The organism is Actinomyces qiguomingii, from assembly GCF_004102025.1.
Classification (GTDB): Bacteria; Actinomycetota; Actinomycetes; order Actinomycetales; family Actinomycetaceae; genus Actinomyces; species Actinomyces qiguomingii.
Genome location: NZ_CP025228.1, coordinates 1,268,066 through 1,324,804, shown reverse-complemented (window position 1 = coordinate 1,324,804; position 56,739 = coordinate 1,268,066). Strand labels below are relative to the sequence as shown.

At 67.5% G+C, this 56,739-nt stretch carries 51 protein-coding genes, 3 tRNA genes and 1 pseudogene (2 of these 55 only partly in view); 12 read left to right on the top strand and 43 right to left on the bottom strand.

Annotated elements, in window-relative coordinates; genetic code table 11:
* Positions 1–1,134 carry the 3' portion of an LCP family protein gene (locus CWT10_RS05445; RefSeq protein ID WP_103063928.1) on the top strand. 165 nt of this gene lie to the left of the window's left edge, so the window shows 1,134 of its 1,299 coding nt (coding positions 166–1,299); its start codon lies beyond the left edge, outside the window; the stop codon is at positions 1,132–1,134.
* Positions 1,135–1,668: 534 nt separating this feature from the next.
* Positions 1,669–2,568, top strand: coding sequence for an LCP family protein (locus CWT10_RS05440; RefSeq protein ID WP_233188278.1), 900 nt, complete (start codon positions 1,669–1,671; stop codon positions 2,566–2,568).
* A gap of 83 nt (positions 2,569–2,651) precedes the next feature.
* Here the strand turns inward: CWT10_RS05440 and galE are convergent, their stop codons facing one another.
* The 3 genes from galE to CWT10_RS05425 form a co-directional block, all read right to left on the bottom strand.
* Entirely contained in the window at positions 2,652–3,653 is a 1,002-nt protein-coding gene (gene galE, locus CWT10_RS05435) for a UDP-glucose 4-epimerase GalE (RefSeq protein WP_103063929.1), read from the bottom strand.
* Positions 3,654–3,679: 26 nt separating this feature from the next.
* Complete coding sequence (gene purE, locus CWT10_RS05430) at positions 3,680–4,171, bottom strand: 5-(carboxyamino)imidazole ribonucleotide mutase (protein WP_103063930.1); 492 nt, start codon at positions 4,169–4,171, stop codon at positions 3,680–3,682.
* 191 nt (positions 4,172–4,362) lie between these two features.
* Positions 4,363–5,613 (bottom strand): 5-(carboxyamino)imidazole ribonucleotide synthase, encoded by a 1,251-nt coding sequence (locus tag CWT10_RS05425; RefSeq protein ID WP_103063849.1) that lies wholly within the window; start codon positions 5,611–5,613, stop codon positions 4,363–4,365.
* A gap of 77 nt (positions 5,614–5,690) precedes the next feature.
* Between CWT10_RS05425 and CWT10_RS05420 the strand changes: the two genes are divergently transcribed.
* From CWT10_RS05420 to CWT10_RS05410, 3 genes are all read left to right on the top strand, one after another.
* Positions 5,691–6,953 carry a hypothetical protein gene (locus CWT10_RS05420; RefSeq protein ID WP_103063850.1) on the top strand — a complete coding sequence of 421 codons (1,263 nt, stop codon included), beginning with the start codon at positions 5,691–5,693 and terminating at the stop codon, positions 6,951–6,953.
* 183 nt (positions 6,954–7,136) lie between these two features.
* On the top strand, positions 7,137–7,559 hold the full coding sequence (locus tag CWT10_RS05415) for a GtrA family protein (RefSeq protein ID WP_233188287.1): 423 nt from the start codon (positions 7,137–7,139) through the stop codon (positions 7,557–7,559).
* 125 nt (positions 7,560–7,684) lie between these two features.
* Positions 7,685–8,449, top strand: coding sequence for a VTT domain-containing protein (locus CWT10_RS05410; protein ID WP_416171721.1), 765 nt, complete (start codon positions 7,685–7,687; stop codon positions 8,447–8,449).
* A 140-nt stretch (positions 8,450–8,589) separates the two neighbouring features.
* On the opposite strand, the gene CWT10_RS05405 is transcribed toward CWT10_RS05410, so the two are convergent.
* From CWT10_RS05405 to CWT10_RS05390, 4 genes are all read right to left on the bottom strand, one after another.
* Positions 8,590–9,669: a sensor histidine kinase gene (locus CWT10_RS05405; protein WP_103063852.1), complete on the bottom strand. Its 1,080-nt coding sequence runs from the start codon at positions 9,667–9,669 to the stop codon at positions 8,590–8,592.
* Positions 9,670–9,720: 51 nt separating this feature from the next.
* The gene (locus tag CWT10_RS05400; protein WP_103063853.1) at positions 9,721–10,389 is read right to left on the bottom strand and encodes a response regulator transcription factor; all 669 of its coding nucleotides are present in this window, start codon (positions 10,387–10,389) and stop codon (positions 9,721–9,723) included.
* An 88-nt stretch (positions 10,390–10,477) separates the two neighbouring features.
* Entirely contained in the window at positions 10,478–11,536 is a 1,059-nt protein-coding gene (locus CWT10_RS05395; RefSeq protein ID WP_103063932.1) for an adenylate/guanylate cyclase domain-containing protein, read from the bottom strand.
* Positions 11,537–11,724: 188 nt separating this feature from the next.
* The gene (locus CWT10_RS05390; protein ID WP_103063854.1) at positions 11,725–12,669 is read right to left on the bottom strand and encodes a biotin--[acetyl-CoA-carboxylase] ligase; all 945 of its coding nucleotides are present in this window, start codon (positions 12,667–12,669) and stop codon (positions 11,725–11,727) included.
* Positions 12,670–12,935: 266 nt separating this feature from the next.
* On the opposite strand from CWT10_RS05390, the gene CWT10_RS05385 reads away from it, so the two are divergent.
* Entirely contained in the window at positions 12,936–13,580 is a 645-nt protein-coding gene (locus CWT10_RS05385) for a Maf family protein (RefSeq protein WP_103063855.1), read from the top strand.
* Between the two features lie 17 nt (positions 13,581–13,597).
* Here CWT10_RS05385 and CWT10_RS05380 read toward each other — a convergent pair whose 3' ends face one another.
* From CWT10_RS05380 to CWT10_RS05360, 5 genes are all read right to left on the bottom strand, one after another.
* The gene (locus CWT10_RS05380; RefSeq protein ID WP_103063856.1) at positions 13,598–14,368 is read right to left on the bottom strand and encodes a hotdog family protein; all 771 of its coding nucleotides are present in this window, start codon (positions 14,366–14,368) and stop codon (positions 13,598–13,600) included.
* 117 nt (positions 14,369–14,485) lie between these two features.
* A complete protein-coding gene (rpmG, locus tag CWT10_RS05375; RefSeq protein ID WP_103063857.1) occupies positions 14,486–14,656 on the bottom strand; it encodes a 50S ribosomal protein L33 in 171 nt (56 codons plus the stop codon).
* 58 nt (positions 14,657–14,714) lie between these two features.
* A tRNA-Met gene (locus tag CWT10_RS05370) sits at positions 14,715–14,788 on the bottom strand.
* 39 nt (positions 14,789–14,827) lie between these two features.
* Positions 14,828–14,900 (bottom strand) — tRNA-Thr (locus tag CWT10_RS05365).
* Between the two features lie 118 nt (positions 14,901–15,018).
* A tRNA-Tyr gene (locus CWT10_RS05360) sits at positions 15,019–15,103 on the bottom strand.
* 337 nt (positions 15,104–15,440) lie between these two features.
* Here CWT10_RS05360 and CWT10_RS17650 point away from each other — a divergent pair.
* Positions 15,441–15,572, top strand: coding sequence for a hypothetical protein (locus CWT10_RS17650; protein WP_280525566.1), 132 nt, complete (start codon positions 15,441–15,443; stop codon positions 15,570–15,572).
* A 52-nt stretch (positions 15,573–15,624) separates the two neighbouring features.
* Here the strand turns inward: CWT10_RS17650 and htpX are convergent, their stop codons facing one another.
* The 3 genes from htpX to CWT10_RS05345 form a co-directional block, all read right to left on the bottom strand.
* Complete coding sequence (htpX, locus tag CWT10_RS05355) at positions 15,625–16,488, bottom strand: zinc metalloprotease HtpX (RefSeq protein ID WP_103063858.1); 864 nt, start codon at positions 16,486–16,488, stop codon at positions 15,625–15,627.
* A 62-nt stretch (positions 16,489–16,550) separates the two neighbouring features.
* Entirely contained in the window at positions 16,551–17,666 is a 1,116-nt protein-coding gene (gene ald, locus CWT10_RS05350) for an alanine dehydrogenase (RefSeq protein WP_103063859.1), read from the bottom strand.
* Positions 17,667–17,726: 60 nt separating this feature from the next.
* On the bottom strand, positions 17,727–19,214 hold the full coding sequence (locus CWT10_RS05345) for an FAD-dependent oxidoreductase (RefSeq protein ID WP_103063860.1): 1,488 nt from the start codon (positions 19,212–19,214) through the stop codon (positions 17,727–17,729).
* Between the two features lie 241 nt (positions 19,215–19,455).
* Here CWT10_RS05345 and CWT10_RS05340 point away from each other — a divergent pair, with 241 nt between their 5' ends.
* On the top strand, positions 19,456–20,799 hold the full coding sequence (locus tag CWT10_RS05340) for a hypothetical protein (protein WP_103063861.1): 1,344 nt from the start codon (positions 19,456–19,458) through the stop codon (positions 20,797–20,799).
* 103 nt (positions 20,800–20,902) lie between these two features.
* On the opposite strand, the pseudogene CWT10_RS17905 reads toward CWT10_RS05340, so the two are convergent.
* Positions 20,903–21,077: pseudogene (locus CWT10_RS17905) on the bottom strand (IS1634 family transposase); the annotation flags it as partial.
* A gap of 81 nt (positions 21,078–21,158) precedes the next feature.
* On the opposite strand from CWT10_RS17905, the gene CWT10_RS17645 reads away from it, so the two are divergent.
* Positions 21,159–21,281 carry a hypothetical protein gene (locus tag CWT10_RS17645; RefSeq protein ID WP_269843800.1) on the top strand — a complete coding sequence of 41 codons (123 nt, stop codon included), beginning with the start codon at positions 21,159–21,161 and terminating at the stop codon, positions 21,279–21,281.
* A gap of 177 nt (positions 21,282–21,458) precedes the next feature.
* On the opposite strand, the gene CWT10_RS05335 is transcribed toward CWT10_RS17645, so the two are convergent.
* From CWT10_RS05335 to CWT10_RS05260, 16 genes are read right to left on the bottom strand one after another with little or no spacing between them, the layout of a single operon-like run.
* Positions 21,459–22,565, bottom strand: a complete 1,107-nt coding sequence (locus tag CWT10_RS05335) for a polyprenyl synthetase family protein (protein ID WP_103063862.1) — start codon at positions 22,563–22,565, stop codon at positions 21,459–21,461.
* Positions 22,562–24,127, bottom strand: coding sequence for an NADH-quinone oxidoreductase subunit NuoN (gene nuoN / locus CWT10_RS05330; protein ID WP_103063863.1), 1,566 nt, complete (start codon positions 24,125–24,127; stop codon positions 22,562–22,564). The genes CWT10_RS05335 and nuoN overlap by 4 nt, the downstream gene beginning before the upstream one ends.
* Positions 24,124–25,698, bottom strand: a complete 1,575-nt coding sequence (locus CWT10_RS05325; protein ID WP_103063864.1) for an NADH-quinone oxidoreductase subunit M — start codon at positions 25,696–25,698, stop codon at positions 24,124–24,126. Before CWT10_RS05325 ends, nuoN begins: the two co-directional genes overlap by 4 nt.
* Before the next feature lie 11 nt (positions 25,699–25,709).
* Positions 25,710–27,731 (bottom strand): NADH-quinone oxidoreductase subunit L, encoded by a 2,022-nt coding sequence (gene nuoL, locus CWT10_RS05320; RefSeq protein ID WP_103063865.1) that lies wholly within the window; start codon positions 27,729–27,731, stop codon positions 25,710–25,712.
* 14 nt (positions 27,732–27,745) lie between these two features.
* Entirely contained in the window at positions 27,746–28,051 is a 306-nt protein-coding gene (gene nuoK / locus CWT10_RS05315) for an NADH-quinone oxidoreductase subunit NuoK (RefSeq protein WP_103063866.1), read from the bottom strand.
* Positions 28,048–29,034 (bottom strand): NADH-quinone oxidoreductase subunit J, encoded by a 987-nt coding sequence (locus CWT10_RS05310; protein WP_103063867.1) that lies wholly within the window; start codon positions 29,032–29,034, stop codon positions 28,048–28,050. Before CWT10_RS05310 ends, nuoK begins: the two co-directional genes overlap by 4 nt.
* Positions 29,031–29,741, bottom strand: a complete 711-nt coding sequence (gene nuoI, locus CWT10_RS05305; protein ID WP_103063868.1) for an NADH-quinone oxidoreductase subunit NuoI — start codon at positions 29,739–29,741, stop codon at positions 29,031–29,033. Before nuoI ends, CWT10_RS05310 begins: the two co-directional genes overlap by 4 nt.
* A complete protein-coding gene (gene nuoH / locus CWT10_RS05300) occupies positions 29,734–31,155 on the bottom strand; it encodes an NADH-quinone oxidoreductase subunit NuoH (RefSeq protein WP_103063869.1) in 1,422 nt (473 codons plus the stop codon). Before nuoH ends, nuoI begins: the two co-directional genes overlap by 8 nt.
* A gap of 20 nt (positions 31,156–31,175) precedes the next feature.
* Positions 31,176–33,896 carry an NADH-quinone oxidoreductase subunit G gene (locus CWT10_RS05295; RefSeq protein WP_103063870.1) on the bottom strand — a complete coding sequence of 907 codons (2,721 nt, stop codon included), beginning with the start codon at positions 33,894–33,896 and terminating at the stop codon, positions 31,176–31,178.
* A 4-nt stretch (positions 33,897–33,900) separates the two neighbouring features.
* Positions 33,901–35,262 carry an NADH-quinone oxidoreductase subunit NuoF gene (gene nuoF, locus CWT10_RS05290; RefSeq protein WP_103063871.1) on the bottom strand — a complete coding sequence of 454 codons (1,362 nt, stop codon included), beginning with the start codon at positions 35,260–35,262 and terminating at the stop codon, positions 33,901–33,903.
* Complete coding sequence (nuoE, locus tag CWT10_RS05285; RefSeq protein ID WP_103063872.1) at positions 35,259–36,014, bottom strand: NADH-quinone oxidoreductase subunit NuoE; 756 nt, start codon at positions 36,012–36,014, stop codon at positions 35,259–35,261. The genes nuoF and nuoE overlap by 4 nt, the downstream gene beginning before the upstream one ends.
* Positions 36,014–37,393, bottom strand: a complete 1,380-nt coding sequence (locus tag CWT10_RS05280) for an NADH-quinone oxidoreductase subunit D (protein WP_103063873.1) — start codon at positions 37,391–37,393, stop codon at positions 36,014–36,016. The genes nuoE and CWT10_RS05280 overlap by 1 nt, the downstream gene beginning before the upstream one ends.
* Positions 37,393–38,169: an NADH-quinone oxidoreductase subunit C gene (locus tag CWT10_RS05275; protein WP_103063874.1), complete on the bottom strand. Its 777-nt coding sequence runs from the start codon at positions 38,167–38,169 to the stop codon at positions 37,393–37,395. The genes CWT10_RS05280 and CWT10_RS05275 overlap by 1 nt, the downstream gene beginning before the upstream one ends.
* A complete protein-coding gene (locus CWT10_RS05270; protein ID WP_103063875.1) occupies positions 38,166–38,786 on the bottom strand; it encodes an NADH-quinone oxidoreductase subunit B in 621 nt (206 codons plus the stop codon). The genes CWT10_RS05275 and CWT10_RS05270 overlap by 4 nt, the downstream gene beginning before the upstream one ends.
* Positions 38,787–38,799: 13 nt before the next feature.
* Positions 38,800–39,159, bottom strand: a complete 360-nt coding sequence (gene ndhC, locus CWT10_RS05265) for an NADH-quinone oxidoreductase subunit A (RefSeq protein ID WP_103063876.1) — start codon at positions 39,157–39,159, stop codon at positions 38,800–38,802.
* On the bottom strand, positions 39,156–40,454 hold the full coding sequence (locus tag CWT10_RS05260; RefSeq protein ID WP_103063877.1) for a geranylgeranyl reductase family protein: 1,299 nt from the start codon (positions 40,452–40,454) through the stop codon (positions 39,156–39,158). Before CWT10_RS05260 ends, ndhC begins: the two co-directional genes overlap by 4 nt.
* A gap of 349 nt (positions 40,455–40,803) precedes the next feature.
* Here CWT10_RS05260 and CWT10_RS05255 point away from each other — a divergent pair, with 349 nt between their 5' ends.
* The gene (locus tag CWT10_RS05255; RefSeq protein WP_103063878.1) at positions 40,804–41,547 is read left to right on the top strand and encodes a demethylmenaquinone methyltransferase; all 744 of its coding nucleotides are present in this window, start codon (positions 40,804–40,806) and stop codon (positions 41,545–41,547) included.
* A 1-nt stretch (position 41,548) separates the two neighbouring features.
* Positions 41,549–42,961, top strand: coding sequence for an isochorismate synthase (locus CWT10_RS05250; RefSeq protein WP_416171722.1), 1,413 nt, complete (start codon positions 41,549–41,551; stop codon positions 42,959–42,961).
* 32 nt (positions 42,962–42,993) lie between these two features.
* Here the strand turns inward: CWT10_RS05250 and CWT10_RS05245 are convergent, their stop codons facing one another.
* From CWT10_RS05245 to CWT10_RS05235, 3 genes are read right to left on the bottom strand one after another with little or no spacing between them, the layout of a single operon-like run.
* Positions 42,994–44,145 (bottom strand): ABC transporter permease, encoded by a 1,152-nt coding sequence (locus CWT10_RS05245; protein ID WP_158247685.1) that lies wholly within the window; start codon positions 44,143–44,145, stop codon positions 42,994–42,996.
* Positions 44,146–44,153: 8 nt separating this feature from the next.
* Positions 44,154–45,284, bottom strand: a complete 1,131-nt coding sequence (locus CWT10_RS05240) for an ABC transporter permease (protein ID WP_103063881.1) — start codon at positions 45,282–45,284, stop codon at positions 44,154–44,156.
* Entirely contained in the window at positions 45,281–46,267 is a 987-nt protein-coding gene (locus tag CWT10_RS05235; RefSeq protein ID WP_103063882.1) for an ABC transporter ATP-binding protein, read from the bottom strand. Before CWT10_RS05235 ends, CWT10_RS05240 begins: the two co-directional genes overlap by 4 nt.
* 27 nt (positions 46,268–46,294) lie before the next feature.
* On the opposite strand from CWT10_RS05235, the gene CWT10_RS05230 reads away from it, so the two are divergent.
* On the top strand, positions 46,295–46,927 hold the full coding sequence (locus tag CWT10_RS05230; protein ID WP_103063883.1) for a TetR/AcrR family transcriptional regulator: 633 nt from the start codon (positions 46,295–46,297) through the stop codon (positions 46,925–46,927).
* 373 nt (positions 46,928–47,300) lie between these two features.
* Here the strand turns inward: CWT10_RS05230 and CWT10_RS05225 are convergent, their stop codons facing one another.
* The 8 genes from CWT10_RS05225 to CWT10_RS05190 form a co-directional block, all read right to left on the bottom strand.
* Positions 47,301–48,914, bottom strand: a complete 1,614-nt coding sequence (locus CWT10_RS05225; protein ID WP_103063884.1) for a S1C family serine protease — start codon at positions 48,912–48,914, stop codon at positions 47,301–47,303.
* 194 nt (positions 48,915–49,108) lie between these two features.
* Complete coding sequence (menD, locus tag CWT10_RS05220; RefSeq protein ID WP_233188280.1) at positions 49,109–51,004, bottom strand: 2-succinyl-5-enolpyruvyl-6-hydroxy-3-cyclohexene-1-carboxylic-acid synthase; 1,896 nt, start codon at positions 51,002–51,004, stop codon at positions 49,109–49,111.
* A complete protein-coding gene (locus tag CWT10_RS05215) occupies positions 51,001–52,182 on the bottom strand; it encodes an o-succinylbenzoate synthase (RefSeq protein WP_103063885.1) in 1,182 nt (393 codons plus the stop codon). The genes menD and CWT10_RS05215 overlap by 4 nt, the downstream gene beginning before the upstream one ends.
* 76 nt (positions 52,183–52,258) lie before the next feature.
* Positions 52,259–53,248 carry a hypothetical protein gene (locus tag CWT10_RS05210; protein WP_128683297.1) on the bottom strand — a complete coding sequence of 330 codons (990 nt, stop codon included), beginning with the start codon at positions 53,246–53,248 and terminating at the stop codon, positions 52,259–52,261.
* Positions 53,249–53,363: 115 nt separating this feature from the next.
* Positions 53,364–53,768 (bottom strand): hypothetical protein, encoded by a 405-nt coding sequence (locus CWT10_RS05205; RefSeq protein WP_103063887.1) that lies wholly within the window; start codon positions 53,766–53,768, stop codon positions 53,364–53,366.
* Positions 53,769–53,968: 200 nt separating this feature from the next.
* Positions 53,969–54,541: a hypothetical protein gene (locus CWT10_RS05200; protein WP_128683296.1), complete on the bottom strand. Its 573-nt coding sequence runs from the start codon at positions 54,539–54,541 to the stop codon at positions 53,969–53,971.
* A 319-nt stretch (positions 54,542–54,860) separates the two neighbouring features.
* Positions 54,861–56,339, bottom strand: a complete 1,479-nt coding sequence (locus tag CWT10_RS05195; RefSeq protein ID WP_103063888.1) for a glycoside hydrolase domain-containing protein — start codon at positions 56,337–56,339, stop codon at positions 54,861–54,863.
* A gap of 57 nt (positions 56,340–56,396) precedes the next feature.
* On the bottom strand, positions 56,397–56,739 hold the 3' portion of the coding sequence (locus tag CWT10_RS05190) for an ABC transporter ATP-binding protein/permease (protein ID WP_103063889.1). The gene runs 1,541 nt beyond the window's last position; 343 of the gene's 1,884 nt are visible here — the last part of the coding sequence; its start codon lies off the right edge, out of view; its stop codon occupies positions 56,397–56,399.

Here is a 56,739-nt window from a genome sequence, read left to right as displayed (position 1 = left end):
ACGATAGACATCAATAAATTCCTTGACGATGAGCACGCTCGCCAGGTGACGGACAGCTACGAGGGCAAGCCCGTCAACATCCTCATCCTGGGGACCGACTCCCGCGCGGGCGCCAATAACGTCGACGGCTCCGAGGGCAGCGAGGAGGTGGCGGTGGCACGCTCGGACACCGCCATGGTCCTCCACCTCCCAGCGGACCGCTCCCGCATCGAAATCATCTCAATCCCGCGCGACCTGCTGGTGGACATCCCCTCCTGCAAAACCGCCGACGGCGGCTCCACCGAGGCCATGTCCTACACGCCCTTCAATGCGGCCTTCGCCAACGGGGCCGGATCCCGGGCCGACAATACGGCGGTGGCGGCAGGCGTGGCCTGCACCATCGCCACGGTCCAGGACCTCACGGGCCTGTACATGGACGAGTACCTGGTGGTGGACTTCAACGGACTGACCACCACGGTGGACGCGCTCGGCGGCGTCAACCTCTATGTGGACGAGGACATCAACGACACCGAGTACACCGGGCTGGTCATGAGCAAGGGCTGCCAGCACCTGGACGGTCCCACCGCCCTGCAGTACGCGCGCGTGCGCCACGGCGTGGGCGACGGCTCGGACCTCCAACGCATGCCCCGGCAGCAGAACCTGGTGGCTGCCATGCTGCGGACTGCCAAGTCGAAGAACTATCTGACCAACGCCGACGCCCTGTACAGCTTCGCCCTCGCCGCCCTGAAGTCACTGACGACATCCGAAGGAATCGGTAACCTGACCACACTGGCCGGACTGGTCATGTCGATCGGCAACGTCGGCGCAGATAATATGACCCTAATCACCATGCCCAATGAGGAGGCCCCCTGGGACCGTAATCGGGCAATCCCCACGGACGAGTCAGATGACGTATGGGCGGCGATCAAGGCGGACACTCCCATTTCCGAGGCCCTGCAGGATGCGGCCGCCCAGGAGGACGCCGACTCGACGTCGAGCGCACCCGATTCTCAGGATGACACGGATGAGCCGCAGGAGCAGCCGACGCAGTCAGACAGTGATGACTCCGCCACCGACAATCAGTCCGGCACCTCGAATAACAAAACCCCGACCGCCACTGCGACCACACAGGACCCTGCCGCCCAGTGCCGTTGAGGCAAGTGACAGACGCGTCGACCGTACACAGGGATAGGAGGCCAGGCACCGGTGAGTTCCGCGAACGATCGTGATCTTCCCCCGTCATACAACCCCGGAAACAGCGCGCCCGATCGCGGCGTCGGCGCCCGGAGCGGCGCTGTGCCGCGTCATCCGGTGGCGCCCCGACGTGCCTCGACGTCGAATGCCGACTCCGGCCGTAATACTCCCGCGGCCTCCCCCGCCGGCGGCGCGTCCACCGGAGTTAAGGGCACCGGCTCCAGAAGCCGAGCCCGCACCGGCTCCTCTGCGGTGCCGCTGACCTCTGGGTCTCCACGCCCTAGGCACAGCCCCGACGCCACCCGGGTTATGCGTTCCGGTTCCGCCCCCTCGGTGCGAAGCCGCAACGTGTCACGTCCGCATACGGCCGCGCGCTCATCGCGCTACACCCCTTCTCCGTCGCTGAACCAGCACACCCAGCCCGCGCCGCCCTCTCCCCCCAAGCGGAACAAGCACCGTCACCCTCTGCGTTGGACAGCCATAGTACTGGTGGTCATGCTGGCGCTGGTCGGCGCCCGGGCGGCCTGGCTCATCAACGATGTGAACTCCAGGTTGCAGCGTGTCCAGGCCCTCTCGGGCGCAAAAAGCACTCCCGGCGAGACCTGGCTGGTTGTCGGCTCCGACTCGCGTGCAGACGGCGCCGTAGTAGATAACACCGAGGGCGCCCGCTCCGACTCGATCATGCTGCTGCATCGATCCCCCGGTGGGCAGGCCTCCCTGACCTCCCTGCCGCGCGACACCTACGCGGAGATCCCCGGTTACGGCGGCAACAAGATCAACGCCGCCTACTCCTATGGCGGTCCCGCCCTACTGGTGTCCACGGTGGAGCAACTGACCGGACTGACAGTCGACCATTACGTGGAGGTCGGCATGGGTGGGGTGTCATCCCTGGTAGACGCCGTTGGCGGCGTCAACCTCTGCCTGGATTACGACGTCGATGATGCTGACTCGGGGCTGGTGTGGGACACTTCCCAGGGCGAGTGCCAGGACGTCGACGGGGCCAAGGCCCTTGCCTATTCACGGATGCGCAAGTCCGACCCGACCGGCGACATCGGCCGCGCCCTGCGGCAGCGGGCGGTGATCTCCGCCGTCATATCCAAGGCCGTGTCCCCCTCCACACTGCTGAATCTCTCCCAACAGCACCTGCTGGTGAACGCCGGCACACAAGCCCTGACCGTCGATGAAAACGCCTCCACATTCGACCTGGGCAAGATGCTGCTGGCCTTCCGCTCCGCTTCGAAGGCCGGCCTGACCGGGGCGCCTCCCATTGCCAGCCTGGACTACGAACCGGGTGGCATCGGCGCCGCAGTCCTGCTTGAGGACACCACCGCCCCGAGCTTCTTCAGCAAGCTGCGTGAGGGCACGCTTACGGTGGAGGACTTCAACCAGCCCTGAACGAACGGCATCTCGCCCCGCGCGGCCCTCGAGGATGATCGAGGCTGCGCGGGGCGATCGCTTGTGTCGAAGGAGTTGCGGGTTCAGGCGAAGTGCGGTCGATCGGGGTCGGCCTGCCAGGCGGAGAAGGAGGAGGAGACGATGTCGTCCAGGTCGTGCTCGGCAACCCAGCCGAGCACCTGATGGATACGGGTGGCGTCGCCGATCAACTGCGGCGGGTCGCCGGGACGACGCTCGAGCTCCTCCGGTTGCACCTGGCGGCCGGTTGCAGCGGTAACGGCGGCGATGACCTTTGAGACCACCTCGCGCACCGACGAACCCCTGCCGGTGCCGACGTTGAAGACGTGCTGCTCCAGCTCCTCCTGTCCGGCCAGGTGATCCAGCGCCGCAATATGCGCGCCAGCGAGGTCACGCACATGGATGTAGTCGCGGATGCAAGTGCCGTCCGGGGTCGGATAGTCGGTGCCGAAGATCTTCGGCGACTCGCCTCGCGCCAGGCGGTCCAGAACCATCGGGATCAGGTTGAGCGTGGCCATATCACCCAGATCGTCCCAGCCGGCGCCGGCGACGTTGAAATAGCGCAGGCCCGCCCAACGCAGGCCCCAGGCGCGCTCACAATCCGCCATCATCCACTCGCCGATGAGCTTGGTCTCCCCGTAGGGGTTGATGGGGCGGCATTCGATGTCCTCGGGGACCACATCAACCGGTGGCATACCGTAGACCGCGGCGGAGGAGGAGAAGATCATCTGCTCCACGCGGGCCTGCTCCATCGCCGCCAACATGTTGGCCAGGCCGCCCACATTCTGCTGGTAGTACCAGGCGGGCCGAGCCACGGACTCCCCCACCTGCTTACGGGCAGCGAAGTGGATGACAGCCCTTATGTCCTTGCGTTCCATCAAATCGGTCAGGACCTCAGTGGCGTTCCCGGCGGCGACGTCCAATTCGACCAGGTCTGCGTCGCCCACGCGCCCCACAGTCCCGTAAGACAGGTCATCTACGACGACAACCTCGTCCCCACGGGCTTGCAGCAGACGGACAACATGGGCGCCGATGTATCCGGCACCGCCCGCGACGAGGATACTCATGGCCACGATTGTACCGGCTCGGGTTATCAGGCGCGACCGGCGACCTCCCGGCGCAGCGCCTCGCCCTTGGCGCGAGCGGTGTCGGCGAGCTCGGTCTGGAAGGAGCGCATGGCGGCCCGTAACCGCTCCGCCTCGGCCCCCTCCCCCGTCCCGAGGATGCGGACGGCCAGTAGGCCCGCGTTGCGGGCACCCCCGATCGATACGGTAGCAACCGGGACGCCAGCGGGCATCTGCACGATCGACAGCAGCGAGTCCATGCCTTCCAAGTACTTCAACGGCACGGGTACGCCGATCACGGGCAGCTCGGTAACTGCGGCTAGCATGCCCGGCAGGTGGGCGGCGCCGCCGGCGCCGGCAATGATGACCCGCAAGCCCCGCCCGGCGGCGGCCCGACCATAGGCGAGCATCTCGTCAGGCATGCGGTGGGCGGAGACGACATCGGCCTCATAGGGGACGCCGATAGAGTCCAGGACATCGGCGGCGGCCCGCATGGTCGGCCAGTCGGAGTCGGATCCCATGACGATGCCGACGACTGGCCGCTGGTCCTGTTGCTTGCTCACGGGATCTCCTACGTTGAATCCACCGAATCTGCCGTTTGCCTCGCATCACCCGCACCGGCTGCGACGCGGCACGGTACAGCGCCCCCACGGCGCGAGCAGGCCTACTAAGCCTATGCCTAATCGACGCGGGCCGGGCCCCGTCGGCCCACTCAGCTCTCGCCGCGCAGGATCGCGACGACGGCGCGCGCCCGCTCGCGCGCGGCGGCGATCCCCTCCGGGTCGGTGGCTGTGGTGGTCAGGTTGACGTGTCCGAGCTTGCGCCCGGGCCGCCAGCGCTTGCCGTACAGGTGGATGCGCGCCTGCGGATCCAGCGCCATGGCGCGGGCCAAGGCGTCGGCGGGCGCCGGAGTCTGCCCACCCAACAGGTTGACCATGACGGTGGTGGGGGCGATCGACGCCGTCGCCCCCAGCGGCAGGTCGAGCACGGCACGCAGGTGTTGGGCGAACTGGCTGGTCACGGCGCCGTCCTGGGTCCAGTGGCCCGAGTTGTGGGGGCGCATGGCCAGCTCGTTAATGTACAGGCGCGTGCCTTCGGAATCTTCAACGGCGAACAGTTCCACGGCCAACACCCCGGTGACGTCCGCCCGCTCGGCGATGGTCCGGGCAATGCGCACCGCATGTCGAGCGGCCTCCGGATCGAGCCCGGGAGCGGGGGCCACGGTCTCAACGCAGATGCCGCCCGACTGCACGGACTCGATCACCGGCCAGACGGCGATCTGGCCGCAGGGGCGGCGGGCGAGCAGCACGGCGAGCTCACGGGTGAAGGGCACCGCCTCCTCCACCAGGAGGCTGGTGACGGCGCCTCCTCCCAGACTGCCGCCGCCTCCCGCGCCTGCGCAGGCGTGCCCCGCGCGGGCAGCCGCCGTCGACTCCAACCAGGAGGCGGCCTCGGCATGGTCCAACCCGGCGGAGTCGACCATCAGCACGCCGTGGCCGTCGTAGCCGCCGCGCGGCGTCTTCACCACCACCGGCCAGCCGTGCTCGGCGGCAAAGCGGCGCACCTGAGCGCGCATCTCCTGCGCGTCTCCGGCGATTTCCGTCCAGGCCGGCTGCGGCAGCACGGCCGCTTCCACCTCACGGCGCATGGCGAGCTTGTCGCGGGCCAGCAACAGCGCCTCCGGAGCCGGACGCACCGGCAGTCCCTCCGCCTGCAGGCGCGACAGCAGTGCCGAATCCTGGTGCTCATGCTCGAAGGTGACCGCAGCGGCTCCAGCCACCAGGGCGCGCACAGCATCTGCGTCATCCGCGCGCCCCACTGGGGCATCAACCGTCACCTGGGCGGCGGCACCGTTGGGCGCCTCCACGAGCGTGCGCAGGTGAATGCCCAGGACCGAGGCCTCTTCCTGCATCATGCGGGCCAGCTGGCCGCCTCCGATAACGGCGAGAATGGGTGCGCTCACGGCCACAGCCTAACCACGCACCGGACGTCACCGGTTACGGAGTCGGTATCCGGGCGGGCGCCCCTTACGCTGGCGCCGTGTCTGAACCCTCCGCCTCCCACAAACCGGCATCCGTGGATCACTCGCCCCGGCCAGCCGCCTGCACGGTCCGCCTCCCCGGCGGACGAACCGCCTCACTACCGCGCTGGGCGGCAGTATCGGCGGTTTGGGCGGCGGCCACGCTGCTGTCACTAATGATCCTGCGTCTGGGCGCCCAAGACACCGGCGCAACCGTGTGGGCGCCGGCATCGCCGTCATGGATGCAGCAGGCCTCCTTCTGGGACTCCGGGTGGTACGAGAGAATCGTCCGCGAGGGATATCCGACGCAGTTGCCCACCGGCGCCGATGGCGCCGTACAGCAGAATGCCTGGGCCTTCATGCCCTTACTGCCGCTACTGGCCTCCGCTCTGGCCTGGACGGGCTGGTCCTTCTATGCCTGCGCCACATTGGTGTCCCTGACGGCCTCGGCCCTGGCCGCCGTGGTCCTGGACCGGTGGCTGGCTCCGCGCGTCGACCCGCAAACTTCTCTGTGGGCGGTGGCACTGGTCTGGTGTTCTCCGTGCGCCGTCGTGCTGCAACTCCCCTACGCAGAATCGCTCGGCATGCTGGCCGTACCGCTGGCACTCCTGCTGGCCCAGCGGGGCCGCTTCCTGGCGGCCACTCCGGCCGTGATCGCTGCCGCCTTTGCCCGGCCATTGGGTGTGCCGCTGACGGCGACACTGGGGCTGTGGTGGCTGTGGGAGTCGGTCTGTGCCCGCCGTACGGCCCAAGCACATCCGAGCGGGAGCACGCCCGGTGGATGTGGTCCAAGCCCACGTCTGCTGGCACTGACCGGCGTGTCGGCGGCTGCTGCGCTGGCCTGGCCGTTGCTGGCCTGGGCGGCCACCGGACGCGCCGATGCCTACACCGCCACCGAGACCTCATGGCGCGGCGGTGAACTTACGCCGGTGGAGCCATGGCTCACCCGCGGTCAGTGGTGGGTCGGTGACCATCTGGGCCCGCTGCTGACGGTCGCCGTGCTGCTGATGGGCGTACTGGTCCTGTCCTCTCCGGCGCTGCGGCGACTCGGTGCGGCTCCGTGGCTGTGGTGCCTGGGATACGCCCTGTATCTGCTTGTCTTCTTCGATCCGACCACCTCGGTGCTGCGCCTGGCGCTGCCTTTCGCCCCAGCAGCCTGGGCATTGGCCGCCAGGACGACGCCGCGCATGCGCGTGTTCCTGCTGGTCGCCGGAGTCGTGGGGCAGCTGTTCTGGGTCAGTTGGGTGTGGGACGGTAACGCCGCCGTCACCTGGGTACCGTAGTCCGGGCCACAGAGGAGCCCAGGCAGTGAGTCCGAACACGTTGCCAGTGTGCACTCAGTGGACGCCCCTATGATCGTCCCCGTGACAAAAGCGAGACCCGGAGTGCTGGACGCTGAGACGCATCCCCGCGCCAAGGCGCCTGCCAACACCGCGCGAGCCCTTGGCGGGCGACTATACGACTGGTTGCGGGAGTTCACGCAGTTCGGGCTGGTCGGCGCATTGTCCTACGTCATCGACTCCGGCCTGTTCAATCTGCTCCAGCACGGTCCAACGGGTGTGCTCGCCGGGCATCCGAACTCGGCCAACATCGTCTCCGCCTGCGTGGCGACCTGCTTCTCCTGGGTGGCCAACCGCTCCTGGACCTACCGCGGCCGCACCCGAGACAGCGCCGCTCGAGAGGCGTTCCTGTTCGCCTTCGCCAACGCCGGCGGCATCCTGATCACCCAGTTCTGCCTGCTGTTCACTCACCACGCGCTAGGGCTGAACGGCCCCCTGGCGGACAATGTCTCCGCCTATGTGGTCGGCTTCGCTCTGGGCACCGCCTTCCGCTTCCTGTTCTACCACTATGTCGTATTCACCGGCGATGCCGCCACCCGCTCCCGCTGAACGGCCGCCCGCGCCTCGGCGGCGCCGTAACAAGCATACCGGGCCACATTCACGTGCCCGATACCACAGCCCGGATGCGGCGCTCGTCTCGGCGCCCACCCGCGATTTGTTCATACCCTGATGCCGTGACTGCTCTGACCCCGGCTACCGCATTGTCCCCCGGCGCACTGTCGGCGGCGCTGCCGGCCATGCCCGCCCCCGGACTCGGCCCCGAATGGCTTGACGCTGCCAACTTGATCACCAAGATCGTCGAATGGTTCGGCCCCTGGGCGATCGTTGGCGTGATGCTCGTCATCTTCGCCGAGACGGGGCTCCTGGTCGGTTTCTTCCTGCCGGGGGACTCCCTGCTGTTCACGCTGGGTATGTTCGTGGCCACCGGTGCCGTCGGCGTGCACATCTGGGTGGCCGCCCCCCTGCTGTGGGTCGCCGCGATCGTCGGCAACCAGACCGGCTACGCCATCGGCCGCAAGGCCGGCCCAGCCATCTTCAAGCGGGAGGACTCGCGCCTGTTCAAGCAGGAGTACGTCGAACGCACTTCCGCGTTCTTCGCCAAGCACGGCGGCAAGGCCATTACGCTGGCCCAGTTCGTGCCGATCGTGCGCACCTTCACCCCGGTGATGGCCGGGGTGGGCCGAATGCACTACGCCCATTTCCTGGGCTTCAACATGCTTGGGGCCACCTTCTGGGCCTTCGGCATCACCTGGCTCGGTTACTTCCTGGGCTCCATCAAGTGGATCCAGGAGAACATTGACGTGATGATCCTGGGAATCGTCTTCGTCTCGGTGCTGCCCATGGTCATCACTGCGCTGCGCAACCGGCTGAGCGCGACGAACAGGCAGCCCCAGAAGAAGGGTTCCGCCGAGCCGGTCGCCCTGGACGCCGTCGAATAGGCGTGTACACCGCCCCGCTCCGCGACCGATCGGATACTTGGATACGCGGACGGGCGCGCTCGACCGGCAGGCCCCTGTCGGCCTTCTGCGTCGTCATCCTGCGCCGCGACATCGGCCGTGTCCGGGCGCGGAAGCCCGGCTTAAAGTCGACGTCGCCGCCCCACACTCACCAGTGCGCCGCGGGGCAGCACATTGTTCGGATCCAGCGACTTGGGCACCGCGTTGAGCAGGATCGAGAAAACCGCGGGTCGGCGCTGGGAAAGCTCAATGCGCCCGCCGTCTGCCTCCACCAGGTCCTTGGCCAGTGCCAGCCCCACCCCGGTGGAACCATGCCCGGAGACATTGCGCTCAAATACGTTGGGGGCGATATCCTCATCCACGCCCTTCCCCTCATCGCCGATGTCAATGAAGACGCCGTGCCCGCCGTCGGCGCTGCGCACATTGACACTGGTAGTCCCGCCCCCGTAACGCAACGAGTTCTCGATAACCGTGGCCAGCACCTGCCCGAGAGACCCGGGGGTGGCCAGCACCGGCACATCGATCTCATCGGTAAAGGTGATATCGCGACCGGCATCATGGAAGGCCGGTTCCCATTCCTCGCGCTGCTGCGCGAAAACATCGGCCAGGTGGAGGGCCTCGGTGGTCCCCCCGCCGGTGCGCCGCGAAATACGCAGCAGATCCCCCACCACGCCCGTTAGCCGATCGACCTGCTCAATGCAGGCGCGTGCCTCCTCACGCACCTCCTCCTGGGTGGACAGCAGCTCGATCTCCTCCAGGCGCAGACTCAGCGAGGTCAGCGGCGTGCGCAACTGGTGCGAGGCGTCGGAGGCGAACTGCCGCTCAGCGGCAATGCGTCCGGCCACACGCTCGGCGCTGCGCACCAGCTCGGCCTGCACCAGATCGATCTCCTCGATACCGCTGGAGCGCAGACGCGGACGCACCTGCCCGGAGCCAAGCTGCTCGGCCTCAGCCGCCAGATAAATCAGCGGGGCACTGATGCGCCGTGAGGCCTTCGCCGCGAATATGTATGCCGCCATCAGCGCCACCGCAGCCAGGCCGACGGTAGTGAGCACCACGATGAGAATCACCCGCAGGTGGTCCTCGTTGGCGGAGGAGGCCCTGGAGGCTACGACGATCCACGCCCCGCCCAACGGCACTCCCAGGAGGATTACGGCCACCGACACCGCCGCCATAGTCATCTGCATCGCTCGGCGCTGCATTCTCCCTGCCTTCTCAGACGGTGGATCTCAGTGGTGCGGGGCCGGACCGGATCACACCGCCAGCCGATATCCCCCGGCGTCGGATACGAGCAGTGATGGTTCCTCGGTCTGATCTCCCAGCTTGCGGCGCAACCAGGTGATGTGCATGGCCAAGGTGTGCTCGGTTCCCGTGGGGTCCTCGCCCCAGACCTCCTTGAGGATGTCCTCGGATGACAGCGGCTGGCCGCCACCGCGCACCAGCACGCGCAGAAGCTCGAATTCGCGAGTGGTCAGCTGCAGTTCTTGCGAGCCAGCGAAGGCGCGGTGGGCGGCCACGTCCACACGGATGTCGCCAGCAACCAGCTCGTCCTCGGTCACCTCACCGGAGGCACGCCGCACCTGGGCACGGACACGGGCCAGCAGCTCGGCCAGCCGGAAGGGCTTGGTGACATAGTCATCCGCGCCTGCGTCCAGGCCAACCACCAGGTCGGTGTCCTCACTGCGGGCGGTGAGCATCAGGATCGGGATAGTCAATCCCCGGGCGCGCACTTGACGGGCCACATCCAGGCCGTCGATGTCGGGCAGTCCCAGATCCAGGACGATGATGTCCGCCCCGTCCAGGTCTTCAAGGGCCCCCTTGCCCGTGCCGTGGGCGTGGACCTCGTAGCCCTCCCGGCCGAAGGCCCGGGCCAGCGGCTCGGAGATGGCGGGGTCGTCCTCAACGAGAAGCACATTCGTCATGCCCTGGATCGTATGCGACTAGAGCGGGAGCCGTCATCCTCCGAGAGCATGAGGCGTGGTCCCCCGCGTTAGCCGTCGGTGTCCGCGGTCAGCTCAGCGCCAGCGCCCAGGGGGTCACATTGCCCAGCCCTTTGGCGACCACCTCGTGGCACGGGTGGACCGTGTACCGGTGAGCATCGGGGCCGTTAAGGATGCCCATCGCGGTGGCCTCATCCATGCGGATGCCGCCGGGCTCGGCGGTGTCCACCAGCCGGGAGGCCAGATTCACGGGTGGTCCGAACACGTCACCGGAGCGCGAAACCACCCGGCCCTGCACCAGACTGGCACGCACCCGCATCATCTCCGGGCCGGATTGGAGTTCCTCCACCAGAGCGGTGACAACGTCCGCGGCGGTGCTCAGGTCATCGGCGATGTACATGACGGCGTCTCCGATGGTCTTAACCACCCGGGCACCGCGAGAGGTCACCACATCACGGGCGGTCGATTCAAAGTCGTCCAGCATCTCCGACAACTCCATGCGCCCCATGGTCTGAGCCCGCTGCGTGAATGAGACGATGTCCACAAAACCCAGGGAGCGGATCAGCGGGTAATAGTCGGGGCCCGCGTCTTCCACGCCACGCCGGGAGACCTCCGAGTCGGTGCGGTCCAGCAGAGAGGCTAGGTGTCGGCGCCACACGTAGATCAGCTGCCCGGACAGGGAATCGATCATCTCATCGATGTGATCCAGGGCCACCAGCCGGGCGGCGGTGTCATCCAGGTGGAGACGCTGGGAGATGTCCGAGACGAGTGTCTCCAGTTGCCAGAGCACCAGCCGGTCCATGGTGAAAGACTGGGCGCGCAGCAGTTCCAGAACACTGCTGGCAGCTAGTCCGCCCCCGGGCGCGGACTGGGACGGCAAGCCGTCGTCGACCTCGTCGATCAGATCAGCAACGGTGCGCAGGGCGGTGGCGTCCTGCGCGGTGAAATGGATCTCGTCAGGGTCGACGTCGGCGAATCCCATGGCGCGCCAGAAGCGTCCCGCCAGATCCATTCCGGTGCCGGCCTGTTCGGCGACCTCACGCAGGCTGAGATTGGGGTTCCCTTGCAGCAGTCGTCGCTCGTGGCCGCGGACTGTGGCCCACTCCTCAGTGGCCGGGGCGTCCGCCATCGAGGCAGTCGCACCGGCATCCGAGTCCCCGGCAGTCGTGCGCGGGTCGGGCGTGTGCAGTTCGGTCACCGCGCAAGAGTAGCGCACATCACACGCTCGTGATCAATCATGGCGAGATCCGGAACAATCCAGGAACAAAACAACGGTTCCCACTATCGCCGCCAGGTCCACCGCCCCGGCATCAACTCTCAGACGCCCGAACCCGCGGCACGTACACGGACCACATCACCGGCGGTCACAACTGCGCGATGCGGTGGGCCGTCGTCGTGCACCTCAAGCACGAGGGACGGGTTGAGGTCCACTGCCGTGCCCGTCAGCTCGCCGTCGGCACCGGTAACCCTCACAGTCTGCCCGAGGGTTGCGCAGGAAGAGCGCAACTCAGCCCCCAACAGGCCGTCTCCGGCGTCGGGGTCACCGCAGACTCTCTCCCAGACGGGCAGCAGGCGGGCCAGCTGCCACCCGCACTCATTCAGCACCGCCGCGGGGTCGTCGGCGTTGACGGGCGCGCCCAATGAGGTCAACGAGGCGGCCCAGGGTACGGGCATGTCGCCGGCGGGTTGAAAAAGGTTGACGCCGATGCCCACCACGACTGCGGCCGCCCGACGCCGGTCACAAGCGGCGCCGACCCCCGCGCCGGCCTCCGCCTGCGGGGCTTCGGAGCCGAAACCCGCGGGTGCTATCAACTCCGTGAGAATGCCAGCCAGTTTGCGGCCACTCCCCCAACCGGGAAGATCTTCAGGAGCGGGCGTGTCGGGAATTGGCACGGCGATGACATCATTGGGCCATTTGGTCGCCGTCGCCCAGCCCACGGACTCCAGCCGAGGGGCCAGGGCACGTGAAACAGCCAAGCCCACGAGCAGCGGCAGCCACGCCAGACGCTTGGCGGGTACGAGTGGTCGCAACACGATGGAGGCCGTCAGTGCGCCCGCGGGAGGCGTGGTCCAGGCGTGTTCGGCGCGACCACGACCGGCAGTCTGGGTGATGGCACGCAGGGCTGACATATGTGGCCAGCTGGCGGCCGCATCCGGGTCCAGCAGGCCATCGGGACCGGATAGCGCCCGCCGCAGATCGGTGTTGGTGGAACCGGTGCGCTCCACAACTTCGAGCCGGTTGAACGGCGAGGAGGGGCTCATGGAACCACCCTAGACAACCGGCTCTTTGGCTTGGGAATGTGGTGGTTGCTGTCCGGGCAGCGTCCTTACTGGCTTGCCCGTATCCTCGAATCGGCCTGCATCACCCCACGCACACCGGCCGCTCGGGTAACCGGAGTCATAGTGGGAGGTGACAGCAGCCTCCGCAGCCTGACGGCCAAGGCCAGCGGTGTCGGCCCGCCAAGTACGGTGGTGCCGGCATGCGGCCCGGCGCTCCGCCTGGGCCCGCGGGGCACTAGGGTGGGATCGTGCTTGTTCTGGCGTCACAATCCACCGGCCGACTGGCCACACTGCGCGCGGCCGGCGTCAAACCGCAGGTGCTGGTCTCCAATGTCGATGAGTCCGCCGTCCTGGCTGAACTCGCCGCCGCTCACGCCGCCGCCGACGCACCCGCCCCTACTCCCGCAGAACAGGTGCAGGCGTTGGCACGCGCCAAGGCGCACGATGTGGCCGTCGCCCCTGCTACCGCTGCGCTGCCGACAGATCCGGCACTGGTGGTGATCGGTTGCGACTCCATGTTGGAGATCGACGGTGCGGTAGTCGGCAAGCCGGAGACGCCGCAACGCGCCCGCGAGCGCTGGCAGGCCATGCGCGGTCGCAGCGGCATCCTGCACACCGGCCACTTCCTGGTGCGTCCCTCCGACGCAGCCACCGCCGAGGGCGTCTCCTCTACCGTGGTGCACTTCGGTTCCCCCACCGACGCCGAGATCGACGCCTATGTCGCCTCCGGGGAGCCGCTGTGGTGTGCGGGTGCCTTCACCATTGACGGGCTGGGCGGAGCCTTCATTGACGGCGTTGAGGGCGACCCGCATGGCGTGGTGGGGATCTCCCTGCCGCTTGTGCGCCGACTCCTGGCCGACCTGGGTGTCATCTGGACGGATCTGTGGGCATAGTCCCACACGAGGACGGCTCAGCGACGTGCCAGTACGCCGCTCCCGCCTGCGGTGAGGGAACCGTCGGTATGGGCGCACAGCGCCGCCGTCCCGTTCAGCGGCAGCCGGACGGCGCCGGTCAAGCGCAGGTCCACCGTACCCGCCGCAGGCACTAATGCGAGACTCACAGCCCCCAGCAGCAGCCCATGGGCAACGATTTCGTCCTCCTCCACGGCCATTCCGGCATTCAGCGCCGCCCCGGCATGGAGGTGAATGGGGTTGTTGTCGGCGGTCGCCCGCGCCCAGGCGCACAGGTCGCCAGCGTTCAGGGTGAGCATCCGGATGGGTGGGAGTGCACTGGCCGGTACGGCGACGCCCGGAGTCCGGGCCGACGCCGTGGTCCTGCGAGCGAGGTCATGAACGACCCGGACCCCGCTTTCCCAGGCGAGACCGGCCTGACGTACCACCGCGGTGCACCGAATCAGCTCCCAGCCCCGGCTGTTGGTGCGCGCCAGGGACACGGACTCCACCGGGGCGATGCTCGGGTGTGTGGTCGGCTCGGGCGCTGGCCAGTTGCGCGCATCGCCGTGGGCAGGTGCAAGTCGGCAGCGGCGGTGGATCAGGCCGGACAGGCCCCCACGCCAGGAGGTGTCCTGCGCATTAGCGTCACGGCCGAGTCGATCGGCGAGCCGGTTCAGTGTCAGCACGGCCGGCAGGAGCGTCTGTGCGGCCCTAGTGGCGCGCGCCGTGAAGTCGGATGGGTACTCGTAGGCGTTGCGTGCCAGCACTTGCGCGATGACGGCGGCCATCTCCTCCGCACCGCCCATCGGCGTCAACGGGTTGGGGCCGGTTGCAGAGCGAGGCCCCGACGACCTTGCGTCGTCGGGGCCTCCATGCGCGCAGCACGCCGCCATTTTCAGCGATTGTCAGCGGGTCTCGCGGTGCTCCGTGTGCCTTCTGCAGCGCGAGCAGTACTTGGACAGGGACAACCGGTCCGGGGTGTTTCGGCGGTTCTTCTTGGTGATGTAGTTACGTTCCTTGCACTCCGAGCATGCCAGAGTGATCTTGGGACGAACGTCGCTGGATTTGCTAGCCACGTCACTCTCCTCTCGCTGATCCTCGAGCAGCCTGTTGGGTGCCATGCTCGAACTTGCGTAGCGGGGGAGGGACTCGAACCCTCGACCTCACGATTATGAGTCGTGCGCTCTAACCAGCTGAGCTACCTCGCCAGATGACACGCAGGGGCCCGTAGGCCCCCGCAGCATCAGAGCCCCGAAAGGGAATCGAACCCTTGACCTTCTCCTTACCATGGAGACGCTCTGCCGACTGAGCTATCGGGGCAACGAGCGGAACTTTAGGCAGATCGGATTTGCTGGCGCAACTCCGCTTACCGTGGCTTCGCTCACCGCGGCCCCACCCCTAGGGGCAGGTTCTGGCCGCGGCATAAACGCCGCAACCATGGTGGCGGGTGAGGGATTCGAACCCCCGTAGCATACTGCGGCTGATTTACAGTCAGCTCCCATTGGCCGCTCGGGCAACCCGCCGGGCTCCGCGCTCACGGCGGACGGCTCGAGCCGCCCCACGCCTTCGCTCGGTGCCGTGGAAGGATAGCAAGCCGACGACGCCGCACGCCAATCGCCGCCATAGGACACTGCTCACAGCGACGACGGCGCCATGTACAGCGCCGCGGACACCGGATGCCTTCTACGGTCGTTGCCATGTCTCAACCTCAGCCCCCTTACCGTCCCGATCAGCGACCCGTGCCCCAGGCGCCGCCCATGGCTGCGTAGACGCCAGGCGTCCCGATGCCGATGCAACCCGGACAGCCTCAGCGCAAGCGTCGTAGTCCCCTAGTCCCCGTCATTGCTGTGGTGGCCGCCGTTGCGGAGTGCAACTGGCACCTACCCGGTACTGAAGGTACTTATCTCCTTCATGTTTGACACGGCAGGCAACACGAGCAAGCTGCTCAGCCCCAACCAGTTCGTCTTCTGCCTGGGTGATCCTCAGTCATAACCCAGCCGCCTCTACCCGGTTTGTAGCCGCCTGAAGCTGTCTCGCAGCCGTCTCAGTAGCCGGCCATCTGTTCCAGGCGGGCGATGCGCTGCGCCATCGGCGGGTGGGTGGCGAACAGGCTCTTCACCCGACCGAAGGGGTTGGCGATCATCATGGCGCTGACCGGCTCCAGGCGCGGATCCTGAGGCAGCGGGGCGGCGGCGACGCCGGTCTCCAGCTTGTGCAGGGCACTGGCCAAGGCGAGCGGGTCATTGGTCAGGAGCGCACCGTCGTGGTCGGCGTCGTACTCGCGGGTGCGGGAGACGGCGAACTGAGTCAGGCTGGCCGCCAGCGGCGCCAGCAGGGCAACCAGCAGTAGTACCAGGCCATTTCCCTCGCGCCGGTCGCGGCCGCCGCCGAACCACAGGATGCCGGTGGCGATCGAGGAGATAACTCCAGCGATGCCGGCTGCGATCGAGCCGGTGAGAATGTCCCGGTTGTACACGTGGGCCAGTTCGTGGCCGAGCACGCCGCGCAGTTCGCGCCGGTTGAGCAGTTGCAGTATCCCCTGGGTGCAGCATACGGCGGCATGCTGCGGATCACGGCCGGTGGCGAAGGCGTTAGGGCTCATGGTGGGCGCAACGTAAAGCCGCGGCATGGGCTGGCCGGCGGCAGTGGACAGCTCGCGCACGACGGCGTACATGACCGGCTGCTGCGCCTCGGTGACCTCGATCGCACCCATGGAGCGCACCGCCAGCCGATCGGAGTTCCAGTAGGCGTAGGCAGTTTGAGCCACACCGATCACCGGCATTATGACCAGCCATATGCTCGAACCCGTACCCTGAGCCAGCAGCCACCCGACAAGGAGCAGCAGCCCCCATAGGCCGCCTATAAGGACCGCCGTCTTGAGTCCGTTGTGGTGGTTCGTGCCTGTCATGGCGGCCAGTGTATGGACGCTGGCTGTACAGCTCCTGGGAGCGCGACGGAGATCCGGCGATTTCAGCCAAGCAGGGCGGCGACGTCGGCGAGTTCAAGGTCCAGGGCCTGCCCGACGCCGGCCGTGTACAGGGCGCCGTCATGGACAGCCAAGCCACGCGCAAGGGCTGCATCCCCCCGGCAGGCCTCACGCCAACCGGCGTCGGCCAGCGCCGCAGCATAGGGCAGGGTCGCGTTGGTCAGTGCGTAGGTGGAGGTGTATGACACCGCCCCGGGCATGTTACCCACGGCGTAGAAGATCTTGCCGTCCACCTGGTAGGTGGGCTCGGAGTGGGTGGTAACCCGGGAGTCCTCGAAGCACCCGCCCTGGTCGATAGCGATGTCCACCAACACTGATCCCGGGCGCATGGCCTTGACCATCTCATGGGTGACCAGCCTCGGGGTACGGGCTCCGGGCACGAGCACCGCACCGATCACCAGGTCGGCGTCGGCCACGGCCCCGGCCACATCCAGCGGGGTGGAGAAGCGCGTTCGCACCGTCCCGCCGGTGAGCTCATCAATCTGGCGCATTCTTGCGGGGTTGACGTCCATAACGGTCACATCCGCCCCCATGCCCGCGGCCACGCGCGCGGCCGCAAATCCGGCGGTGCCACCGCCCAGCACCACCACGTTGCCGCGGCGCACACCGGCGGCGCCGCCGAGCAACACTCCGGAGCCTCCATTCGGGGCGAGCAGCGCATCCGCCCCCACCTGAGCGCCCAGCCGCCCCGCAATCTCCGACATGGGGGCCAGCAGCGGCAGGCCGCCATCATCGTCGGCAACCGTCTCATAGGCAACGGCGGTGACCCGCTTGTCCAGCAGGGCCTCGGTCAACCCACGGTCGGCGGCCAGATGCAGGTAGGTGAACAGCAGCAGATCCTCACGCAGGTAACCGAACTCCGAGGGGAGCGGCTCCTTAACCTTGAGGATCATCTCGGCATCGCCCCAGACGCGGCCGGCACCAGCAGCCAAGGTCGCCCCGGCGGCTTGGTACTGCTCATCGGCTATACCGGCGCCCTGGCCGGCCCCGGCCTGAACGGTCACCTGGTGTCCGCTACGCACGAGCGTGTCCACACCCGCGGGCGTGAGTGCTACACGGAACTCGTGGTCCTTGACCTCGGTGGGAACGCCAATGCGCATAGGAAGCCGCCTTTCACTGGAAGAGCTGTAGACGCCACAGCCTACCGCCGCGGCCCCCGGTCAGTCCTGCAAGCGGTGGACAACCCGTGCAGGTACTCGCACCTCCTCCGGTTCACCGATGAGGTCGGCCGGTACCTCCGTGCCGCGGGAGATGGCGGTCATGGCGTCGCGGGCGACGACTTTGACACGCTCACGCGACTTGGCGTCCCCGCCGGTGACCGTAACCTCACCGTAGGCCTCGCCCAGTTCGCGCTCGTAGGCGTCCAGCAGCTCCCAGCCCTCCCAGGTGGTGTAGGGCACCTCGCGTGAGTCGAGCAGCGCCAGCAGCGCGTCGTGACCGATCTGGGAGGCGTCGTCGGTGGTGGCGTGCAGCAGGCCGGCGTTGGCGTCGGCGACCAGGTTCGTAATCGTCTCCTGGGCGTCGGACTTGGTGGAGCCGATCAATCCCACGGGACCGCGCCGGATCCATCCGGTGGCGTAGATGCCGGTCAGCGGCGCGCCGTCGTCCCCCAGCACACGACCGCCGGCATTGGGGATCACATGCCGGTCGGCGTCGAAGGGCAGGCCCTCAATGGGACTGCCCGCGTAGCCGACGGCCCGGTAGACGGCCTGAACCGGCCACTCCCGGAACTCGCCCGTGCCCGAGACGGTGCCGTCGCCGTTCAGGCGGGTGCGTTCGGTGCGCAGGGCGCGCACATGCCCGGCGTCGTCGGTGAGGATCGCCGACGGCGCCTGAAACAGATGGATATGGATGGTGCGGGAGGCGGTCAGGTCCTCGGGCTCCTGCATGGCGTAGCCCTCCAGGGCCTTAACTACCTGCCGCTGCTGGTTGGATGCGGCCAGCGCCTGGCGGGAGCCCTCGTCGTATTCGAAGTCCTCCTCATCGACCGTGACGTCGACGTCGGGTTGCTTACCGAGCTCGCGCAACTCCAGGGGCGTGAACTTCACCTGGGCGGGGCCACGGCGGCCGAAGACGTGCACATCGGTGACCGGGGACTGCGCCAGGGCCCCGGCCACATTCGCCGGGATCTCAGTGGTCAGCAGATCCCGGGCGTGCTTGGCCAGGATGCGGGAGATGTCCAGCGCGACATTGCCGACGCCGATGACGGCGACCTCCTTGGCCTCCAGTGGCCAGGTGCGCGGGTGGTCGGGGTGGCCGTCGTACCAGGAGACGAAGTCGGCGCCACCATAGGACTCCGGGGCGTCGACACCAGGGATGTCCAGGGGCGCGTCGGTGTCCGCGCCGGTGGAGAAGATAAGGGCATCGTAGTGCTCGTGCAGCTCCGCGACGCTGATATCGCGACCAACCTCAACGTTGCCGATCAGCCGGATGTCACCGCGCTGGAGGATCTTATACAGGGCCACGATGATCTGCTTGATGCGCGGGTGATCGGGGGCAACGCCGTAGCGCACCAGACCGTAGGGGGCGGGCAGGCGCTCGAACAGGTCGATGCTCACGTCCAGGCCCGACTTCGACAGGATGTCCGAGGCGTAGATGCCGGCCGGACCTGCACCGATGACGGCTACATTGAGGGGGCGTGCGTTCACTTGTCTTCGATTCTGACGACTACGGGTTAGAGGGCGCCGGCACGCCGGGTGGCGCTGCCGTGCTAAGGCCCGCCCAAGTCTATGCGGCGGTTCCCGGGCCGCGATGTGGTGTGCATCCCGTCCCTCCGGCTCACGGCCGATGCAGACCGGAGCCTGCCCACGCATCTTCCCGGACCGCCCCGCACCAACAGCTAGACGATATAGGATCGATATATTCGATTGCACAGTGCCAAGGAAATCCATGAGACGTCGCCGCTTCCTGGCCGGCTCGCTGGCCGCCACCGCCCTACCTTTCCTTATCGCATGCGGCCCAAGGACGCCGTCCAACCGCACCATCGCCTCCACCGCCGCCCCGCCGTCTCCGACGGCGCTGCCCCGTATACCCACAGCCTTCGCCGATACCGGCGCCTTGCCCGGCACCGATTTCATGCCCGAGTCATTCACCTGGCTGCGAGGCCGTTACCTGGTTGGCTGTGGCGGCAACAGTTGGTGGTACGGCAACCCGCAGTCCGGGGAATACCGGTACTTCACCGCCGTCGGCCCCGAGGCCGAATCCATGGAGCTCGTTGTCATGAACTCGGCGGAGGACTTTTACGCCCTACAGGAGCAGCTGGGCCCCGCCAATGTCCTCACCGACGAGATCATGGTCGTCGACGCCGAGTCCCGTTACGGCTACATAGTCACCACTACCGTGCGCGCCGGGACGGTGCCGGAGTCCACATGGCAGGCCCATGTGCTCAAAGTGGACCTGGAAGCCGCGACCGTCCGCCAGTGCCTCGCGCTTGATGTCGAAGCCGATGTCGACACCGCCATCGGCAACTGGGCCATGGCGCTCAATGCCGCAGGCACGCGTCTGAGCCTCGCCTCCGGGAATCTATCCGGCGCCTGCCACATCTGGGCCGTCGATACGGCGTCCATGCAGATCACGCTGAAGGATCCACACCACTTGGGAAACGACGAGTTTCACCAGATCAGTGGCGACGCAGTAGTCACCGGCACGAGCGACTCCGGCGGGGCGGCGGAGGGCTCCTATCCGCCCTACATCGTCTACTCCTTGGAGACCGGCAACATGGTCTCCCAGGAGAACAACCTGGACACCTACTTGCTGGGCTCCTGGCTGTACTGGTTGGAGACCGCCTACGACGCCTGGCGCATCATGGACGTGACCATCGGCGAGGAGGTGACCCTGACTGATCAGCCTCCCGTAGGCGCGCCGGACGCGCGCCCGAAGGTGTGGGAGACGGGCGGTTACTCGGTCGTGCACACCGATTCGGCGCTGGACGTGCGCCCCCTCGGTTCGCCAACGGCGGCACTGTCCCTGTCCGCAGACGCCGGGGATACCATACCCGCAGCGCTCGCCGTCCATCGCGATGTGGTTTATGCAGCCTATCCCTCCGCCGCACATGAGCTGCAGCTAATCGATCTCACCACCGGCGAGCAACTGGCCACTGCCAGGCTTGGAACCGAGGAGGACGGAATCGATCGTGAGCCGCAGACGCTAGCCGTCGCCGAGGTCGGTGCCGGTTACTTCTACACGCGAGGCGGGGCCTGCACCTTCCACGCAGCCACCGATTGGCTGACCTGATCGCCTCCTCCCGGTGCACAATGTCCTACCAGCCCGGGTGTGTCATTGGTGCCGGCCTCAGTACCAGGGCGCCGGGCAGCACTGCCCATGGGCATATCGGGAGCCCTGAACTGCACCGGGTCTTCTCCCGCCCCGCCTGAACCAGGGCCATCAGCTCCGCCTCACCCGTGGGCCGAAACCAGGTGCTCCACCATCCGGCGCACACCGTGCTCCTTAGCCACGATCTGCACCGCCGTAGCGCCCGATGCTGTACGCACCTTACGAACATACGGGCTCACACCCTACCGCCCACCGGATTAGTGCCCACAACCACCAACCCATCCGCGCCACAACAACGAAAAGCCCCGATCCCGACCGTCATGTCACCAAAATGGCACGAGCCCGACGCGAAGGCGGACGGAACCGGAAGCGTCGGCGTCGAGCTGACCTCGGTCACCACCGGCGAGCTGCTGGATGAGGGCGCCGTCGCCGGACTGGGATAGCCCATGGCGGTCACGGCCTCGGGCCCGGCATGCGGCGGCAGCTTCTACCCCGCCACAAATTGGATCTGGCCACGACCGAACTCGGCAGTAACTCCGACCGAACTCGGCAGTAACCTCGACCGAACTCGGCAGTAACTCCGACCGAACTCGGCAGAGCGGGGCGAAGCGGGTGACGGGTCAGGCGGCGCGGTCTACCAACAGCTGAGCAAACTGCACCATCCCGTCGCGCACCAGCGTCACCCGCTCCCTGGCGTCGGCAAGGGCGTTCTCGCGCGCAGCCCCGGTCACGCCCGCGGCGTCCAGGCGATTCCTGGTACCCTCCATAACCGCTTCCTCCAGGCCGACCAGCGCCGCAACGGCCTGGTCCGCCCAATCCATCGCCATCTTCCGGGTGCGGGCAAGCACCGGGTGGACACGCAGTTGGTCCACGACTTCCGCCAGCACCGCATCGTCGGACAAGTCGGCGCCCGAGAGGGTAGCCAGGATCGACTGTCCGGCGGCATCTAGCTCGCCGGCGGCAAGCGCCTGCCGCAGCAGCAGCACCGGCATGGTGTCCACGGCTTCCCGCAGGTCCGTACCGGGAGTCTTGCCGGTAGTGGCGGCGTCAGAGGTCAAGTCGATGCAGTCGTCGGCGAGCTGGAAGGCCACCCCGATCTTCTCCCCGAAGGTCTCCACGATCGCCTCGGTCGCCGCCCCGGCGTGGGTGAGCATGGCTCCATAGCGGGCAGATACGGCAATCAGGGAGCCGGTCTTGTCGGCAAGCACTTGCAGGTAGTGCTCAACCGGATCCGTGCCAGCAGGCCGCGGCAGCGTCTCGTGCAGCTGCCCCATGCACAGTCGCTCGAAGGTCTTGGCATGAGCCAGTACGGCACGCGGCCCGAGGGCGGCCACCAACTGGGAGGCACGGGCCACCAGCACATCCCCGGTGAGGATCGCCGCCGAATTGCCCCACACGGTCTGTGCGCTTGGGGCACCGCGCCGCAGGGGCGCCTCGTCCATGACGTCATCATGGTAGAGCGTGGCGATATGGGTCAGTTCGACGGCGACGCCGGCGTCTCGCACCAGCTCACCGGTAGCCAACCCGGGGTCGCCCAACTGGGCGGTCAACAACGTCAACATCGGCCGCAGCCGCTTGCCGCCCGCAGCAGCCAGGTGGGAGGTAGGTGGATTGATGGTCTCGTCGGCATTGGAGACGACCTCGAGCAGCCGACTCTCAACGGCGTCAAGGGCCGGGATCATCCGGTCTTCAAACTGCGGCAGGTTGAGGGACAGCGTTCCAATCACGGCATGAGCATAGCGGCGTTGGCCAACATAGCAGCCACTGTCTGCGGCAGGACGCCGACAAGCACCGTGACTGCGGCGGCCAGGCCGATCGTCAGGGCAGTCGGCCCCATTGAGGCGACGACGGTGACCCGCTCATCCTCCGCCTCGCGGAAGAACATGAGCACGACCAGTCGCATGTAGAAGAACGCGGTCGCCACCGAACTGATTATGGCAGCGACGACCAGCCAGGTCGCTCCGCCCGCAATGCCGACGATGAACACTTCGAACTTCGCCACGAACCCGGCGGTCAGCGGGATGCCGGCAAATGACAGCATAAATAGGGTCATGGCGCCGGCCAGCCAGGGGCTGCGCCGTCCCAGGCCCGCGAAGGCATCCAGGTCGGTGGCTTCGGCGCCGGGGATCCCGTCGTGGCTGGAACGCACCAGGGTGACCACGCCGAAGGCGCCCACAGTGGCGACACCGTAGGTCAGCGCATACAGCAGCAGAGCGCTCATGCCCACGCTATTGGGTACCATGACAGCAATGAGCATGTAGCCGGCGTGGGCAATAGCCGAGTAGGCCAGCATGCGCTTGACATCGGTCTGCACCACACCGGCGACTGTGCCCACCACCATGGTCAAAATTGCTACGGCCCCAAGTAATGGAGTCATATCCCGGTAGAGCGTCACACCGATCACGTAATAGAAGCGCCCCAGTGCGAGGAAGGCTGTGGCCTTCACACCGGCCGCCATGAAACCTGTCACCGGGGTGGGCGCACCCTGGTAGACATCCGGACTCCAAGCATGGAACGGCGCGGCGGCGGTCTTGAACAGCAGACCGATGGTGACCAGAGCAACTCCTGCCAGGGACAGCCAGTCCGTGCCCTCCAATCCCCCTCTGACAACGGCATTGGCGATTTCCCTGTAGGACACCGAGGCGGACACGCCGTACAGAAGGGCGGCGCCCATGAGCAGGAAGGCGGAGGAGAAGGCACCCAGCACGAAGTACTTCATTGCCGCCTCCTGGCTGAGCAGGCGGCGGTGGCGAGCCATGGCCGCCATGATGTACAGCGGGAGGGAAACCAGTTCGAGTGCAACGAACAGGGTGATCATGTCGTTTGCCATCGGAAACAGCATCATGCCGCCCAGCGAGAACAGGGTGAGCGGGAACATCTCGGTGGCGATCCAGCCGGCGTGGATCGACTCGGCCTCCTCGGCGCTCCCAGGACGGTCGGCGGCCTGAGCGGCGAAGGCGCCGTCGTCGGCGGTCGTGCGGTCGGCCATGACCAGGATCGCCAGCAGGCCGACGGCCAGCAGGATGGTCTGGGCGGCGACGCCGAAGGGGTCCTCGACCACACCGCCGGTGAGTTCCTGCCATGTACCCTCCAGGACGACAACCTTCCAACGTCGTGCTAGTGCGACGGCGGAGCCGAGAACGGCCAGGACACTCAGCAGCGTCTGGGTGAACGGCCGGGCTGCGCGGGGCACGAGGGCTTCCGCGAGGACGCTGATGACGCCCGCACCCAGGATGATCAGTACGGGTGTGAGGCCGGCCCATTCGATGACCGGGGCGGTGAAACTCACTTGGTGTTCCCTTCTGCGATCACGACGGCGGAGTCGGTCGGGGTGACGGCGGCGGTGGCCTGGGCCGGGGTCGCATCGGCCGCATCATCCAGCGTGGAGGCGACCTGGGCGGCGAGGTCCTCGAAGGCGTCGGTCAAGGTGGCCGGCGCCAACCCGAGTGCAAGCATCGCGGCGATGACCGGAACCAGCACGAGCTTCTCCCGCCCGTCCAAGTCGGCACTGCCCATACGCTGTTGTGCCGGCGCCCCGGTGAAGACGCGCTGATAGGGCAGCAACACATAGACGGCGGCGATGACGACGCCGCACACTGCCACCACGCCCAGTGGCACGGACTGCGAGAAGGTGCCGGTGAGCACCATCCACTCCGGAACGAATCCGCTCAGACCCGGCAGGGCGATGGAGGCCAGGCCGGATACGAGAAAAGTGCCAGCGATCAACGGCATGACCCGTTGAATACCGCCGAGCTCACTGATGGCGACCGTGCCGGTACGGCGCGCGAGGAAGCCGGATACCAGGTACAGGCCAGCGATCGAGAGCCCGTGGGCAACCATGTAGACCATGGCGCCGGTGGCGGCGATCTGGTTGCCGATGAACAGGCCCAGCACCATGAACCCGAAGTGGCTGATCGAGGTGTAGGAGATCAGCCGGTACAGGTTGTCCTGGGCGATTGCGGCCAGGCCGCCGTAGATGATGCCGATTACGGCCAGCACGACGATCACCGGGGCAGCCCAGGCGGACTCGCGCGGGAACAGTGGCAGCACCAGTGCGGCCATGCCGTAGGTACCTATCTTGTCCAGCACCCCGATCAGCAGCACGGAGGTGCCCGCAGTAGCCTGCTCGGCGGTATCCGGCAACCAGGTGTGCAACGGCACCATGGGGGCCTTTATAGCGAAGGCGATGAAGAAGGAGGCGAAGATCCACCTTCCGGTGGCGGTGGATGTGGTGATTCGGCCGGCCAGATTCTCGATCAGGTAGGCGCCCTCGCCGCCGGGACCGTAGACCAGCAGCGCAACCACACCCACGAGCATGACCAGCCCACCGGCAAGTGAGTACAGCAGGAATTTCAGGGCGGCACGGCGACGGCGCGGCCCCCCGAAGCGACCGATCAGGAAGTACACCGGCACCAGCATGGCCTCGAAGCAGACGTAGAACAGGAACACATCGCGGGCCGCGAAAATCACCACTGCGAAGGCTTCCAGCACCAGCACCAGGCCACTGAACAGGGCCTGGCGGTCCGCGGGCACCTCCCCCCAGCCGGCCAGCAGTACCAGCGGCACCAGGAAGACGGTAAGAGCCAACATCGCCAGGCCCAGTCCATTGACGCCCAGCGCCCAGGACACGCCCAGCAGCGGGATCCATGCATGGGTCTCAGCCAATTGGACGGTGCCCGCCCGAGTGAGATCAAAGGCCGACAGCGCCCAAAGGCCTACGCCGAGGGTGGCCAGGGAGAAGACCAGGCCAATTACCCGGCCCTGGCGGCGCAGCGGCGGCAGGAGCCACAACAGCAGTGCCCCGGCAAGCGGGACAATCGCCATGACCGACAGTATGGGGAAGGTTGCATTCATGGGCATGTCATGTCCTCTCAGAACCTACTGGCCAGGACGGCGATGAGTGCCAGCACCGTTCCGCCCAGCGTGTATCCCACATAGGTGCGGACGTGGCCGGACTCGGTGCGGGCGACCAGGCGGCCGACGGTCGCGGTTCCCTTGGCCAGTCCCTCGACGGCACCGTCCACCGCGTAACGGTCCGAGGCTCCGGCGGCCAGTACCAGTCCCTGGCCGGGCCGCATGGCGATCGCCTCGTTGATGGTGTCCTGGTACATATCGTGGCGGGCCGCCTCCACCACGACATTGGCGCGCTGCACCACTGTGGGCACCTCCCGGCGCACGTACATGACCCAGGCAGCCACGACGCCGATAATCACCAGGGCCAGCGTGGCGCCCATGATAACGGTTGCCGGCAGCACCGGCTCACCGTGGGCGGCGTGCCCGGTGACCGGCTCGAGCCAGGTCACGAAGGCGTCGCCCACACTCAGTGCTCCGCCCAGACCAAGGGAGAAGACCGACAGGATGATCAGCGGAAGGGTCATCAGCCAGCCGGACTCGTGGGGGTGAACTTCACCCTCAATGTCCTTGGCGGTGGTCCACCGGGGGCTGCCGTGGAAGATCATGAAGAACAGCCGCGACATGTAGAAGGCGGTGAGTCCGGCCCCCAGCAGGGCGATGGTGCCCAGGATCCAGGGGCGGGCGCCCTCGCCGACGAAGGCGGCCTCGATGATCTTGTCCTTGGACCAGAATCCAGACAAGGGCGGGATGCCGAGGATGGCGAGCCAGCCGATGCCCATGGTGATCCACGTGATGGTCATGGCGCGCCGCAGGCCGCCGAAGCGGCGCATGTTGACCTGGTCGCCCATGGCGTGCATGACGCTGCCGGCCCCCAGGAACAGCTGGGCCTTGAAGAAGCCGTGGGTGAGCAGGTGGAAGATAGCGAAGGCGTAGCCGATTGGGCCGAGGCCGGCACCGAGCATCATGTAGCCGATCTGGCTCATGGTGGAGGCGGCCAGGACCTTCTTCATATCGTCCTTGGCGCAGCCGATCACGGCGCCCAGCACCAGGGTGATGGCGCCGACGACGGCGACGGCCAGCTGGGCATCGGGGGCGCCTTCGAAGACGGCGCCTGAGCGGACGATCAGGTAAACCCCGGCGGTGACCATGGTGGCCGCGTGAATGAGCGCCGACACGGGCGTGGGGCCAGCCATGGCGTCGCCTAGCCAGGCCTGCAACGGGAACTGCGCGGACTTTCCACAGGCGGCCAGCAACAGGAACAAACCGATGGCGGTGAGCCAGCCGGTGGGTATGTCCCCCGCCTGGGCAGCAGGCAGCACCGCGTCGTAGGTTACGGAGCCGACCTGGGCGATGCAGGCCATCATGGCCAGCAACAGGCCGACGTCGCCGATGCGGTTCATGATGAAGGCCTTCTTGGCGGCGGCGGCGTTCTCCCGGCTGGTGAAGCGCTCCGCTTGGGGGGCGTCGGCATCCGCGGTGTTCCAGAAGCCGATGAGCAGGTAGGAGGCCAGGCCCACGCCCTCCCAACCGATGAACAGGGCGATATATGAGTCGCCCAGCACCAGGGTGAGCATGGCGGCGACAAACAGGTTCAGGTAGGCGAAGAAGCGGCGCCGGTCCCGGTCATGGGCCATGTAGGCAACCGAGTAGACGTGGATGAGGAAGCCGACACAGGTCACCAGCACCACGAATGTCAGTGACAGCGGGTCCAGGCGCAGACCCAGGTGCACGTCCAGGTCTCCGGACCCGAACCAGCGCCACAGGTGTACACCAACAACCCGGTCGGCCGCATCGGCGCCAAGCATCTGGACGAGGATGACCAGGCCCAGGCAGGCGCTGAACAGGGATGCGGCCACGCCCAGCCAGTGCCCCCAGGCGTCGACGGCGCGTCCGGCCAGCAGCAGGATGCCGGCCGAGGCCGCCGGAACGGCGATGAGCAGCCAGGCCAGTGCCGCGGCACCGTTTGCCGGAACGGCGGCCCCTGTAACCGATTGGGTCGCGAGCAGTCCGGAGGAGAGCGCGAGAGGGGATGCGATCATGGTCTCGGCTCCTTCTAGTTCTTGAGCAGGTTCAAGTCGTCGACGGACGTGGACCTACGCGTGCGGAAGATGGACACGATGATGCTCAGTCCGACGACGACCTCGGCGGCAGCCACCACCATGACGAAGAAGGCGAACACCTGCCCGGTCAGGTTCCCATGCATCCGGGAGAAGGTGACCAGGACCAGGTTGACGGCGTTAAGCATCAGCTCCACGCCCATAAGCTGAATGATGGCGTTGCGCCGCAGCAAAACGGTGAGAGCGCCGAGGGCGAAAAGCACAGCGGCAAGCAGGATGTAGGCGGTTATGGGGACGCTCACTTGCGCTCCTCCTTCTGGGCCGGCTCGGCCGTCTCTTCCCGAGTTCCGTCCGTATCCGCACGGTCGGCCGTCTCGGCGGCGGGCGCCAGGGGCTGGGTGACAACCGGGGCGGGCGCGCCGGGCATGGACGGCATGCCGGAACGGCCCACAGTGGCGTCCGCGCGACTGGTGATTCGTCCGGCACGCTGGGCGGCGTCCATCTCCGGGGAGACGTCGGACAGCTCCAGGTCTTGGCCGCGCACGCGCAGCACCCGTGGAACGGAGTCCTCCAGGGCCTGGCCGGAGGCGGCCAGAGCCGGTGCGGCGGCCGTATTGGTGGCGGCGTAGACGCCGGGCATGGGCTTCTGCCCGGGATGGACGCCCGCTTCGGCATAAGCACGCATCTTGGCCTCAACCCGATCGCGCTGGGTCAGGCGCGGGCGCACCCGCTGGCGGTGGGTCAGGGTCAGGGCTCCGACGGCGGCGATGATGAGCAGAACGCCGGCCAGTTCCATTGTGACCACATGGTTGCCGAACAGCACCCAGGCGAGCCACTGGGCGGTAGCGATGTTGCCATCCGCCAGGCCGTTGGCGGCGGGAAAGACGGTGTGCCGGACCACGGCGGCGAGCACCGCAACCAGTCCCACGCCGGCCAGGGCCGCCAGTGCCTTGGTGGCGGCGGAGTTAGCGGCTATCGGTTCGTCCCCGCCCACTCCGACCATCATGATGACGAACAGCACCAGGGTCATCACGGCACCGGTGTAGACGACGACCTGGGTAATGCCCAGGAATGGCGCCTCATTGGCGATGTACAGCACGGCCAAGCCGATCATGACCATGATCATGTTCACGGCCGCGACCACTGCCCGCTTGGCGGTCAGCAGCCCGATACCGCAGGCCACGGTGAGGACAGCGACCACGCCGAACAGGATGGCCTCGCCGCCCGAGATGGTCCCAGATGGGGTGAGTGTGGCCGGCAGGGTGAATACGGCAGTGGGCGTCATGAGTGCACCGCCTCCTTCCGGGCCGCGCCCTGCGGCGCCGGCACCGGCCGGGCGGTGGCGATGGTTGGGTCTTCGGGTCGCTGCCGACGCACCCAATCAACCTGCGCCTGAGTGGGGCCGGTGACGGCGCCCCGGTAGTAGTCGCCGTCCTCGGTGCCCTCCACCATGGGGTGGGGGGCGTCCAGGGCGCCGTCGGGGACCGGGGCCAGCAGGTCCTGCTTGTCATAGATCAGGCCGGACCGGGTAGGGCCAACCAATTCGTCGATCTCGTGAGTCATGGTCAGGGCCCGCGTCGGGCATGCCTCAATGCACATGCCGCAGAAGATGCAGCGCAAATAGTTGATCTGGTAGACGCGCCCATAGCGCTCACCGGGCGAATACTGCGCCTCGGGAGTATTGGACGCCGCCTCCACGTAGATGGCGTCGGCGGGGCAGGCCCAGGCGCACAGCTCACAACCGACGCACTTCTCCAGGCCGTCGTCGTAGCGGTTGAGCTGGTGACGGCCGTGGTATCGGGGCATCAGCTCCGGCTTCTCGAAGGGATACAGCTCGGTGACCGTGGGGCGGAAGATTGACGAGAGCGTCACCCCGTAACCGGCCACGGGAGCAAATACGCGCCCGAGTACACCGGGTTCGTCCCGTAACCACCGGTCGGGGTCGGATCCCTCCCGCCCCTGCGGACGGGGGGCCTGCGTGGAGTCAGTCATCGGTTTCCTCCTGAACGGTGACCTCGGAGTCGGTGGTGGCCGTTGCCGTCTGGGTAGCGCCCGCGGTCACGGAGACGTCGCTGGCCGCGTCGAGCACCGGGGCGGCGTTCCGGGTGGCGCGGCGGGCGCGCGGCGAGGGCGGAAGCTGCTGGCCGGGCAGTGGCGGCACCGGGAAGCCGCCGGCGAAGGCGTCCGCCTCCTCGCCCGGGGCGGTGATCTCCCCCTCGCCAGCGTGGGCGCGCACGCTCGTCTCTTCCTCGTCCTCCCCCTCCGGCAGGACCAGCAGGATGACCATGGCCACCAGGAAGATCGCGGCGAGCACAAGCATCAGCCCCTGGGTGGAGCCGCCGGAGAAGGCACGGTAGCCCTGCACAATAGCCACCAGCACGAACCAGGCCAGGGAGACGGGGATCAGGAACTTCCAGCCGAGCTTCATGAAGTGGTCGTAGCGGATGCGCACCAGCGTGCCGCGGGTCCAGATCATGAAGAGCATGACGCACCAGATCTTGATGATGAACCACAGCATTGGCCACCAGCCGGAGTTCGCGCCCGCCCATAAAGCGGTAGGAATGAAGGAGCGCCAGCCGCCGAGGAACAGGGTGGTGCACACGGCGGAAACGTTGAACATGTTCAGGTACTCCCCCAGGTAGTACCAGGCGAACTTCATAGACGAGTACTCCACCATGTGCCCGGCCACCAACTCGCCCTCGGACTCGGGAAGGTCGAAGGGCAGACGGTTCACTTCGCCGACCATGGAGACCACGTAGATTAGGAGGCTGGGGATCATGGCCACCCCCCACCACAGTCGCTCCTGGGCGGCGACGATCCCGGAGGTGGACATGGTCCCGGAGGCCAGGAAGACCGTCAGGATCGACAGGCTCATGCTCAGCTCGTAGGAGATGACCTGCGCAGCGGAACGGACCGCGCCCAGCAGCGGGTAGGTGGAGTGGGTGGACCAGCCGCCCAGGATGATGCCGTACACGCCGAAACCGGTGACGGCCAGCACGTACAGGACGGCCACCGGGAAGTCGGTCAGTTGCAGCGGTGTGGAGTGGCCGAACATGCTCACCTGCGGCCCGAAGGGAATGACCGCGTAGATCATGAAGGCTGTGAAGGCGGCGATGACCGGACCCAGGACGTAAATGATCCTCTCGGCGCCCTTGAGCCAGAAGTCCTCCTTCATGATCAGCTTGGCGGCATCCGCCACTAGCTGCGGCAGACCGAGCGGACCGTTGACATTGGGACCCGGGCGGGTCTGCATACGCCCCAGTACGCGCCGCTCCGCCCAGATGCCGACGATCACGCTGACAATGAGGAAGACGACGATGAAGACGGCCTTGATGAGAGTGAGCCACCAGGTCTCGTCGGAGAAGTCGGCCACCACTCCCCCTTGGGCCGCCAGGACGGTGGGCATGCCGGAAGAACTTAGCGGATTCACTGGGTCACCTCCGGGCTGTCCGCAGTGGTGAGTGATAGGGATATGCGAGCACCGTGGCCGAGGCCGAGACTCTGCCGGACGGTGGAGCCTGGCGAGCACTCCGGCAGCCAGACGGTTCCGTCGGCGACGGAGCCGACAACCGCCGGCAGGGTGATCGTACCGGCCGGGCCGGTCACATCGACGCTCTCACCGCCGATCAAATTCAGCCGGGCGGCCAGATCCGCGCCCACGCGGGCTACGGGCCGTAGGGCGGTGGCGGCCAGGAAGGGCTCGCCGTCCTGAAGCCTTCCGGCGTCCAGCATGGGCTTATGCGTGGCCAGGACGGCGTCCAGGCCGCTGACGGTCGAGCGGCCGGGGGTGGAGTCGCTCGAGGGCGCAGGCTCTGCAGTCGACTCCGGGGCGGCGGTGAAGGTTACGGGCGGCCGGGCGCCGGCCCACAGTCCCAGGGCGCTTATCTGCGCGTGGACGTCCTCCAGGGTGTCCACGCCCAGGTCGCCGCTCATTTCGGTGGCCAGGGCGGCCAGAACCTGCCGGTCGGTGCGGGCGCGGGAGACATGGGCCTGACCGAAGGGGCGCACCCGCCCCTCCCAGTTGACGTAGGTGCCGTTCTTCTCTACCGGCGGGGCCACCGGCAGGACGACGTCTGCGTGCTCACTGACCTCGCTGCGGCGCACCTCGAGCTGCACGGTGAAGCCGGAGGCCGCCAGGGCGGTGCGGGCCAGCCCCGGGTCGGGGAAGTCGCGCAGGTCGACGCCGCCGATAACCAGCCCGCCGAGCTCACCGTCGGCCAGGGCGTGCAGGATAGCGGTGGTATCCCGACCGGACTGCGCGGGCAGCGGGTCGGGGGCGCTGATACCGCCCGTCGGGGCCCACAGCTGCTGCACCTGCGCGCGGGCTGCGGCATCGACGACGGGACGGCCGCCGGGCAGCAGATGCGGCAGCAGGCCCGCCTCAACGCCGCCGCGCTCACCGGCGCGGCGCGGCACCCAGGCCAGGCGGGCGCCGGTGGCGTTGGCAAGCGTGTCCACCACGGACAGCAGCCCGGGGACGGCGGCGGCCCGCTCCCCCACCAGGATGGTGGCGCTGTCCTGCCCCAGGGCCCGAGTCAACTCGGGGTGGGTCTGGGACAACAGGGCGACGGTGCGGGCCTCGGTGCCGGGGGCGGTCAGGATCACGTCGGCGTCCAGCTTGCGTGAGCCGGCCGAGGCCAGGTTGGCCACGGTGGCGACCTTGACGCCACCAGCGCGCACGCCCTTGCGTAGCCGCAGGAACAGCGAGCCGCACTCGTCCTCCGGTTCCAGGGCGATCAGCAGCACCTGGCCTGCGGTTTCCAGGGAGCGGTAGGTGACCGCGCCCAGTCCGGTGCCGGCCACATGGGCAGCCAGGAAGGAATCCTCCTCGGCGCTGTGGTCGCGCACGCGCTGGTCGATGTCGTTGGTTCCCAGGACGGTGCGAGCGAAGCGGGACCAGGCCCAACCGTCCTCCAGGGTCAGGCGGGCGCCGGGCAGGAGCCCCACCCCGCCGTCGGCGCGAGCGGCGGTCAGTCCGCGGGCGGCCACGTCCAGGGCGTCTGACCAGGAGGTTCGCACCAGCTCGCCGCTGTTCTCGTCGCGCACCAGCGGGACGTCCAGGCGGTCGTCGAGGCTGGACCAGGGGAAGGCGAAGCGATCCTTGTCGGTGATCCACTCCTCGTTTACCTCCGGGTCGTTGCCGGCCAGGCGCCGCAGCACCACGCCGCGGCGCATGTCCACGCGCAGGGCGGAGCCGGAGGCATCATGCTCGGTGACCGTGTCGGTGGACACCAAGTCCATGGGGCGGGCCCGGAAGCGGTAGCGCGCGCTGGTCAGGGCGCCCACGGGGCAGATCTGGATGATGTTGCCGGAGAAGTAGGAGGCGAAGGGCCGTCCGGAGGCATCCAGCTCCTCGGCGCCGCCGAGTGTTCCGGGCCCGTAGACAGTGCCGTCCACCACGCCGGGCTGCCCGCCGGGGCCGGCCAGGTCCGCCTCGGGCAGCAGGTGCTCTCCGCCGCGCACGGTCTGGGTGGGCGCGGTGGCCTCGGGGTTGTGGAAGTCAAGCACGCCGGTGTCGAAGCGGCCGATCTGCTCGGAGTACAGGCCACCGGTGATCTCTCCGCCGGCGTGGCCGGCGCCGCGTCCCTGCAGGGTGATGAAGCGGTCGCCGGCGATCTGGTCGGCGAAGCGTACGCAACGTTGGCACAGGATGCAGCGGTCGCGGTCGAGCAGGATGTTGCTGGTCAGGCGCAGCGGCTTGGGGAAGGTGCGTTTGACATCGGTGAAACGGGTGGCGGACTGCGCACCGGAGGCCATGAGCTCCAGGGCCTGGTTCTGCAAAGGGCATTCACCGCCCTTGTCGCACACCGGGCAGTCCAGGGGGTGGTTTATCAGGAGGAACTCCATGGTGCCGGCCTGGGCCTTGGCCGCCACCGGGCTGGTGGCCTGGGTGGAGACCTCCATACCCTCCGAGGCGGTCATGGCGCAGGCTGGCTGCGGCTTGGGCATGGGGCGGACAACGCCGTCGCGCCCCGGCATGGCAACTTCCACCAGGCACTGACGGCAGTTGGCGGAGGGCGCTAGCAGGGGGTGGTCGCAGAAGCGCGGGATGCGCACACCCACCTGCTCCGCGGCGCGGATCAGCAGAGTGCCGTTGTCCACCTCGACGTTCATGCCGTCGATCGTGATGTTGACAGTGTCAGTCATGTGGTCACCGTCCGCTCTCGGCCTGGCTGTTGACAATGGAGGAGGCCGCGGGAGGAAACAGCTCGGCCGCGGGCGTGGTGTAACCGGCCTCGAACTCGCTGCGGAACCGCTTGATGCCGGACTGGATCGGGGTGGCGGCCGCATCCCCGAGGGCGCAGAAGGAGCGCCCATAGATGTTGGCGGCGATGTCCTCCAGCTTCTCCACGTCACCGGGTTCGCCCCGCCCGGCCTCCAGGCGGGTCATGATCTGCCGCATCCAGTAGGTACCCTCCCGGCAGGGGGTGCATTTACCGCAGGACTCGTGCTGGTAGAACTCGGTCCACCGGGACACCACGCGCACCACGGAGACGGTGTCGTCGAAGACCTGCAAGGCGCGGGTGCCCAGCAGGGAGCCGGCGCCCACCACGGACTCGTAGTCGAGCGGGATGTCCAACTCCTCAGGGCCAAAGATCGGGGTGGAAGAGCCGCCCGGCACCCAGAACTTCAGCTGGTGACCCCTTCGGATTCCGCCGGCCAGCTCGATCAGCTCACGCATGGTGATGCCGAAGGGCGCCTCGAACTGGCCGGGGTTGGTCACATGCCCGGTCACGGAGAACAGGCCGTGCCCCTTGGAACGCTCGGTTCCCATGGAGGAGTACCAGGCAGCGCCGTGGGCCAGCACCCCGGGCACGGAGGCGATCGTCTCCACGTTGTTGATGACGGTGGGGCGGGCGTAAAGACCCTGCACGGCCGGGAAGGGCGGGCGCAGGCGGGGATGACCGCGGCGTCCCTCCAGGGAGTCCAGCAGTGCGGTCTCCTCCCCGCAGATATAGGCGCCGGCACCGGCGTGAGCAATGATCGTCAGCGGCTGCTTGCCGTCCAGGCCGAAGCCGTCGGCAAGCAGACCGGCGTCGGCCGCCTCGTGGATGGCGTGCAGCAGGCGCCGATAGGCGTGGGCAACCTCGCCGCGCACATACACGAAGGCGCGGTCGGCACCGATTGCGCGGGAGGTGATGGCCACGCCCTCCACCAGGGCATGCGGATTGGCGATCAGGGTCGGCATGTCCTTGCAAGTTCCGGGCTCGGACTCATCGGCATTGACCACCAGGTAGCGGGGCAGTCCGTCCGGGGCAGGCAGGAAGGACCACTTCAGCCCGGTGGGGAAACCGGCGCCGCCACGGCCGCGCAGATTGGAATCCTTGACAAGGTTGACCAGCTCCTCCGGACTCATCGTCTTGGCACGCGCCAGACCCCGGTAACCACCGGCGTCGCGGTAGGCCTCCAGCGTCCAGGAGCGCTGCTTGTCCCATATGTCAGTAACGACCGGGGTGAGTGTTCCCGGCGCGGTGAAGCTCGGCTCTACAGAGCCGGGAGTCTGCTCGCTCACTTGTCCTCCTCCTGGGCGGGTGCGTCGTCGGGAGCCGATTGCTCGGCGGGAGCGGTCCAGTCGTGCTCACGGGCCAACCGCAGTCCGCGCAGGCTGGACTCGCCGGCAGCCACGCCTTCATCGGCACGACCGTCCTCGAATCCGGCCAGCAGCCGCTCATTCTCGCGGAAGGTGGGCACGGTCTCTGGACCGCGGGTGGGGGCGACGTCCTCGCCCCGTTCCAGGCGCTCGATCAAGTCGACGGCGGAGGCGGGAGTCTGGTTGTCGAAGAACTCCCAGTTGATCATCACCACGGGTGCGTAGTCACAGGCGGCGTTGCACTCCACACGCTCAAGGCTGATGCGTCCGTCCGCGCTGGTCTCGTCACTGCCGAGCCCGGTGTGCTCGCTCACGGCCTGCCAGACCTCATCCCCGCCCATGACGGCGCACAGGGCGTTGGTGCACACGCCCACGTGGTACTCGCCCGCAGGGTGGCGGCGGAATTGGCTGTAGAAGGTCGCCACGGCGGAGACCTCGGAGCGGGTCAGTCCCAGTTTCTGTGCCACCAGCGCCAGGCCCGCAGGCGAGACGTAGCCGTCCACACTCTGAATCAGGTGCAGCATCGGGATGATGGCACTGCGCTCATACCCGGCCGGGTAGCGGCCCATGATCTCCGCGATATCGGTATCCAGCCGGGCGGCCACCTCGGGGGTGTAACCGAGGGAGGTTCCGGCGGCTGCCGGAGCGGGGATGTTCTCGGAAGTGGTGCTCATTAGCGGTCCACGCCTCCCAGGACGGGGTCGATCGAGGACAGTGAGGCGACGACGTCGGCGATCATGCCGCCCTCGCACATCATGGCCAGCGATTGCAGGTTGGAGTAGGACGGGTCGCGGAAGTGGACCCGGTAGGGGCGGGTGCCGCCGTCGGACACGGCCTGGATGCCCAGGACGCCTTTGGCGTGCTCCACGGTCTGGTACACCTGCCCGGGCGGCACCCGGAACCCCTGGGTGACGAGTTTGAAGTGGTGGATCAGGGACTCCATGGAGCTGCCCATGATCTCTTTGACGTGCTCCAGGGACTGCCCCTGCCCGTCGGTGGCGATGGCCATACGGGCCGGCCAGGCGATGGTCGGATCGCAGACCATAGTGGCGTTGGAGGGGTCGTCGCCGCGGGCGGCGATCTCATCGAGCCGGTCCAGCGCCTGCGAGACGATCTTGAGTGACTGATAGCACTCGTCGAAACGGACCCGCAGCCGGTTGTAGCAGTCGGAGTTGTCATAGACGGGGACCTCGAAGTCGTAGGTCTCGTACCCGCAGTAGGGGCGCAGCTTGCGCATGTCCAGCGGGTAGCCGGCGGCCCGCACACATGGCCCGGTCAGCCCCATCGCCATGGCGGCCGCCAGGCTCATCTCACCGATTCCCACGAAGCGGGACTTCAGGATCGGATTGGCCATGAGCAGGGACTCCAACTCGCCGACGTCGTTCTTGATGTTCGGCATGACCGAACGGACGAAGTCGGTGAAGCCCTCCGGCAGGTCCTGGGCCAGGCCGCCGGGACGCACATAGGCGTGGTTCATGCGCAGCCCCGAGGCCATCTCGAAGGCGCGCAGAATGTTCTCCCGGCAGCGGAAGGAGATAGTCATCAGCGTGGTGCCGCCCATCTCGTTGCCGGCCGAGCCGATGGCCACCACGTGGCTGGCGATGCGGTTGAGCTCCATGAGCACCACGCGGGCCACGGTCGCCTTCTCGGGCACATCATCGGTTATGCCCAGCAGCTTCTCCACCGCCAGTGCGTAGCCGACCTCCTGGAAGAAGGGGGCCACGTAGTCCATGCGGGTCACGAAGGTCGCACCCTGCACCCACGTGCGGTACTCCATGTTCTTCTCAATACCGGTGTGCAGGAAGCCGGTGCCGGCGCGAAGCTCGGTGACGGTCTCCCCGTCCGTCTCCAGCAGCAGGCGCAACACGCCGTGGGTGGAGGGGTGAATCGGCCCCATATTGACCACTACGCGGTCACGCTGGAGTCGGTCGGTCTCGTCGCGGGCGGCGATCTGGGCGGCGATCTCATCCCAGTCGCCGCCGTTGGCGGTGAACTGGGGGGCGTCGTCGGCGAGTTCGTCGGTGGCGGGACCGGTGGCGTGCATGTTGCTCATCAGCGGTACGACCTCCGGGTGTCTGCGGTGGCGGTTGAGGCGCCCTTGTACTCGACGGGGATGCCGCCAAGCGGGTAGTCCTTACGCTGCGGGTGCCCGACCCAGTCGTCAGGCATGGCCGAGCGCGTCAAATTCGGGTGTCCGTCGAAGACGATGCCCATCAGGTCCCAGGCCTCACGCTCGTGCCAGTCATTGCCGGGGTAGACCGGCACGAGTGAGGGCACATGCGGGTCATCCTGCGGGAGGGCAACCTCCAGGCGCAGGGCGCGAGCGCCATGCGTCAGGGAGATCAGCTCATAGCAGGCGTGCAACTCGCGCCCGGAGTCGCCCGGGTAGTGCACGCCGGTCACGCCCAGGCACAGCTCGAAGCGCAGATCCTGGTCATCACGCAGTGGGCGGGCTACGTCCAGCAGGTGCTCGCGGGTGACGAACAGGGTCAGCTCGTCGTGCTCGACGACTACTTTCTCAATGGCTGTGGCGGGCTCCACCCCGGCCTGGGCGAGGTCCTCGATCAGGGCGTCGACGACGTCGTCGAACCACTTCCCGTACGGCCGGACGGCGGCGGGTGCCAGGGAGACGACGCCGACGGTGCCCCCGTAGCCGGTGGTGTCACCAGCATCGGAGGCGCCGAACTGGCCGGTGTGGGTGCCGATCACCTCCAGGCGCAGTTCCTCGCGCACCGGCCTGCCGGCCACCTCGGGGACCGCCTCGGCCGTGGGCGGGGCGACGGCGTCGGGGGCGGCGTTGTTCTCAGCGTTCGCAGCGTTGGTGGTCATGCGAGCAGCCCCTTCATCTCGGCGGTGGGCACGGCCTTGAGGGCGGCGGCCTCGACAGCGCGGGCAATCTCCTCGCGGTGGGCGAAGATCGGCTTGCGCTCAATCTGTCGGGTCAGTTCGAGCATGGCGTTCAACAGCATCTCCGGTCGCGGCGGACAGCCGGGCAGGTAGATGTCCACCGGCACGATGTGGTCCGCGCCCTGGACAACGGCGTAGTTGTTGAACATGCCGCCGGAGGAGGCGCAGGCACCCATGGAGATGACCCATTTGGGTTCGGGCATGGAGTCATAGACGTTGCGCACCACCGGCGCCATCTTGTGGGAGACACGACCGGAGACGATCATGACATCGGCGTGGCGCGGCGAGGCACGGAACACCTCCCAGCCGAAGCGGGCCATGTCGAAGCGGGGCGTGCCGGTGGCCATCATCTCGATGGCGCAGCAGGCCAGGCCCATGGTCACCGGCCACAGCGAACGCGCCTGAGCCAGGTCGGCCAGCTTCTCCACGGTGGTGAGCATGAAGCCCGGCCCCTCGACGCTCTCCAGCGCCTGCGCACGCAGGTCATCCCGCTTGGAGGGGATGTGGCGCATCTTCTCTTTGTACTCGCGCATATTCATCAGTCGCGCTCCCTTACTCCCAGTCCAGGCCGCCGCGACGCCACTCCAGGACGTAGGGCACCGTAATCAGGCCGATGAAGACGAGGGCGGCACTCAGCCCGAAGAAACCCAGCTGCGCGAAGGCGGTGGCCCACGGGTACAGGAAGACGACCTCGACGTCGAAGATGATGAAGGTCATGCCGACCAGATAGAAAGACACCGGGAACCGGCCCTGGTCGACGTTAGTGGGAGTGGGGTCGATGCCGCACTCGTAGTTGGCGACTTTGACCCGGTTGCGCCGGTTTGGGCTCACAATGGCAGACAGCACCAGGCCACCGATGGCGATGACCATGGCCACTGCCGCCATGATGAGGAGCGATACATAGGGATTCATGCTGCCGGCACCATCCTTGTCAGAAGTTGGATGAAGTGGTCGATTCCATCGCCGCCGCGACGCTCCCAGCCGTCTGACAGGAGCTTGGCGACGAACCGCATGAGGCGTTTGCGGGGCAGCCCGTAGCGGGTGCACAGGCGCATCACCTCCGGGTGCTCGATCAGGGCGACGAAGATGCGCCCGAGCGTGTAGTAGCCGCCCAGCTGCGCCTTCAGCGCGGCGGGGTACTGGCGCAGGGCGAGTTCACGGCCCGCGGCGGTGGTGCGGGCAGCAGCCTGGGCGGCCGCCTCGGCAGCCAGTCGACCGGAGGCCAGTGCCTGGGCAATGCCCTCCCCGTTGAAGGGCGACACCATACCGCCGGCATCGCCCAGTAGCATGAGTCCGTCGGCATACTGCGGCTTGCGGTTGAAGGCCATGGGCAGGGCGGCCGAACCCAGACGTCCGACCTGGTTGTCGGGGGTGAAGCCCCAGGCGGCGGGGACGTGCGCGAGCCAGCGCTTGAATACGGCGCGGTAGTCGATGCCGCGGGCCGAGGCCGCTGCTGTAGTAGAGGCCACCGAGCCCAGACCCACATTGACCAGGCCATCGCCCACGCTCCAGATCCAGCCGTATCCGGGCAGCAGGTCGCCTCGACCGGCGGGCCCGTCCCACAGTTCGAGCCTTGACTCCATCCAGGCGTCGTCGGCGCGCGGAGAGCGGAAGTAGGCGCGTACAGCCACGCCCAAAGGTTTGCACTCATCCTTCGCGCGGCCTGCGGCGGTGGCCAGGCGTGCGGAGACGCCGCCGGCGTCCATGATCAGGGGCGCCGTAACCGTGGTGGGCGCGGCGATACCCGCTTCGGGATGACGTGGAGTGGGCCGGACCTCGACCCCGACGACCCGCCCGGAGGCGTTGGTGACGGGGGCAGTGACAGTGACCCCGGTGAGCAGACGCGCACCGGCTCTTACGGCATGCTCGGCCAGGTCCCGGTCCAACTCGCTGCGGCGTCGGGACAGGCCATAGGAGGGCAGGCTGGGCTGTTCCGGCCAGGGGATGTGCAGCAGGTGTCCGCCACCGATAACCCGCAGCCCCTGGTTCCGCTGCCAGGTGGAAGTATCCACGCCCATGGCGACCAGCTCGCGCACCGCGGCAGGAGTCAGGCCATCGCCGCAGACCTTGTCACGGCCGAGCTCATGCCGTTCCAAAAGCAGCACGTCCATGCCGAGGGCGGCCAGATGGTAGGCGGCCGCGGAACCGGCGGGACCGGCACCCACAACGACCACGTCGGCGCTCATATCGCCGGCGGCTGCTGCCATTGCTGCGCGCCTCCTTCGTTTACGGACTCGTGGGCTGGGAATGGCGACCGCGGGGCGGCGCCACGGCCCGGCGGACAGACGGGACCGGCGCCGACATTACCGAGTCACCTCATGCCGCCACTGCCCGCCCACACCCCCTGACGGGCAGGAGCATCTTTCCCTCAACATTCTCAGGATAACGCGCCCCGCCGGCGTGGGGGCGCGGCGAGGACGACCCGACCGGAGCCGACTAATTAGAGATACCTTGCCTTGCGAATTCACGCCGCTGGGCGCAATCGCGGCAAAACCGGCGCCTGCCCGCGCGGCCGGTCGGCTCGGGAGCGCAGACGAGATCTGCGAGGATCGGCCCATGAGTCGAGCCTCTCTCGCCAAGGACCCCCGCGAGGTCGCAGGCATGTTCGACGCCGTCGCGCGCCGCTATGACCTGACGAATGACCTGATGAGTCTGTGGCAGGTGCGCATGTGGCGCGCAGTCACGCGCGCCACCGTCGCCGCCCGTCCCGGCATGCGGGTGCTGGATCTGGCCGCCGGCACCGGCACCTCCAGCGTCGATTACGCGGCCGACGGCGCACAGGTGGTGGCCTGCGACCTGTCCGCCGGCATGGTGGCCGAGGGACGCCGCCGCCACCCGGAGATCGAGTTCGTGGTCGGCGACGCCACCGCCCTGCCCTTCCCCGATGCCGACTTCGACGCGGTCACCATCTCCTACGGATTGCGCAATGTGCAGGACACCGCCGGCGCGCTGGCGGAGATGGCCCGGGTGACTCGCCCCGGTGGACGACTGGTGATCGCCGAGTTCTCCACGCCCGTGCATACGGCATTCCGGCGCCTGTACCGCTTCTACCTGGGCACTGCTCTGCCGGCAGCCGGAAGGCTGGTGTCCTCCAACGCCGACGCCTACGGCTACCTGGGCGAGTCGATCCTGGCCTGGCCGGACCAGGGGGCCCTGGCGGCGTTGATCCAGGACGCCGGCTGGCGGAGCGTGGGCTATAAGAACCTGTCCGGCGGGATCGTCGCCATCCACCGCGCCACCAAGCCGGAGGTTCCCGCGGACGGCAGCGCCGGCGACCATGCGTCGACGCCGGAGGCCTGAGGTGACTGCTCCCGGGCCGAGCCCAGACGCCTCCACCGTTCCTGCGCCCGCCGCGCCCACCTGGTCCGCGCAGCGAGCCGCCGCCGCACCGCCGCACCTGTCCTTCCGCACCGTCGCCCTGCCCGCCGGCGTCGTCACCCCGGAGGGCGACGACGGCGGCACGGGGCTGCTCGATCTCCTCGCCGGGCGCGAGGACGTCGTCAGCTGGGTGCGCCGCGGGCGCGGCCTGGTCGGTTGGGGACGGGCGCTTCGACTGGAGGCCCAGGGGCCGGACCGGATCGAGGCGCTGCGGAGCGCCTGGCGCGCCACCGTGTACGCCTCCTGGTGGCGCGACCCGCTGGTGCGGCCCGGCACCGGCCCGGTGGCCCTGGGAACCATCGCCTTCTCCCCCGCCTCCGCTGCCGTCTCCGTGCTGACCGTGCCGCGGGTGCTCGTGGGTCTGGATGAGTCCGGGGCGTGGCTGACCACTGCCGTCGCCGACGGCGAGGCGCACCCGGAGGTGGCGGAGGTTCTGGCCGGTTTGCGCCCGTCGGCGTCCGCCACGCCGGATGTCCCCTCCCCCGCCGCCACCGCGATCTCACCCGGGGCGCTGTCCGAGGCCGACTATCTGGCCGCCGTCACCGAGGTTCAGCGGCGCATGGCTGCCGGCGAGGCCCGCAAGGTGGTGTTGGCGCGGGATCTGCTGGTGGCGCCGACGGCGCCCCTGGCGACCGGCGAACTGCTGCGGCGCCTGGGGGCGAGCTACCCGTCGTGCTGGACCTTCGCCGTGGATGCCATGGTGGGGGCGACCCCGGAGCTGCTGGTACGGCTGGAGAACCGGCGCCTGGCCAGCCGGGTGCTCGCGGGCACCGCGCGCCGTCACCCGGGTGATACGGCGACGCGCGAGCGCGAGGCGGAACGACTGGGGCGGTGGTTGACGGCGTCGGCGAAGAACCGGGCCGAGCACGAGTTCGCGCGCGCCTCGGCGCTCTCGGCGCTGGAGCCCTTGTGCTCGGTGGTGGAGGCCGCCGCGCCACGGGTGCTGACGCTGCCGAATGTGCTGCACCTGGCCACCGACATCACCGGCGTGGTCGCCGGGGACACGGGGGCGCTGTCCCTAGTGGGCGCGCTGCACCCCACCGCGGCCGTGTGCGGCACCCCCACCGCCACGGCCGCCCGCATCATCGCCGAGGTCGAGGGCATGGACCGGGGCCGGTATGCCGGTCCGGTCGGCTGGGTGGACTGGCATGGAGAGGGCGAGTGGTGCATTGCGCTGCGCAGTGCCGCGCTGCCGCCCGGCGGGGTGGGACCGGAGGCGCCGGCGCGGGTGTTCGGCGGCGGCGGGATCATGCCCGAGTCGGTGCCCGCCGACGAACTGGCCGAGACTACCGCGAAGATGCGCCCCATGCTCGCCGCCCTGGGCGCAAACACCTAGCCGTCCAGCAGTGCCGGACCGGACGCCTCCACCTAGAGCCGCCGGTGCAGGGTCCACGCCCCGATCCCCACCCCCGCCGCGGCGGCCACCCCGCAGCCGATCAGCACCGGCACTGCCGGGGGTGGCGCGGCCATCCACGCCTGGGCCTGCATGGTCTCGAACACATAGGCCGGCGGCCAGAACCTGTCGAATGTCTGCACCGCGCGGGGCAGGGTGGCAAGCGAGGAAAACCCGCCCGAGGCGAAGAACGATCCCGCAAAGGTGATCATGAGCAGTGGCTGCACGGTGCGGTAGTCCCGCAGCCAGGCACCGATGGCGACGCCGAGCCCGGCGCACGCCAGCGAGGTCAATGCGGCCAGCCCCGCCAGCACCGGCAGGCGCCCCACGGGAATGCGTACCCCGAAGACGGCCGCGGCGACCGCCAGCGTGACCAGGGTGCTGACGCCTCCGGCGATGACGGCGGCTACCAGTGTTCCGGCGGTGACATCGCCCAGGGGCCGCGGCGCGAGCCGCACCTCCTTGACCGTGCGGTGCTCCCATTCGCGCGCGACCATGATCGCGGCGTTAAGGGCGGAGCCGACCATGACCGCGAGCACGACCGCGCTGTGTCCGATGAAGGTTCGTCGCCACACGTCGCTTGGACGAGTGGTCGTCTGGGTTACGGTGACCGGCGCCGCCCCGGGCACCTGCGCGGCGGCGTAGTCCTGTATCGCGCGGGTCAGCCGCAGGCGGGCGTTCTTCATCATGTCGGTGTTGATGTTGTAGGTCCTGGTGTGCAGCACCGGCGTCTGTCCCGCCTCAACGCGCTCGTCGAAGTCGGCGGGGATGGTGACCACCAGGTGCAGACGGCCGCCGTCCACCAACTGTTCGGCCCGCTCGGCGTCGGTGGTCACCACGCGGAAGTAGGGGCTGATGTTGCTGCGTAGATCGCGGATCTCCGCCTCGAAGGCAGCCGCGTGGGGGCCCTGTCCCTCGTTGACCAGTCCGATGTTCCACTCGTCCCCGCCGAAGCCGAACAGGATGCCGCACAGGAACATCAGTACCAGCGGAATGAGCATGGGGCCGGCAAGGGCCTGCCGGTCGCGGGCCCATTGCCGCACGTCCTTGCGGGCGACGGCACCCACGCGGTCCAAGTGCCCCGAGATGTGCCCCGAGATTCGGTGTGTCTGGTTGATCCGCTTCATGGCCTGTTTCACTGTCCTCCCGTCAGGTGGGTATAGGCGCGGCGCAGCAGCCATCCGGCCAGGCCCAGAATCGCCGCCGTTGAAATCAGCACGATGACGAGGTTGCGGGCCAGATCTGACACGTCACCGGTTAGGAAGATGCTGCGGGCACTCATGAAGGCGTAGGTAGTGGGCAGTGTCCGGGACAGCTGCCACAGCGCGGTGATCGGCTGCCCCCAGGCGAGCCCGCGCATGGACTCCTCGTTCCCGGAGACCAGGAAGAGGGCCACCGCCGCAGTGATCAGGCCCGACGCCGTCGCCAGGGTCTTCTTCGAGGCGACTCCGACCACCATGCCGATGCCCGCCCCCATGAGCAGCACCACCCCGATGATGCCCGCCATGGCCAGCAGGCTGCCGCTGGGCCGGAAGTCGAAGCCGACCACGAGCACAAGCAGCACCAGAGCCACCGACGCCAGCGACTGCCCCAGGCCCGCGATCACCTTGCCCGCCACGAGCGCGCCACGTCCGAGCGGCGCCAGCAACAGGTTCTTGACGGTGCGGTCATTCCACTCCGCGGCGATCTGCAGACCGGTGTTGACCATGGCGGCGTACAGACAGCCGAACAGGAGCAGACTGGTGGAGATGTAGCCGAGCATGGTGGGGTCGGTGGGCAACCGGCGGGTCTCCTCCACCTCCACCACCGTACCGGCCAGTTCCTCATTGAGCGCCCCTACCGCCGCGTCCAGGCGTAGCCGCAGGTTCTTGGAGTAGTCGGAGTTGATGTTGTTCAGCCGCAGCTCCACCCGGGCGTCCCCGGCGGCGACGGCCTGGGAGAACCCGTCCGGAATGATGACGACGGCGAGCACCTCGGCGTCATCGAAGGCCTTTAGCGCGGTTTCGGGGTCGGTGGTGCGCACATCGTAGTAGGGGCCCTCATCGGAGTGGATGGTGCGCATGACCTCGCTCAGACGCTCGGCTACGGGACCGCCGTCCAGGTCGGCGATCATGATCGGGTTGTTGTTGGATACGGGGATTACCAGGGAGTAGAAGAAGATGAACACCAACGGAATGACCACGCTGATGACCATGAGGAAGGGTTGGCGCACGAACCTGGTCCAGTCCTTGACCGCGATGGCGACGGCGGCCCGGATACCGGTCATGACTCTCCCCCGTCGCGCAACGCCTTGCCGGTCAGGTCCAGGAACACGTCGTTGAGGTCGGGGCGGCGCACCCCCACCAGCGTGGACCCGGGATCGTGCTCGGCGAACCAGTCGAGGATGGCGCGGGTGGTGGCCGGGGAACCGTCCGCGGCCACCGCGGCGACGCCGTCGTGCCAGGCGGCTCCCGTGACGCCGGACAGCTGCTCGAGTCCGGGATCGCGATAGCTGGACCGCACGTCTATGAAGGTCTTGCCGAGGCGTCCGCGCAGTTCGTCGGGGGTGCCGGTGGCGATCAGCGCGCCGTGGTCGAGGACGGCGAGGTTGTCCGCCAGCGCCTGCGCCTCCTCCATGTAGTTCGTGGTCAGCAGCACCGTGCCGCCGTCAGAGGCTATGCGTCGTACGCGTTCCCATAGGGCGGCACGGGACTGCACGTCCACCCCGAGTGTGGGTTCGTCCAGGACGACGACGCTCGGCTGGGTCAGCAGCGCCCGGGCCAGGGCGAGACGGCGCTGCATGCCCCCGGAATAGGTGCCCACGCGGTCACCGCGACGCTCCGTCAGGCCGACGAGTTCGAGGACCTCGTTGATGCGGGCGCGGCGCTGCGCACGGGCAACGCCGTACAGGCGGGCGTGGAAGGAAAGGTTCTCGTCGGCGCTCAGGTCGTTGTACAGGGCGGTCTCCTGGGGGACTACGCCCAGGCGTTCCCTGACCGCGGTCACGTCGGTGCGCACGTCGATGCCCTCCACTAGCACGGTGCCACGGGTGGGACGCAGCAGGCCGCACAGCAGATTGACCGAGGTGGTCTTCCCGGAGCCGTTGGGGCCTAACAGGCCGAAGACCTGGCCGGGGGCAACGTCGAGGGTGAGCGAGTCGAGCGCGACCAGGGGCCGGGATCGGCGGCCGTGGAACTCCATGCGCAACTCACGGAAGCTGATGGCGGGAGTTTCCGAGGGGCTGATGGCGAGGGTTTCCGAAGGGCTCATGCTTGCCAGGGAACCCCGGCGCGCGCCATGATTTCCACTGTGGTGAATAAAAGGCGGGGGCGCCCCTCCGGACCCTCGAACACCCGTGAGCGGATTCTGGCCGCCGCCCGAGAGCGCTTCGAACAGGACGGCTACGCCGGCACGTCGCTGCGTTCGATCGCGGCGCGGGCCGATGTTGACCACTCCCTGATCACCTACTATTTCGGTTCCAAGGAGGGACTTTTCCGCGCGGTCGCGGAGCTGGCACTGAGCCCGGCGCGGGGCTTCGACATCGTCTCCGCCAAGGTGGCGCCGGAGCACCTGGCACCGGCGCTTTTGCGCGCGGCACTGTCCGCGTGGGACCGCCCCGGCTATCGCGACGGGCTCGCCCGCCTGTTCGCCGATGCCCTCACCTCCGAGGCCGCGCTGCGGGTACTGCGGGAATATCTGAACACGGAGGTGGTCGGGCGCCTGAACGAGTACATCGGGGGTGTGGACGCCGGACGGCGAGCGGCCGCGGCGGCCACGATCTTCTCCGGCCTATTCCTGACCCGCTACCTGCTGCGGCTCGAGCCGGTCGCCTCGCTGCCGGCCGACGCCGTCGTGGCGCAACTGGCACCGGCGCTGCGCTCGGCTCTGGGACCGCATGGCCCGGGGGCTACCAGGGCCAGTCCGAGGTGAGGTAGGCCTCGATGGCACGGTGGCGGAAATCGTAGGGCCTGGCGGTGGACAGTGCGCCGGGTGAGATCCAGACGCTGCGCCGCGGGTTCCATGATCACCCGGCCGACACCGCCGTCGTCGACAGTAGCTCGGATATGCGCAACTCGCGGGCCGCGGCCAGCCTCGCGGCCGATGCCAGATCGAGCAGGTCCATGGCGAGCCAAGAGGAGGCATCACGGCGTCAAGTTCATCAACGACCGGTGCCCTTGAAACGTTATCAAGGGCACCGGTCCACCAACTCCGCGAGCGCACTCAACTCGCCAGATCAACCGAACTCGGCAGTAACGTCGACCGAACTCGGCAGTAACGTCGACCGAACTCGCGAAGGGAGCGGTCAGGAGTCCTCGCGCTCCTTAAGCGTCACGGGGACCTCGATCTCCTCACCGTCCCGGATGATCGTCAAGGTCACCTGGTCACCCGCCGAGTACTGGCGCACGAAGCCGGTCACGGCAGCGGCCTGGTTGGTGGCCTTCCCATCGATCGCGGTGATGACGTCGCCCTCTTTGACGCCGGCCTCACCAGCGGGTGAACCGGACTCGACGGTGCCGACCTCGGCGCCGCCGCGGGTGACGCCATCCTTGGTGGTGGCACTGCCGTTGCCGATCGCCACACCCAGGTAGGCGTGAGTGGCCTTCCCTGACTCAATTAGCTGATCGGCGATCTTCTGCGCCAGATTGCCGGGAATAGCGAAACCGAGGCCGATCGACCCGGAGTCGCCTCCGGATCCGGTGGGCATTGACTGAATCGAGCTGGTGATGCCAATGACGGCGCCGGTGTCGTCGAACAACGGACCGCCGGAGTTGCCATGATTGATCGCGGCATCAATTTGGATGGCGTTGGTGTACTGCATGGTCGTCGTGGTCTGCGACTGACCCAACAGCCCGCTGAGCTGATCCGAAAGAGATGAGCCGCCCTGGCTCTGGTCGGAGGTATCGGTCTCCTCCTGAACAGTCACCACCGGACGGTCCAGGGCGGAGATGATGCCAGTGGTGGCCGTGGAGGACAGCCCCAGCGGATTGCCGATCGCCATGACGTCCTGACCGGTGACCAGATTGTCAGAGTCGCCGAACTGGGCGACCGTAAGGTCGTCCGGAGCTGCCACCAGTTCAATGACGGCCAGGTCAGTGGTCGGGTCGGTGCCGGTGGTTTGTGCCTCGTAGATGCGCCCGTCCGCAAGCGCCACCTGAATCTGCGATGCACCGGCCACCACGTGATGATTGGTGAGGATATGGCCGTTGGCGTCGTAGATCACTCCGGAGCCGACCGAATAACCGTCGTTGCTGGCGACAGTGATGGAGACGACGGCGTTGGACACGGCCGCGGTTACAGCCTCCCAGTCGGGGGCTGTGCCGGTTGAGGAGACCTTCTGAGTCGTGGCGCCGGTAGCGATCGCCGTGGGGGCTGAGGAAGAGGCGGTTTCGTCGCCGTCGTCCAGGTAGTGCACGGCGGCTACGGCGCCTCCGGATGCCAGCAGCGCGGTGACCAGGGAGATGGCTACAACACCGCCCCAGCCCGGCCCGTGCCGGCGGCCGCCCGGCTCAGGGCCGGAGGGCGTTAAGGACTGATAGGGGGGCTGGCCTGCGCCGGCTGCGCTGGAGCTCTGAACACTGGGAGGCTGGTAGGAGCCTTGGTAGCCGGTCCTGTCGGAGCTCCGGTCTGCGGTAGAGCCATAGCCGGACTGCTGAGACGACGGGTAGGCGGAGGCCCCTGGTGCCGAGGCGGAGGCGCGACCGAAGTTGTAACCCGCGGGCGGCTGGGGCGCAGAAGTGTAAGGCGAGGAGCCGGAGCCGCTGTAACCCGCACTGCTGCCGTAACTGCTGCTTGTGTCGGCAGTGCCGTAACCGGAGTCCGCACGGTGGGGTGCGGCGCCGCCGGGAAGTGACTGGGTGGCGTCACCTGACGGCTGCTCGGCGTCACCTGACGGGCCAAATGGGTCGTTCGTGCTCATGTCTCTCCTCCTCGGGCCTCCGGCCCGCTCTTTTAAACGGTTTTCACCCAATACTTCTGACCTGGGCCGTCTCCGACACTAGTCTGGGACTTGGCTGTAAGCTCTGCCGTGCGGCACGGAGTCTCCACACCACATCCCCATCATTCTCCGCGATCCGTGATCGTGATGAGCCTTTATGCCAAGTATGGTCACTATCACCTCACGGCCGTCGTCTCCGTCGCGGTCGACACCCGTACGTGCACCACGCTGCGGCCTCGCACCGGTGCGGCCAGAAGCGCCCGCAGATTGTCGAGTCCGGACGGCCGGTGGACGCTGACGCCCAGGGCGGCGGCGAGGTCGCCCGGGTCGGCGGCCTGGGGCGTGGTGAAGTAGCGGGCCAGTTCCGCCGGCGGGGTGACGGTCGGGTACTCCAAAGTGGAGAAGATGGCGCCCCCGCCGTCGTCGACGACGACCACCTGAAGATCGGGCTCGGTCTCCAGGCGTCCGCACGAAAGACTCATGGCGTCGTGCAAGAAGGCGAGGTCGCCGACGACGACGCGTACGGGGCCGGCAGTGACGGCGACGCCGAGCGCCGTGGCGAGGGTGCCGTCGATGCCTGCTAGACCCCGGTTGGCGATTGCGGACGGAGCGACCGCACGGGCGGGTGCGGCCAGGCGGTCAAGGCGGCGGATGGTCAGGGACGAGCCAACAACGAGCAGGGGCGCGCCATCGTGGTCACGGCTCGCCTCCCACACTGCGGTCACCACGGCATCCGCATCGAGCGGGGTGGGGTGTGCGGACGGTGCGGGCAGGGCCGCTACGGCGTCGCGCCATGCCTGCGTCCAGTCTCTTGGGCCGATCCCGAGTCCGAGGATAGCGGCCAGGTGGGCGGCGGTGGACGGTTGCCCGAGTGCGGAATCGGTTGGCGTCGCCGTCAACCGGTCGAGCGGCACGATGCGGGCGGCCGTGCCTGCCACATCGGTCCAGCGGGCAGTGGCGGTGAGCACGTCAATGGGCAGATCACTGCGGGCGAGCAGGGTACCGACCTGGCGGCTCAAACTCGGATGCCCGGCGACCACGACGCGCTCAACCCGTCCGGCGAGCCGAGAGCCGGTGGGGTCGGCCAGCAGTTCGGCATACCGGATGATGGCCTGGGGGCCGCCGCGCGCCCCAGAGGTCGGTTCGGCCAGCAGCGGCCAATCCAGATACTCGGCGAGGGCGCGCGCATGCCGGCCGGTGGCATCGACACTGTCACCGGCGATGACAATCCCCCGTTCCTCCCCCTGCTGGGACCCGACCTTCAAGGGGGAGTCTGCCCCGGCTCCCGGCGGGAACAGTGCCGCGGCAGTGGCCGAGGACCGGGGTGCTGTCTGGGCGGCTCCCGCATGCGGGTATTCCGAGAAGTCCCGGCCGGTGGGCCAGCCGTCCGACAGGCCATCGTGTCCAGATGCCATGGGGGCCTGGCGATCGGCACCGGGGGCGGGCGCCAGCGGCGGCCGGAAGCGAACATTGAGCTGGACCGGGCCGGGATCGTTGGTCAGGCGGCCAGTGGCTGCATCTACTCCCCGTCGCACCTGGCCAGCGATGGCACGGGCGCCTGCCCCATCGCCCAGGTCTGCGGTTATGTCCGCGGGCACGTCGACCACCAAGCGCGGTGCCGTACCGAACATGCGGGTCTGCTCACTGGTCTGGTTGGCTCCGGTGCCAACCGCCTCGTGGGGACGATCGGCGGTGACCAACAACAGTGGGATGCCGGCGGCATCGGCTTCGGCTACCGCCGGGTGCAGGTTCGCCACGGCCGTGCCGGAGGTGGTCACCACAGCGGTTGGGCGGCGGCGCCCGGCCAGCAACTCGGCCCGGGCGCAGCCCAACGCCACGTAGCCGGCGCTGCGTTCATCAAGGACCACGCGCACCCGCAGCCCACCTTCTTTCTCGGCTGCGGCGAGCGCAGGCACCAGGGGTGCGGAACGGGAGCCGGGGGCGAGGATGACCTGCTGTACGCCGGCGCGCATCAGTGCGGCGACGACGGCGCTGGCCGCTACAAGCGACGGAGGCCCGCCGGGGGCGGGTTCCGAGGCGGCGCCGGTTGCTGCGGGGACGGTGGGGTTCACAGGCGCAGCCCCGCCACGGCGCGAGTAGGGTCGGCGGCCTCCTGCCTGCGCCGGCGTTCCAGGGCCTCGGCGATGTGTGCCAGTCGCACCTGCCAGCGGCCGGTCACCTCGGCGTCGGCGGAGGCGGTGCGCAGCAAGGCCCGGGAGACGTGCACAGGCCGAACCGGAAGGGTACCGGTGGCCGGGATGGCGGAGGGAACGGCGACATCACGCGCCAGCAGTCGCACGGTGCCCAGTCCACAGGCGTGCTCGAGTTCGGGCAGGGCGGCCGCCAGCATCACGCCCGCCCCGATGCCGACGCTGGTATCGATGGCGGAGGAGACGACCGGCGGCAAGCCGAGGCGCTCTGCCATATTCAGAGCGCGGCGCACGCCGCCCAGCGGAGCGACTTTGAGGACGGCGACGTCGGCAGCGTCCAGCCGAGATACGGCCAGAGGATCGGCTGACAGGCGGATGGATTCGTCGGCGGCGATGGGTATATTGACCAGCCGGCGCAGCTCGGCCAGCGCCTGAACCGAGCCGCAGGGTTGCTCAACGTATTCCAGCCCCTGGGCGGCGGTGTCCAGTAGCGGCAGGATCTTCCTGGCGGTTTCTAGGTCCCAGGCACCGTTGACGTCGATACGGATACGGCCGCGCGGGCCGATGGCGTCACGCACGGCCTCTATGCGCGCCATATCGGCGGCCATGGCGTCACGCTGGGAGGTGCGCGAACCGGTGACCTTAATCTTGACGGTGACCGGGATCTCGTCGGGACGGCGGGAGCTGCTGTGGGAGGGACGGGCGGTGACTCCCGCACCGGCTTCGACGATGAGTGCGCGCGCCCGTTCGGGGTTGACGGCGGGGATCGTGATGTTGACCGGGACGCTCTGACGGTAGCGGGGCAGCTCGCTGCTGCCAACGGTGGCCTGTTCGAGGGCCGAGGCCAACCAGGGGGCGCAGGCGTCGGCGTTGTAGTCCCAGAAGGGCGCGAGCTCGCCCCATCCCGCCGGGCCGTGTAGCAGCACGCCGTCGCGCCGGGTTAGACCGCGAAAGGTGGTCTTCAGGCCAACATCCCACACTATGGCCCGATCGATCGCCGCCAAGAGCTGCCCGCCGACGCCAGCACGCAGGGCGTCCAGGTCGAGTTCGCCGCGCACGCGGGCTGAAGCGGGCGCCGGGCCACGGCCGGGGAAGGTCACCGGGACAGGATAGCCAGAGCGCGGCGTCGCGGCGGCCGAGACCGATAATCAGTGCACAATGGCAACGAATCAGCCGTTACCCCTCATCCATGCCGTAGAACACCTTGCTGGCGACATCCACGGCATTGTCCTCCCTGGTAGCCGTCTCCAGCCCGGTGAGTCGCTGGTTCGATGAGGCGCCGGCGTTGGTCAGCGCCAGCAGCGCCGGCTCGTAGGATGCGAGCTCGCCGCTAAGTTCGGCGGCCGACGCCATAATCGGTATAACGAGGATGGTGTCTGCGGCAACGGGCTCGGGGATCGGGTAGGAGGCGCGCAGTACCGTTCCCTGAACCGAGCCGGACGCCGCAGCGTCTTCGGGTCCGACGGCCAGATCGGTGAACGCGCCCGCATCCACTTGGACGTCAATAACAGTTCCTGCGGGCACCGGCGATGGCCCGACAGAGTGCAGGGCGACGGTATCCGGCTTCCACAGACGGAAGCCGTCTGCCCAGCGCAGCGCGGTCCAGGTAACGCCGATCGTCGCTCCCCATAGAAGATCAGTGCTGGTGCCGGTATCGGCAGGTTCTTGAGTGACTTCCCGGTCCCCGTCCGGTAGCGCGAGGGCAATTGTGGTCGCGGTGGGCGGGGCAATGATGTCGTCAGGGTAGGTCAGCGCGCGCACCGAGCCCAGTACCAGTGTGAAAGTGCCCTCGGGCAGTTCCGCGCCGAGCAGGACGGCCGCGCTCCCGGTGGCGCCGTCGTCGGTGGGCTCCGCCTCGAAGGCGCAGTCGAATGCCTCATCGTCACGGATGATCGCGGGTGCCTCCTCAGTGGTGTACAGGGCCGAGGACCAGCTCAGCGCTATACGTGTTCCGGCCGGCAGGTTGCCTCCGGCCACCGTGAGGATTCCGCCCAGTAGAACCGGCACGGTCATAGTGGTGCCGGCGGTGGTAGCAACTTCGGTGGTCTCTTCCCCGGGGGTCAAGCTGACTTCGACTCCCGCGGCATGCACCTGCGGAGCCGTTGACACCAGCAATGCGGCGCCGGCTCCCAGACCGAGCCCACAGATCAGGCTGCGTCGGGACATGCACATAGGCTGCGATGCGTCTTGGGATGTGGATGAGTGCATGGTTGTTCCTTGAGTCGGGGGTGCAAATGAAGGGATGAAGACATGTCGGTGGGATTCGACGTAAGCGGAGGAGCTACCAGGGCGGCGGGCCCGCGAAGAACGGCAGCAGCCAGCGGTCCCAGACCAGTACGAGCAGCACCGTGCCAACCAGGTAGACCGCCGTTGGAGACAAACAGCGCAGCCACAGAGGGATCCGATCCGCGAAGCACGCCATCACCGCCAGAGTCAACAAACCGGCAAAGAAAGGTGCCGCCAGTGCAATTAAATCCCACGAGTTCGGCCAGCATCCCGGGTAGGCGCAGGTTCCGTACTCACCACTTACGGAAAGGATACGGATAAGCAGAACCATACACAAAGCGCAGAACAATGCAATGACGATCGTCAGCGAATCATAGCGGCCCCTTGGGCGCCACTTCGGAATAAGAAAGAAACCAGCCGCCGCTTCCAACGTGGACCGCCACCAAACAAAGGTAAACACCCCACCACCTTCTATGAGACGAGACGCCATCGACCTATCAAGCGGGCTAGTAGGACTGATTTGTGAGAGCCCAGAAGCTTGCGCAGCCCATTGCACCCCCCATAGCAACAACACAAAGCCAGCTAACACCGTAACAGTACGGACTGTGACACCGAGCCCGATCAGTATCCACCGCCAAACCTTCGAATCGTTCATCATGTTTACAACCCTCGCGCCAGCCTGTCTGCGAAGGCAGATGTCAGGGCCTGACGCTGCGCCTCAGTCGGGACCGACTTGAAGCCTGCAGCAGCTCGCAAGAGCGGCAAAGTAAAACCGACGTCTTTAAACGATCCGACATCCAAGCCATAGGCGATTCCTTTGAATGCGGCATCGACATTCGCTTTACTCGATCCGAAACGCGCACGGTAAAACAACCTCACTCTATCATTGGAGGGAATCGCGCAAAGCTTCCTGAGTCTGTCACGGAAGGAGGTGCCGGATCCACCGGTCTCATTACTTTTGACCAACCACGCGTCCACGTCCGCCAACAGGTCTCCACGACCGAATCCAGCAGCATCATCATCGCTCCCCAGCCTCGAGAAGGCCCAGGTATACAGGTCTTCCCCGCCCCCTTTATGCTGCCATGTTCCGAACAGCGAGTATAGATCCAGCGCCCACGCCCCAAGGTCACCGTATGTGTACCCTGCGGGGCCTGTCTGCCATCCCCAGGTCCCATAGGCGATGGTTGAGACGGCCCAGTGTGGTGCATCAACTACGGTCTGCGGCTTAGACATGTTCGCAGTCAGCGCCCCTTCACAGGCGACGCGCGCCTCAACCGAGGCGGTATCAGTCGCCTCGGGTGTATACGCGAGCCACATGCCTTTACTCGCCGCACCCCAGTATCTCGGCTTCCGCAACCATCCCAGTACCATGGCGGAGGGGTCAGGCAAGTACGCCCTCGCCGTAGTCGAGGATAGGCCAGCGAGCGCTACTTGGCAGCGGACCTCCGCTTCCGTATACCATTCGAACAAGGCACTGAAACCCGTCTTCGAAGGCGAGCCGTCCTGCTCCAGCGGGGGGCCTGAGACAGCACTCAAGTCAATGGATGGAGCTCTACGTGAAACGACCACTTTGTCTATCCCCGCCTCCGAGGTCGGTGCTAGTTTCAAGGATCTGGTTATAGTGCCATTCCTGAGGCATAGGATAGCCCATATTCCCAGAATAGCCAGTCGACATGCCGGAGACGTAGGCACCCACCGCCAGACCACGGTCGATCATCGTCTGGCAGGCGTTTCTCGGAGCATAAATGCCAACCTTATAGCTGTTCGGAGCGGATCGCATGACATTGTTCACGCCCTGGAAGTAGTTGGCCACAGGTCCGTTCACCACGTCACCAGTCGCGTCGAAGTCGACGGCGAAGTAGATGACAGAACCCGACGGAAGCCCGAGAGTTCTGGCGCGTGACAAAGCGTCGACTCCCTGCGCGGCACCCTCGCCGTAGGTCATCCAGACGACCTCGTTGTTGTAGCGCTGAAAGAGCGGAATCAGGCGCAATCCAGCAGCCCTAATCTCGTCGAGTTCAGGGCCGTTGATGTAGTAACCGGTCACAAGGTACCTGCCCACATGGGTGTAGCCCCGCCGCACCGCGGCCGCAGCCTTTCCGCCGGTCAGCTTCTCAGAGGTGTCGAATCCCTTGGTGGCGATGCTCGTGTCGCCACAGGAGACAAGAAGACTGCACCAGGTTGTGTAGTCTCCCTTCCCGGTCTGGGGGATCTCCATGAAGGACTGAAAGGCACTAATGGCACCGCTGGTAGCGCTGGTGAAATCGCTGCTCAAGGATACAGAAAGACCGTTGAGGATCATGGCCGCGTGGAAAAGCCTGACGAATCGCTTGGTTCCGTCACTGCTGCCAACCCCAAGTACCGCCTGCGACTTCAGCCCGCTCTTGGTTCCGTCACCGAAGTTGCCGTTGGCAACGCCGTCGGCCATGCCCAACTCGTACTGTAGAGCGAGTAGTAGTGCGGTCTGGACCGATCGGGAGTGCACACCGTCACAGGGCACCAGCGCGAAGTCTCGGCGCCCATGGTAGGTACCGTTGAGCCAGCGCTGTACGGATCTGACCCCGGCCGTACCGCCGTAACCGCCCAGAACGGTATAAGCATCCATGGACAGCAGTGAGGCCATGACTTTGACGTCAACGAAGGGCGAGTTGCCGGCTCCGAGTCCCAGATCCTCACGTACGGTGGCAACCGACCCGCTGAGTCCCTCGAATCCGAAGACCGCTCCGCGGTTGAGGGTGATCGCTGTGTATCCCTTGCACCACAGCGCCCCGCTGAGTATGCAGAGCACGTTCTGCGCCCCCTTGAAGGATGCGTCTATTCTGCCGATCTTTGAGCGAAACGCACTGGTGGTGGCCGGGCCGAATCCGGATGCCAACGGACTGATCCCCAGTTCGGCCTGCAATGCGCGGCGCAGACCGTAGATCGTGGACCAGCCGGTGAGCCCGTCCTCATCCAGTCGCACCCAGCCCGCCCTCGAGCCATAAGTGGCGTTCAACCATTCCTGTGTCTTTCTTACTTGGGGGTCTGCCATGTCGTTTCTCCTCCGTGAGTCCGCTGGTCGAGGTACTGGTGCATCAGGTCAATGCGGTCAATGGTGGAGCGCCTCTGCGGGTTCTATGCCGGCTGCACGGCGCGTGGCGAAGACGGCTCCAAGGAGGCTGACGCCGAGGCCTCCCGCAATGCCAAGTGGCACACTGTCCCAGTCCATGACGGGCTGCCAACCCCTGCCTATGGTGATGACTAGGATCGACATCATGCCGAGGTAGACGCCCGCGACTCCCCCGAGCAGCCCGGCAACAGTCGCCTCGGCGGCGATGAGGAAGCGGATGTGGACGCGCCTGGCCCCCATGGCACGACGCAGCCCGATCTCTCCGGTGCGTTCCATGACCGTAGAGATCATGAGGGCGGTGACCAGTGTGAGGGCGGCGATC

Excerpts from the sequence above, each read along its gene's own strand:
- nuoH (WP_103063869.1), bottom strand. The coding sequence starts at position 31,155 with ATGCCCACCGTCCTGGCGGCCCAAGGGGGAGTGGTGGCCGACTTCTCC.
- CWT10_RS05405 (WP_103063852.1), bottom strand. The coding sequence starts at position 9,669 with ATGCAGCGCCGAGCGATGCAGATGACTATGGCGGCGGTGTCGGTGGCC.
- CWT10_RS05195 (WP_103063888.1), bottom strand. The coding sequence starts at position 56,339 with ATGGCAGACCCCCAAGTAAGAAAGACACAGGAATGGTTGAACGCCACT.
- CWT10_RS05210 (WP_128683297.1), bottom strand. The coding sequence starts at position 53,248 with ATGTCCCGACGCAGCCTGATCTGTGGGCTCGGTCTGGGAGCCGGCGCC.
- CWT10_RS05395 (WP_103063932.1), bottom strand. The coding sequence starts at position 11,536 with ATGGCGGACGCCCCGGCCACTGAGGAGTGGGCCACAGTCCGCGGCCAC.
- CWT10_RS17645 (WP_269843800.1), top strand. The coding sequence starts at position 21,159 with ATGTCACCAAAATGGCACGAGCCCGACGCGAAGGCGGACGGAACCGGA.
- CWT10_RS05225 (WP_103063884.1), bottom strand. The coding sequence starts at position 48,914 with ATGAGCACGAACGACCCATTTGGCCCGTCAGGTGACGCCGAGCAGCCG.
- ndhC (WP_103063876.1), bottom strand. The coding sequence starts at position 39,159 with ATGAATCCCTATGTATCGCTCCTCATCATGGCGGCAGTGGCCATGGTC.
- CWT10_RS05245 (WP_158247685.1), bottom strand. The coding sequence starts at position 44,145 with ATGAAGCGGATCAACCAGACACACCGAATCTCGGGGCACATCTCGGGG.
- CWT10_RS05200 (WP_128683296.1), bottom strand. The coding sequence starts at position 54,541 with ATGTCTAAGCCGCAGACCGTAGTTGATGCACCACACTGGGCCGTCTCA.
- CWT10_RS05390 (WP_103063854.1), bottom strand. The coding sequence starts at position 12,669 with ATGAGCCCCTCCTCGCCGTTCAACCGGCTCGAAGTTGTGGAGCGCACC.
- CWT10_RS05275 (WP_103063874.1), bottom strand. The coding sequence starts at position 38,169 with ATGACCACCAACGCTGCGAACGCTGAGAACAACGCCGCCCCCGACGCC.
- CWT10_RS05280 (WP_103063873.1), bottom strand. The coding sequence starts at position 37,393 with ATGAGCAACATGCACGCCACCGGTCCCGCCACCGACGAACTCGCCGAC.
- CWT10_RS05230 (WP_103063883.1), top strand. The coding sequence starts at position 46,295 with ATGATTTCCACTGTGGTGAATAAAAGGCGGGGGCGCCCCTCCGGACCC.
- purE (WP_103063930.1), bottom strand. The coding sequence starts at position 4,171 with ATGGGATCCGACTCCGACTGGCCGACCATGCGGGCCGCCGCCGATGTC.
- CWT10_RS05380 (WP_103063856.1), bottom strand. The coding sequence starts at position 14,368 with ATGGCCGCCGTCATCGCGCAAGTGCTGGCACGCAACGCCTACGAGTAC.
- nuoL (WP_103063865.1), bottom strand. The coding sequence starts at position 27,731 with ATGATCGCATCCCCTCTCGCGCTCTCCTCCGGACTGCTCGCGACCCAA.
- CWT10_RS05255 (WP_103063878.1), top strand. The coding sequence starts at position 40,804 with ATGAGTCGAGCCTCTCTCGCCAAGGACCCCCGCGAGGTCGCAGGCATG.
- nuoI (WP_103063868.1), bottom strand. The coding sequence starts at position 29,741 with ATGACTGACTCCACGCAGGCCCCCCGTCCGCAGGGGCGGGAGGGATCC.
- CWT10_RS05240 (WP_103063881.1), bottom strand. The coding sequence starts at position 45,284 with ATGACCGGTATCCGGGCCGCCGTCGCCATCGCGGTCAAGGACTGGACC.
- nuoE (WP_103063872.1), bottom strand. The coding sequence starts at position 36,014 with ATGAGCACCACTTCCGAGAACATCCCCGCTCCGGCAGCCGCCGGAACC.
- htpX (WP_103063858.1), bottom strand. The coding sequence starts at position 16,488 with ATGACAGGCACGAACCACCACAACGGACTCAAGACGGCGGTCCTTATA.
- galE (WP_103063929.1), bottom strand. The coding sequence starts at position 3,653 with ATGAGTATCCTCGTCGCGGGCGGTGCCGGATACATCGGCGCCCATGTT.
- CWT10_RS05295 (WP_103063870.1), bottom strand. The coding sequence starts at position 33,896 with ATGACTGACACTGTCAACATCACGATCGACGGCATGAACGTCGAGGTG.
- CWT10_RS05325 (WP_103063864.1), bottom strand. The coding sequence starts at position 25,698 with ATGCCCATGAATGCAACCTTCCCCATACTGTCGGTCATGGCGATTGTC.
- CWT10_RS05310 (WP_103063867.1), bottom strand. The coding sequence starts at position 29,034 with ATGACGCCCACTGCCGTATTCACCCTGCCGGCCACACTCACCCCATCT.
- CWT10_RS05340 (WP_103063861.1), top strand. The coding sequence starts at position 19,456 with ATGAGACGTCGCCGCTTCCTGGCCGGCTCGCTGGCCGCCACCGCCCTA.
- CWT10_RS05400 (WP_103063853.1), bottom strand. The coding sequence starts at position 10,389 with ATGACGAATGTGCTTCTCGTTGAGGACGACCCCGCCATCTCCGAGCCG.
- CWT10_RS05440 (WP_233188278.1), top strand. The coding sequence starts at position 1,669 with ATGCTGGCGCTGGTCGGCGCCCGGGCGGCCTGGCTCATCAACGATGTG.
- CWT10_RS05260 (WP_103063877.1), bottom strand. The coding sequence starts at position 40,454 with ATGGCAGCAGCCGCCGGCGATATGAGCGCCGACGTGGTCGTTGTGGGT.
- CWT10_RS05270 (WP_103063875.1), bottom strand. The coding sequence starts at position 38,786 with ATGAATATGCGCGAGTACAAAGAGAAGATGCGCCACATCCCCTCCAAG.
- CWT10_RS05235 (WP_103063882.1), bottom strand. The coding sequence starts at position 46,267 with ATGAGCCCTTCGGAAACCCTCGCCATCAGCCCCTCGGAAACTCCCGCC.
- ald (WP_103063859.1), bottom strand. The coding sequence starts at position 17,666 with ATGCGCATTGGCGTTCCCACCGAGGTCAAGGACCACGAGTTCCGTGTA.